Source organism: Membranihabitans marinus, assembly GCF_019802045.1.
GTDB lineage: Bacteria > Bacteroidota > Bacteroidia > Chitinophagales > Saprospiraceae > Membranihabitans > Membranihabitans marinus_A.
The window spans coordinates 115,344-173,014 of sequence record NZ_JAHVHU010000002.1; the positions used below are offsets into that span (position 1 = coordinate 115,344).

At 44.7% G+C, this 57,671-nt stretch carries 42 protein-coding genes and 1 riboswitch (2 of these 43 cut by a window edge); of the genes, 8 read left to right on the plus strand and 34 right to left on the minus strand.

Annotation, left to right across the window (positions count from 1 at the left end; all coding sequences use genetic code 11):
* A protein-coding gene (locus tag KUV50_RS00945; protein ID WP_222578204.1) for a TMEM175 family protein crosses the window boundary here: on the plus strand, positions 1-35 show its 3' end. Its footprint begins 544 nt before the window's first position; the window shows 35 of its 579 coding nt (coding positions 545-579); its start codon lies beyond the left edge, outside the window; its stop codon occupies positions 33-35.
* A gap of 270 nt (positions 36-305) precedes the next feature.
* Here the strand turns inward: KUV50_RS00945 and KUV50_RS00950 are convergent, their stop codons facing one another.
* From KUV50_RS00950 to KUV50_RS00960, 3 genes are all read right to left on the minus strand, one after another.
* Positions 306-1,379, minus strand: a complete 1,074-nt coding sequence (locus KUV50_RS00950; protein ID WP_222578205.1) for a mandelate racemase/muconate lactonizing enzyme family protein — start codon at positions 1,377-1,379, stop codon at positions 306-308.
* Between the two features lie 94 nt (positions 1,380-1,473).
* Entirely contained in the window at positions 1,474-2,547 is a 1,074-nt protein-coding gene (locus KUV50_RS00955) for a DUF1611 domain-containing protein (RefSeq protein ID WP_261394950.1), read from the minus strand.
* A gap of 18 nt (positions 2,548-2,565) precedes the next feature.
* A complete protein-coding gene (locus KUV50_RS00960; RefSeq protein WP_222578206.1) occupies positions 2,566-3,627 on the minus strand; it encodes a pyridoxal-phosphate dependent enzyme in 1,062 nt (353 codons plus the stop codon).
* Positions 3,628-4,020: 393 nt separating this feature from the next.
* Between KUV50_RS00960 and KUV50_RS00965 the strand changes: the two genes are divergently transcribed.
* Entirely contained in the window at positions 4,021-5,022 is a 1,002-nt protein-coding gene (locus tag KUV50_RS00965) for a lipoate--protein ligase (RefSeq protein WP_222578207.1), read from the plus strand.
* Between the two features lie 15 nt (positions 5,023-5,037).
* Here the strand turns inward: KUV50_RS00965 and tmk are convergent, their stop codons facing one another.
* Positions 5,038-5,679: a dTMP kinase gene (gene tmk, locus KUV50_RS00970; protein WP_222578208.1), complete on the minus strand. Its 642-nt coding sequence runs from the start codon at positions 5,677-5,679 to the stop codon at positions 5,038-5,040.
* 127 nt (positions 5,680-5,806) lie between these two features.
* Here tmk and KUV50_RS00975 point away from each other — a divergent pair, with 127 nt between their 5' ends.
* Positions 5,807-6,499 carry a DsbA family protein gene (locus tag KUV50_RS00975; RefSeq protein WP_222578209.1) on the plus strand — a complete coding sequence of 231 codons (693 nt, stop codon included), beginning with the start codon at positions 5,807-5,809 and terminating at the stop codon, positions 6,497-6,499.
* 477 nt (positions 6,500-6,976) lie between these two features.
* Positions 6,977-7,441 (plus strand): large conductance mechanosensitive channel protein MscL, encoded by a 465-nt coding sequence (gene mscL / locus KUV50_RS00980; protein WP_222578210.1) that lies wholly within the window; start codon positions 6,977-6,979, stop codon positions 7,439-7,441.
* 466 nt (positions 7,442-7,907) lie between these two features.
* Here the strand turns inward: mscL and KUV50_RS00985 are convergent, their stop codons facing one another.
* Positions 7,908-8,957, minus strand: coding sequence for a YncE family protein (locus tag KUV50_RS00985; protein ID WP_222578211.1), 1,050 nt, complete (start codon positions 8,955-8,957; stop codon positions 7,908-7,910).
* A 2-nt stretch (positions 8,958-8,959) separates the two neighbouring features.
* Positions 8,960-10,804 carry a TonB-dependent receptor plug domain-containing protein gene (locus KUV50_RS00990; RefSeq protein ID WP_222578212.1) on the minus strand — a complete coding sequence of 615 codons (1,845 nt, stop codon included), beginning with the start codon at positions 10,802-10,804 and terminating at the stop codon, positions 8,960-8,962.
* Positions 10,805-10,949: 145 nt separating this feature from the next.
* Positions 10,950-11,265: riboswitch (cobalamin riboswitch) on the minus strand.
* Positions 11,266-11,448: 183 nt separating this feature from the next.
* Here KUV50_RS00990 and KUV50_RS00995 point away from each other — a divergent pair.
* Together KUV50_RS00995 and nadB are read left to right on the plus strand one after the other, a co-directional pair.
* Complete coding sequence (locus KUV50_RS00995) at positions 11,449-13,809, plus strand: TonB-dependent receptor (protein WP_222578213.1); 2,361 nt, start codon at positions 11,449-11,451, stop codon at positions 13,807-13,809.
* A 17-nt stretch (positions 13,810-13,826) separates the two neighbouring features.
* Positions 13,827-15,443, plus strand: coding sequence for an L-aspartate oxidase (gene nadB, locus KUV50_RS01000; RefSeq protein WP_222578214.1), 1,617 nt, complete (start codon positions 13,827-13,829; stop codon positions 15,441-15,443).
* Between the two features lie 72 nt (positions 15,444-15,515).
* Here nadB and KUV50_RS01005 read toward each other — a convergent pair whose 3' ends face one another.
* From KUV50_RS01005 to KUV50_RS01020, 4 genes are read right to left on the minus strand one after another with little or no spacing between them, the layout of a single operon-like run.
* Complete coding sequence (locus tag KUV50_RS01005) at positions 15,516-15,911, minus strand: LapA family protein (RefSeq protein WP_222578215.1); 396 nt, start codon at positions 15,909-15,911, stop codon at positions 15,516-15,518.
* Between the two features lie 6 nt (positions 15,912-15,917).
* A complete protein-coding gene (locus tag KUV50_RS01010; protein WP_222578216.1) occupies positions 15,918-16,733 on the minus strand; it encodes an OmpA family protein in 816 nt (271 codons plus the stop codon).
* 47 nt (positions 16,734-16,780) lie between these two features.
* Positions 16,781-17,194, minus strand: coding sequence for a regulatory protein RecX (locus KUV50_RS01015; RefSeq protein WP_222578217.1), 414 nt, complete (start codon positions 17,192-17,194; stop codon positions 16,781-16,783).
* A gap of 16 nt (positions 17,195-17,210) precedes the next feature.
* Positions 17,211-17,861, minus strand: a complete 651-nt coding sequence (locus tag KUV50_RS01020) for an HAD family hydrolase (RefSeq protein WP_222578218.1) — start codon at positions 17,859-17,861, stop codon at positions 17,211-17,213.
* A gap of 34 nt (positions 17,862-17,895) precedes the next feature.
* On the opposite strand from KUV50_RS01020, the gene KUV50_RS01025 reads away from it, so the two are divergent.
* On the plus strand, positions 17,896-19,023 hold the full coding sequence (locus tag KUV50_RS01025; RefSeq protein WP_222578219.1) for a glycosyltransferase family 4 protein: 1,128 nt from the start codon (positions 17,896-17,898) through the stop codon (positions 19,021-19,023).
* A 41-nt stretch (positions 19,024-19,064) separates the two neighbouring features.
* Here KUV50_RS01025 and KUV50_RS01030 read toward each other — a convergent pair whose 3' ends face one another.
* The 24 genes from KUV50_RS01030 to KUV50_RS01145 all read right to left on the minus strand — a co-directional run bounded on the left by KUV50_RS01030 (position 19,065) and on the right by KUV50_RS01145 (position 56,356).
* On the minus strand, positions 19,065-20,393 hold the full coding sequence (locus KUV50_RS01030) for an ATP-binding protein (protein WP_222578220.1): 1,329 nt from the start codon (positions 20,391-20,393) through the stop codon (positions 19,065-19,067).
* 11 nt (positions 20,394-20,404) lie between these two features.
* The gene (locus KUV50_RS01035; protein WP_222578221.1) at positions 20,405-22,264 is read right to left on the minus strand and encodes a DUF4157 domain-containing protein; all 1,860 of its coding nucleotides are present in this window, start codon (positions 22,262-22,264) and stop codon (positions 20,405-20,407) included.
* A 151-nt stretch (positions 22,265-22,415) separates the two neighbouring features.
* Positions 22,416-23,825 carry a vanadium-dependent haloperoxidase gene (locus tag KUV50_RS01040; RefSeq protein ID WP_222578222.1) on the minus strand — a complete coding sequence of 470 codons (1,410 nt, stop codon included), beginning with the start codon at positions 23,823-23,825 and terminating at the stop codon, positions 22,416-22,418.
* Between the two features lie 46 nt (positions 23,826-23,871).
* Positions 23,872-24,264 carry a hypothetical protein gene (locus KUV50_RS01045; protein WP_222578223.1) on the minus strand — a complete coding sequence of 131 codons (393 nt, stop codon included), beginning with the start codon at positions 24,262-24,264 and terminating at the stop codon, positions 23,872-23,874.
* Positions 24,265-24,299: 35 nt separating this feature from the next.
* Positions 24,300-28,970 carry a DUF4157 domain-containing protein gene (locus KUV50_RS01050; protein ID WP_222578224.1) on the minus strand — a complete coding sequence of 1,557 codons (4,671 nt, stop codon included), beginning with the start codon at positions 28,968-28,970 and terminating at the stop codon, positions 24,300-24,302.
* Between the two features lie 9 nt (positions 28,971-28,979).
* Positions 28,980-29,396 (minus strand): hypothetical protein, encoded by a 417-nt coding sequence (locus KUV50_RS01055; RefSeq protein ID WP_222578225.1) that lies wholly within the window; start codon positions 29,394-29,396, stop codon positions 28,980-28,982.
* Positions 29,397-29,432: 36 nt separating this feature from the next.
* A complete protein-coding gene (locus tag KUV50_RS01060) occupies positions 29,433-31,046 on the minus strand; it encodes a contractile injection system tape measure protein (RefSeq protein ID WP_222578226.1) in 1,614 nt (537 codons plus the stop codon).
* Positions 31,036-37,986 carry a hypothetical protein gene (locus KUV50_RS01065; RefSeq protein WP_222578227.1) on the minus strand — a complete coding sequence of 2,317 codons (6,951 nt, stop codon included), beginning with the start codon at positions 37,984-37,986 and terminating at the stop codon, positions 31,036-31,038. The genes KUV50_RS01060 and KUV50_RS01065 overlap by 11 nt, the downstream gene beginning before the upstream one ends.
* A 28-nt stretch (positions 37,987-38,014) precedes the next feature.
* The gene (locus KUV50_RS01070; protein ID WP_222578228.1) at positions 38,015-42,640 is read right to left on the minus strand and encodes a hypothetical protein; all 4,626 of its coding nucleotides are present in this window, start codon (positions 42,638-42,640) and stop codon (positions 38,015-38,017) included.
* A 15-nt stretch (positions 42,641-42,655) separates the two neighbouring features.
* The gene (locus KUV50_RS01075) at positions 42,656-43,075 is read right to left on the minus strand and encodes a GPW/gp25 family protein (RefSeq protein WP_222578229.1); all 420 of its coding nucleotides are present in this window, start codon (positions 43,073-43,075) and stop codon (positions 42,656-42,658) included.
* Positions 43,076-43,344: 269 nt separating this feature from the next.
* On the minus strand, positions 43,345-43,635 hold the full coding sequence (locus tag KUV50_RS01080; protein WP_222578230.1) for a PAAR domain-containing protein: 291 nt from the start codon (positions 43,633-43,635) through the stop codon (positions 43,345-43,347).
* Between the two features lie 182 nt (positions 43,636-43,817).
* Positions 43,818-45,590, minus strand: a complete 1,773-nt coding sequence (vgrG, locus tag KUV50_RS01085) for a type VI secretion system tip protein VgrG (protein WP_222578231.1) — start codon at positions 45,588-45,590, stop codon at positions 43,818-43,820.
* On the minus strand, positions 45,587-46,294 hold the full coding sequence (locus KUV50_RS01090; protein ID WP_222578232.1) for a CIS tube protein: 708 nt from the start codon (positions 46,292-46,294) through the stop codon (positions 45,587-45,589). Before KUV50_RS01090 ends, vgrG begins: the two co-directional genes overlap by 4 nt.
* A complete protein-coding gene (locus tag KUV50_RS01095; RefSeq protein ID WP_222578233.1) occupies positions 46,294-46,452 on the minus strand; it encodes a DUF5908 family protein in 159 nt (52 codons plus the stop codon). The genes KUV50_RS01090 and KUV50_RS01095 overlap by 1 nt, the downstream gene beginning before the upstream one ends.
* Positions 46,453-46,466: 14 nt before the next feature.
* Positions 46,467-46,928 (minus strand): phage tail protein, encoded by a 462-nt coding sequence (locus tag KUV50_RS01100; protein ID WP_222578234.1) that lies wholly within the window; start codon positions 46,926-46,928, stop codon positions 46,467-46,469.
* Positions 46,929-46,940: 12 nt separating this feature from the next.
* Positions 46,941-47,408: a phage tail protein gene (locus KUV50_RS01105; RefSeq protein WP_261394951.1), complete on the minus strand. Its 468-nt coding sequence runs from the start codon at positions 47,406-47,408 to the stop codon at positions 46,941-46,943.
* Between the two features lie 27 nt (positions 47,409-47,435).
* Positions 47,436-48,368 (minus strand): hypothetical protein, encoded by a 933-nt coding sequence (locus KUV50_RS01110; protein ID WP_222578235.1) that lies wholly within the window; start codon positions 48,366-48,368, stop codon positions 47,436-47,438.
* A 30-nt stretch (positions 48,369-48,398) separates the two neighbouring features.
* Positions 48,399-49,304, minus strand: a complete 906-nt coding sequence (locus KUV50_RS01115; RefSeq protein WP_222578236.1) for a hypothetical protein — start codon at positions 49,302-49,304, stop codon at positions 48,399-48,401.
* A gap of 37 nt (positions 49,305-49,341) precedes the next feature.
* Positions 49,342-50,751 carry a phage tail sheath family protein gene (locus KUV50_RS01120; protein ID WP_222578237.1) on the minus strand — a complete coding sequence of 470 codons (1,410 nt, stop codon included), beginning with the start codon at positions 50,749-50,751 and terminating at the stop codon, positions 49,342-49,344.
* Positions 50,752-50,781: 30 nt separating this feature from the next.
* Entirely contained in the window at positions 50,782-52,101 is a 1,320-nt protein-coding gene (locus KUV50_RS01125) for a hypothetical protein (RefSeq protein WP_222578238.1), read from the minus strand.
* A 2-nt stretch (positions 52,102-52,103) separates the two neighbouring features.
* Entirely contained in the window at positions 52,104-52,739 is a 636-nt protein-coding gene (locus tag KUV50_RS01130; RefSeq protein WP_222578239.1) for a DUF4255 domain-containing protein, read from the minus strand.
* 382 nt (positions 52,740-53,121) lie between these two features.
* The gene (locus KUV50_RS01135; RefSeq protein ID WP_222578240.1) at positions 53,122-54,648 is read right to left on the minus strand and encodes a mechanosensitive ion channel family protein; all 1,527 of its coding nucleotides are present in this window, start codon (positions 54,646-54,648) and stop codon (positions 53,122-53,124) included.
* Complete coding sequence (rsmG, locus tag KUV50_RS01140) at positions 54,645-55,280, minus strand: 16S rRNA (guanine(527)-N(7))-methyltransferase RsmG (protein WP_222578241.1); 636 nt, start codon at positions 55,278-55,280, stop codon at positions 54,645-54,647. Before rsmG ends, KUV50_RS01135 begins: the two co-directional genes overlap by 4 nt.
* Positions 55,271-56,356 carry a glycosyltransferase gene (locus KUV50_RS01145; protein ID WP_222578242.1) on the minus strand — a complete coding sequence of 362 codons (1,086 nt, stop codon included), beginning with the start codon at positions 56,354-56,356 and terminating at the stop codon, positions 55,271-55,273. The genes rsmG and KUV50_RS01145 overlap by 10 nt, the downstream gene beginning before the upstream one ends.
* Positions 56,357-56,694: 338 nt before the next feature.
* Here KUV50_RS01145 and KUV50_RS01150 point away from each other — a divergent pair, with 338 nt between their 5' ends.
* Positions 56,695-57,671, plus strand: the 5' end (the start) of a protein-coding gene (locus KUV50_RS01150; protein ID WP_222578243.1) for a hypothetical protein. It continues 1,297 nt past the right edge of the window; only the first 977 of its 2,274 coding nucleotides appear in the window; its start codon is at positions 56,695-56,697; its stop codon lies off the right edge, out of view.

Below are 57,671 nucleotides of genomic sequence, written 5' to 3' on the forward strand. Positions count from 1 at the left end.
AGAAAGGGGTAGAGACCATAGATTATCAGGGGTAAAAGTGGATTATATAGTTTGCCTGGCCACAGCCTCTGATTTAAAGGGGATTGGATGTAGTGGTTGATAAGGTTTATGAGGTTGATAAGGTTGATGGGGTTTATGAGGTTTATGAGGTGTATGGGGTTGATAAGTTTATTGACACAGTTTATTGGATTCTCCCTTCTCCAGTAAGTTCTTTGAAATAACAAACGCCTCAACGTATTAACAAATAACAAAATAGCGAATAACAAACGCCCCAACGTATCAACAGATCACTTAATAACGAATAACTAATTAAAAATGGATGGATCTATTTTACCCAGTCCCGGATGGTCTGAAGGGTAGAGGATTCCTTTTTCGAGTTTGAATAGTCCTTGAAATGGATCATCGATCAGGTCCAGATGCCCGTCGAGGTCAGCGTATCGGATGTTGGGTCGGGCCAATGCAAAATGCAGACCGGCAGCGATGCCCAGTGCACATTCATCGATGCATCCCACCATGGCTTCCAGTCCGGCGGACTTGGCCACGGAATTGATGTGCATTCCTTCCAGAATCCCACCGACTTTCATCAGTTTGATATTGACCATATCTACATGTTCGTTCTGTGCCAGATAAAAGGCATCGGACAATGTTTTCAGGCTTTCGTCGGCCATGACCGGAATATCCACACCTTTAGTAACCTTTCCCAGTGTTTTACTGCTATTAATATGAACGGGTTGTTCGTAGATTTCTATGCCGACACGCTCCGTGGCATTCACAAAAGCAATGGAATCTTCCAGAGAGTAGCCCTGGTTCCCATCAAAGCGCAGGATGACTTCCGGAAACTCTTCGCGCAGTTTGATCATTTTTTCTATATCCTCATCCAGGTTGTTGCCTCCTTTGATTTTCAGGATGGAGAAGTTTTGATCTATGAAATCATGTGCTCTTTCGATGGTATCTTCGATGGATAAGATCCCGATCGTGATACTGGTAGGAATGCTGTTTCGATAACCGCCCAAAAACCGATACAGGGGAACCCTGGATTTTTTGGCGATAAGATCATGAAGAGCCATATCGACCATCGCCATTGCAGAGGATTCATCTCCGAGAAGTTTTTTTAGATCATAAAGGATCCGGGCGTACGAGAAGGGATCTTTGCCGGACAGAAAGGGAATGATCGTGTTTTGCAAGGTGTGTTCGACCTGATCAGGGATTTCACCCGTCACTTCAGCATCCGGGACAGCGCATCCATAGCCTATGATGCTTGCGTTTGTCTTGATTTGCAATATGAAATTAACCGTGCTGTGGATGCTTTCATAAGCGATGTAATAAGGTTCTGAAAGCTCGAATTCCATTCGGCGGTAAGTAACTTCCGTGATCGTCATAATGCTGGTTTTAGAAAATGGCACATATAGTGCGAAACTGAGATTTTGTAAATGTAGATTGTGGCTCGCAGATAAGTATAAGTTTGATGTCCGGTCATTTTATCTTTTTTATAAGAAATTCTACCAGTTTTGCCCCGCCGTATTTCAAAACATCAAAAGCAGGTAGTCCCGTTTCCTTTGTAATCGCTGCGCAAGCTGGCAGAATTTCTGCATCGGTCATGTCCTCATGATTCACCGTTATGGCCACCACTTTTTTACCCGAAATCACTTCAATGGCTCTGATTTGTTCATTCAACGGATGCATTTTGTACCCCGGGAACCCATCGTATTCCAGTCTTTTCGGCGCGTGCTGAAGGATAACGTAATCCGGCCTTCCCGCCGCCAGTATTTCAAATCCTCCAGGGTAGGCGGGATTCATCAGGCTCCCCTGACCTTCGATAACGACCACATCGGGTTGCTCATTTTTCCAGGCGCTCACAACGGCATGTTCGATCTCGCCCGATACAAAATCGTTGATGCAACTGTCCATCATCATCGTGTATTTGGCGCCTTGCATCCAGGCGGTTTGACCGGTTCCGATCATTTCAGCTTTTAATCCCGCGCTTCTGAATGCCTGTACGAGAATCCAGGCGGTCGTGCGTTTTCCCAGGGATGAATCGGTTCCGAGGACAGCCAGCTTTAAACAAGCCACTTTTTCGATTTCACCGGTAAAAAAGTGGAGTTGGTCCAGCCTGGGTGGTTTGCGTACATCCCGGATGCGAACATGGTGTTTCTCAGCCATATTCACCAAATCCGGGTCGTCGGTCAGAAAGTCATGTAATCCGCTATCGACGTTCCAGCCCATTTCCAGGGCGGTTTGGATCTCCTTTTTTGCCTGCGCTGGTAGTCTTCCACCATCTGGCGCCAGGCCGACGATAAACGTGTCGGGAAGTCGGTTTGTTGAAGACAGCTCTTTTATAGCCGTTTTCAGGGACGAAAAAATGGGAATACCAGTGGGTTTTCCATCCAGTACTTCACCTGCATCCTGACCTGCGTAGGAGCTGTCAATTATTCCGGTGATGTCGTATCGTTCTGTAAAGCGAACCAACCCATGGGTGGTCTTTCCATTTGGCGTATTAAACGAGCCTTCACAATACACCAAGGCTTTTCCATCAATTGTATTCTTCATAATATACTCGATTTACGTTTAATTTTTTGCGGTGAGGATGGCTACATACCGATCCGGCTCAAAATTTTGTTCTTTATTCATTTCCAGCAATGCAATTAACCCGGCTGTAGAAGCAGGCAGGATCCGGAGGCCCTCTTTTTTCGATAACAAAGTACTCATGTCTTTCATCTTTTTATCGCTGATATTGAAAGCGGCCCCATCGGATTCGAGCAGGGCATATATAGCTTCTTCCCCGTCGAAGCTGTGCCAGTTGATCAGTGGTTCGTTGTATTTTGTTTCTTTGATATTCTCCGGCTTGAGGTCCCTGCAATGGGACAATCCATGAATAAATGACTCCACGATCGGATTTTTATGGGTAGAGGATGCAGCGATCATTTTGGGTATACGTGACGTTTTTCCCCGTTTGTACAAGTTGACAAATCCTCTGAAGATTCCAGCCAGTAACGTTCCGTTTGAGACCGGGACGGCACAGTATTTCGGTGCATCACCCAGGTCATCGTAGATCTCCCGTGCTATATGAGAATACGCAGATATCTGAAGCGAAGTATTGGAACCGCCCGGATTTGCATCATACCACTTGTTTTCGATGGCCAGTTGGCTGCTTCGGGTGACCACTTCTTCGTAGTTGCCGGGCAAGCGAATGATTTGAGCTTGCAAGGCTTCCATTTCGGTGATTCGGTCTGTGTGGTAGCTTTCCGGGATAAAAATCTTGCAGTTCATTCCGGCCAGTTCGGCTGCAAGCGCTACAGCAACCCCGTAATTGCCACAGGTGGCGAGGGAAACGGTGTCAAATTTCCTGCGCAGGGCATCGTAAATCTGGCTAAAAGCTATTCGGTCTTTTTGTGTGCCGGTCGGATTGTCTCCTTCGTACTTGACAAACAGTTGCCGGATATCAAATTCACGCTCCAGAGTTCTGGCCCGGTTGAGCCCTGTATCCCCAATTTCAAGATTGATGATGTCTTCATAGCATTCCAGTCGGTCCACCAGGGATTTACTTTTATCCCTCACAAATTCACCAAGTTTTCTCGTTTCTGACGAGACATTATTATCGGCCGTTTTTACACCATCTTTTAGATTCATGTCCGTGTTGTCAAATTATCAAATCAAATTTAGTTGGAATTTAGCAAATTGTAGGTTTTATTTTTTCAAGTGCAGTATTCTGCGATTTCCATGCGATTTATACCCTTTGTGTTTGATAATGCCGTATAATTTTTCGGAATATATGCGGCAATTATGATTTCAAATGGTATTACTAAACAATTGAATGTATCCATTATTTTTGGGGGTAGGGTTCAACTTCCGGGCGATTTCATTGTTTCCGATGGTAAAGCAAAAGCACACGAAAACTTATTAAATGAGCAAATGCGTTTTAGAATATATCAAATGAAGGGGTTGCATACCCTGCGAAGCCCATAGGCTGTCATCAAAACGGCAGCCGGAAAATAAATTTTTTTACTTCAATACACATTGTCTATGATTTTTATAGAAAACGAAGGCATCACAGATCCCCACACCAACTTGGCTTTGGAAGAATACGCCTTACGCCATTTTGATGAAGCCAAGAATTACTTGCTCTTCTACATCAATGAACCTTCGATCATTATCGGTCGAAATCAGAACACGCTCGAGGAAATCAATCACGAATATGTAGAAGAAAAAGGGATTCACGTGGTGCGTCGTATTTCGGGTGGGGGAGCGGTATATCACGACCATGGGAATTTGAATTTTAGTTTCATCACAGACTATGACAAAGAAAGCCTGAACAACTTTAAGAAATTTACCGGGCCGGTGATCAAAGTGCTTCAGGATATGGGTGTTGACGCGGAGATGAGTGGCCGAAATGATATTCTGGCCCATGGGAAGAAGATTTCGGGGAATGCCCAATTTTCTTCCACCCGGCGCATGTTTAGTCATGGAACCTTGTTGTATGATAGTGATTTGTCCGAAGTGGGTAAAGCGCTGCAGGTTAAGATGAGTAAGATCGCTTCAAAAGGACACAAGTCTGTCCGCAGCCGGGTCGCCAATATTACCGAATTTCTTGATTCACCCCCGCCCATCGAAACCTTTCGCTCCCAGGTGCTGCACGGCTTATATGCAAATCGACCTGATTTTTCTACCTACCACCTGACCGACGAGGAGTGGGAAGGCGTCTTTCAACTTCGGGACCGCAAATACGGCACATGGGACTGGAACTATGGTCATTCACCCAAATTCAATATTCAACGCAATCGACGTTTCCCCATCGGGGAGATTGATCTTCGACTGGATGTGGAAAAAGGCATGATCAAGAATATGAAAATATACGGTGACTTTTTTGGAAAAGAGCCTGTTCATACGCTGGAGGAACGCTTTAAGAACCGACGTTACCATCCCGAAGATATTAAAAAGGCCATGGAGGGGGTGGATGTGGAGATGTATTTCGGGAAAATCGATCCAAAAGACTTTACAGATCTAGTATACGGTGCGGATGAATAATGCTGCCTGGGTGGCTCAATCCTCCAGCATCGGTCTGACGGTCCGCCAGATTTCTTCGGCAATCACTTCTTGCGGTTGCGCGCCATCCACAATGAGGATGTTTTGATCGTTCTTGAACCGTTCCAATATATCGATGTACGTTTTGTGCACTTTTTCCAGGTTCTCCCGGGTCTCAAAGAGTTCCATATATTCTCGTCCTTTTTTCAATCGCTCCATGGCGGTGTCGACCGATATATCCAGAAATATATGCAGGTCCGGCTGTAGAATGCGTTGACTCTCCGCATTGGCCGCGATTACCCAATCCAAATCGACGTGTGCTCCCTGATAAGCATAGGACGAAAACACGTACCGATCGGTCAGTACGGTATACCCCCTCGACATTTTTAGTAAAATTCCATCGTTTTTATTCAACAGGTGATGGAGTCTGTCTGCCACGAAAAGGCCTGCAATGGTATGATGATCCCCGTCCATCTTGCCCGTAAAGATATCACGAATCATTCGTCCGATGGGGCCATTGGTTGGTTCGCAGGTTTGGTGTACTTTGTGCAGATGATGGGTCAGTTTTTCCTGCAAAAAACTGATCTGACTACTCTTGCCGCTCCCGTCTATCCCTTCAAACGCAATGAACAATTCTGCCTGATGGTTATTTTTAATCATAGGAGCCAAAGATAAATAGATTGCCTGGGATTAAAAGTGTTGTTTTCAAATTCCCGGGAATATGGCGATTTAAAACCGCAAGGTGCCTTGTACTTGGCGCTTGTTCCAGAAATAAAATTAAACTAAAATGAAAAAGAATAAAATTATCTATGTGTTTGATGCTTATTGCAGTTGGTGTTATGGCATGGGGCCGGTGATTGGGAAGATTGCCGAGGAGTATAAGGATGCATTGGACATAGAAGTACTCAGTGGTGGTATGATCCCGGAGGATACAGAAGTGGATGTGCTGGCCAGAAAGTTCACAAGCCCCCGCGAGGCATTTGGTCGGGTGACTCAAATGACCGGGCAACCCATCAGTGATGATTTTATCCAAATGATGGAAACGCCCGAAAGCTTCGACTATACTTTCAATTCGGTATATCCCGCCCGGGCATTGGCCACCCTGAAGCATTTTGCGCCTGATCGGGAAGTTCAACAGGCCGAAGCTATTCAGGAATTGATTTACACCAAATTGCAGGATCTGACCAAAACAGCGTCTTACAAGTCAGTCGCTGAAGACTTTGGGATCGACTGGCAGGCTTTTGTTCATTACTTTGAATCTGATAAATCCCTTGAAGCTGCTAAGTATGAATTTCATCTGGCTCGTCAGCTGGAAGTGACATCGTACCCGGCCGTATTGGTGCAGACTGGAGACCAGCAATTCTATCTGGTAGCGCGCGGTTTCACCCCGTTCAAAACTCTGAATCAGCGAATACAAAATGTCATGGAGGAAAATGCAACTAAGAACGGTGTCGCGCCACCTCAGAATTCGCCGTCGTGATCCGGGGTCATACCGTTTGAATTCATAATTGCCGGATATATTCCGAAATATTCTTCGATTCTCTTTGTAAACAATACTCGTGTAACGCCAGTTATACTTCTGTTTTTTCCTAGACAATCTTTGAATATTTACAAAATCTTATACGGTATTATCAATGCAAATGGCATAAATTCCCAATGCATTTATTTAGAGATCACTTCGCAGCGTTGTCTGAATTCAATGTACCCTGGCGAGGCTGAGATCAGACTTATAAAGTGGTGTTATTTGATGTTTCATGCCTTTTGGAATAATTTATTTTGATGGTTTTAAATAATTAATGTATGTTCAACTATTTAATCTAAACCGCAAAAGTCGATCGTTACGCAAAAATGGAGCAGGTAATATTCCCAATATGGGAATTTAAAAACTTGATGCACTGCATAGAATGCCTCATAATAATGTGACGTGGTGAATAAAGCGGACTAAATTACTTCAAACATGGGAATGATTAATGATTTCAAAGAATTCGCCGTCAAAGGTAACATGGTCGATATGGCTGTCGGTATTGTGTTAGGTGCCGCATTTGGCACGGTGGTTAAGTCACTGGTGAGTGATATCATCACACCAGTCATTGCTGCTCTATTCAACATGCCTGATTTTGCTAATTTATTTATCGTGATGAAAGCACCGCCTGAATTACCTGAAGGTGCATCCTCTGTAGCAGATATTACCTCATTGGAAGCCCTGCGCGAGGCGGGTGGTGTTCCCCTTGCCTACGGATCATTTATCAATGCATTAATCGCTTTTATTCTGGTAGCGCTGGCACTGTGGGTCATTGTGCGGTCTTTGAATAAACTCAATGAGAAAAAAGAAGAGGAAGAGGCAGCACCAGAAGAACCGGCTGGTCCAACCGAGCTGGAAGTGTTGCTGGAAATCCGGGACTCGTTGCAGCGAGGTGCTTAAATTAAATTTGCCAACTGGCGCCCAAATTGAGTAAAAAGGACGTCGTTGAGATTTCCATATAATCGGGTTATTAAAATACCAAAACCATTTTAAAAACTACGATGGTCAGGTTGATCACCTTACGGAGTTCAAAGCATTAGCATTCTCCTTACCGAATGGCGCCTAAAGCCTGGCTGACTATACCCTGTAGATGAATTATCACAGGGTGAAGTCGCTTGAGATGGATAATGTGGATTATAGCACTTAAGAAAGGTGGTGAAACCCGCAAAAGTCAAACGTCACCCAAAATTGGGCTATGGAATAGGCCCAATTTTGGAATTTAAGCAATTGATGACCTGCATATTATGCATCATAATAGATTGACGTGGTGAATAAAGCGGGTGTAAAGGTTCAAACGAGGTGTAATAAAAAAGGTCTGATCACGATATACGCGATCAGACCTTTATTTTTTCCGGATAAACGGTGTTTAATCAAAATAAAAATTATTCGGTCCTATCCCGACCTGCAGCGCGCCTTTGGCTTCACCAGTGCTGGTATAGATGGCAACCACCCCTGCACTGTTAAAGTCTTTGGCATCACCCACATAAATATCTCCATCATCAGGCGACACCCCCAAACCGTACAATGCTGTGATCTGATCGAGATTAATCAAAGCTGTGGAACTGATGGAATTATCGCCCGGCTGGTAAGCATAAATGCCGTCTTCCAAGGGAATAAGTACCCGATTTTCCCTTTCATCGTAAGCGATTTTTGTGAAAAATCCACCCGGAGCAGCGAGTTCCACCTGTTGTGTTGTGCTGGGTGACTCTGTATTGATCGCATGAATCGATGGACTTTCTCCCGTTTCATTTCCCCGGCAGTATACATACAGCTCATCATTGTCACCAATCGCCCAGTCTGTGGGATGGGAACCTACTTTTACAGAATCCACGCTGTGATCTGTCAGATTGATTACATAGATGTGATCCTTGACCCGTCCCTGATAGTCAGATTGACTCAGTATCCACAATCGATTATCGTCTTCAAAAATCCGATTGGATTGCTCCCCCAAAAAAATACTGTCGTTGACCTGAAGACTATTCATATCTGCCACCAATATATGCTGTGAATAAAGACTTCCGATGTACCCTTGACCATCCTCTATGTCGATTTCTGTGGGTGCGGACAGCCCTTCAATGGAACCTGTCTTTTCAAAAGTTTTTTCTGTGGCCTGGATGATTTGACCTGAATTGTTCATCACCAGATAAGCGTTATCATTTTCAAAGGTGATTGATTGCAACACATCCCCCGCTGGTTCCTGATTGACCGTTCTGTAAATTTCAGGGACATAAGCTTGTTTGGCGGGGTCCAGAAAGTAAACGACCGCATTGCCCTGTCCGAATGCGCCTTCACAACTGATAATAACCCCATCTTCGAACGAATCGATCTGATCGGGTTGTTCGGGTTCTTCTTTTTCGCAAGATGATAAAAAGATAAACCCCGTAAAAAATGCAATAAATAAAAATAGGTTCTTCATTATTAAAGTTTTATGATTGTATGTAAATGAATTTGTCTGCCCGGCATTGGCCGGTTTTTAATGCCCTCGTAATTGGAGTCGAATAGATTTGTGATTCGCATTGCAAAAGACCAGGGTCTGTTTTTTAAGGTGTAAATCAAGCTGGAATGGCACAGAAAGTATGGATCCAAAGCTTCGGTGTGATCTTTGGTGACATACCGGGTTGAAGTATACTGCCCTTCGAGTTTCCATTCCCATTGTTTTTTTATGTTGCTGATACCTGTAAAAGACCACAGATGCTCCGGGTTGTATACGGTCTGATTTTTGCGATTCGCCTCATCCATGATGTAGCTGCGAACGAACTGGTATCCTGATCTCATCTTCACATGAGGGCCAACGGCCTTTTCTAATTCCAGATTTATCCCATAGCTCCTGCCTTGATGTGCATTCATTGGTTGCCAAAAACCCAGGTTTCCAGGAAGCCACTGGATCCAATTTTTAGCCTGGCGGTAATACAACGTAGAAGAACTCCGAAGATTATCCGCCCAGGACTTTTTCCATGAAAGTCCGTAAATCTGATTTTTTTCTGGCATTAGATCAGGGTTGCCGCCCGGACTCCAGTGCAGGTCATTGAGCGTGGGCCATACCATATTTTTATTAGCAAAAACCATCCAATCCCCAGTGGTTTTTTGGCTGTACCGTATTTTCCCTTCTGTCGTCCAGCCCATTTTTTGCCCCGTGACTTTCTCGGGTTTTGCCATAAGAATGAGTTCTATGGGTAATCCGGGCACCTCATACTGGAGATGTGCGTAGGCGGAGTTCCTGTGTTGGTGCTTCCGTCCGTGATAGTTGTCGGACCGGCTGGTGAAATAATTGCTTTGTACCCCATATTTGATGAAAAAATCAGGGTGGGGTTGCCACTGATTGTCGACACGAAATTGCCCATTTTGGAAACGGTGGACTGCATTCAGATCGATCAAAGGATTTCGGTAACGTTGTTTTTGAAAGCCATAATAAGCTTTTACATTCAGGTGGTGCTTGGATGTCGTGAAGTGGTATTGAATCACGGATCGTAAAAAAGCGTCCGATTGATTTGCTTCGCTTCGCGCCTCTGTCAAGGTCGGGGGGATTTCCCGATTGTGTTTTCGTCCCCAGGCGGAAAAGGTCCAGTATTGGTTTTTGCGCGGATGAAATTCACTGTGGTGGGAGAGATTGGTATGAGCAGCGGCCGCGTGATCGAGGTTTTTATATGTGCCGGAATGCGTTTTATATCGAAAATCATTTTGTGCTTTGCCTGCCTGGATCGAGGTTCGGGACTTCCAGGAGCCTTTTGCATCGGTGAAGCTGGCATTTCCTTTTAATTCCTGGAGCGAAGACCAGCCGGCAGATAAAGTCAGCGGTCGGAGGACTGGTTTTATTTTCTGATCCAGGAGTATTGCCCCCGCTCCGCTGCCGGCGCCAAATATCGTCGAGTGGCCTACCCGTGCGATGCGAAGAGTAGTCAGATCTGCTGTGGATATCATGGAGTAATCATTGACGCCAAGCATGGGGTTCGCGATCTGAATGCCGTTCCAGATCATCGCTACTTCATTGGATTTACTGCCAAACATAGACACTGTGGACGAAGATCCCGGACCGTAATCCCTGAAGTATACGTTGCTTTCTATCCGAAGCACGTCGGTTAACTGGGTGAGTTGACTGGCTCCGGTTGACAGATCAACCGTGTCGGATCCTGTACCCAGAAGGGTCGGTGCAGATACAGCGAGTTCATCCATCAGGATAGCGGTGTCGATCGCTTGTCCCGAAAGGGGAGTGAGTTTGCAGTAAATAACGCCCGCCCACAATAATACTATAAGCCCTGATCTCATCAGTCTGTACTTAGTCTACCATACCATCGGGGAAATCACCGCATAGGCCGGGTGCATGAACCTGTCGTGTGTATTCCTTACTTTTCTCCCGAAAGCATTGAATTTATTAATTGTATCATCCAAAAATTGTCCGGAACGACCGGAGTATCATTGAATGTATTCTGGCAGGTCTTCTGGCTCGTCCTGTTTCGGCCGTCTTCCCATCCGTACTTACCATGGACAGTGACGTAGTGGCCGGAAAATAGCTTATAGTTCGTAGTCTATAGTTTATAGTCAGCAACAAGGTCTAAAACTATATACTAACAACTAAAAACTAAATTGGACTTACAGCTGCGGGGACAGCTCCGGAATTTTTGATAGGATCAAATCACCGGATTCCCTATTATATCCGTCAAGAGTAGATGTGAAATAAAATAACAGGAATTGACGACGCGATTGAAACCATGAACGATTAAAATGCAGCTTTAGCACGTCAAAACAATTCGATTATTTCGTACCGATCCCCTCAGGCGGAAACCAAAATAGTATCGTGGCAAAGATATGGAAAATAACCAGCCCGGTTGCTTTCTATTTTCCTAAAATTCTTAAAGTCTGCTTATCTTAGCCGCATATTTAAAAGGATCTGTAAAGATATTCAATCAATTATGTCTCAATTTTTCAAAATCTCCGGGATCTACTCATTTGCCACAGCCGCATGGGGCGCGAAATGGAAGGTCTTTGTCTGTTTGGTTTGCATGGGGTATCTGCCCGGGGTCGCGATTAGTCAGGAAAACAAAACGGAGTTTTCCGGCTGGGTGGAAGAAGCCGCTGGAGGCCAACCGATTCCCTTTGCCAGTATTGTGTTGATCAAGGACAGTGTCCAGACCGCCGTGACGACCGATTCAGCGGGACATTTTGTTTTTCGGGACATTCCTTACGGAACGTATCAGTTAACCATCACTTCTCTGGGGTACCAGACATGGCGAATGCGGGAGCTCCCGCTGGAACATCAGGATATGGCTCCATTGCATATCCAGCTCAAGCCATCCACCGTGGCGATCGAAGAAATCGTGGTAAAAGCGGATCAGCCGATCGCACAAGCGACGCGGTTGTCTGGCGGATACACCCTGACTTCGGAAGAAGTCCGTCGGTTTCCGGCCACCTTTTATGATCCGGCTCGCCTGGCTACCGTGTATCCCGGAATCGTTAATGTCAACGATCAAGCCAACAACCTGGCCATCCGTGGAAGTGGTCCCAATCAAATGAATTTCTATATTAACGGCGCTGAGATCGTGAACTCTAATCACCTGGCCAATGCGGGGACTTCCACGGATCGTACCACGCTGAGTGGGGGAAGTGTGAATATGATCAGTGCCCAACTTTTGCAGACGACAGATATTTATACCGGTGTGATTCCGATAGACAAACCAGATGCAACATCAGGGGCGATGGATTATCATCTGAAGCGAGGCAGTCGGTCCGAATTTCATTTTACCGGTCAGGCCGGACTGAACGGCATCGATCTGGCCGTGGAAGGACCCCTAGGGGATCGATGGTCATACATCGCTAACTACCGGTATTCAACGGTTGGTCTGCTGACCCAAATGGGGGTTGATTTCGGTGGCGAAAAAATATTGTATCAGGACCTGGCTTTGCAACTGTCTTTTTATCAGAATGAGCAGACAACCTGGCAATTTTTCGCCATGGGCGGTGACAACAGCAACACCTTTGAAGCCAAAGCGGACAGTTTACGGGAGGAATACAAGGATTTTTTTGACATCGATTTTAAGTCAAAAATCGGAATCGCCGGAGGAAGCGTCCGCACCGAACTGTCCGGTCGAACGACTTGGAATACAACCGTGGTTGCTTCTACGCGATGGGATCGTCGTGAACAAACCTCATCCAGTATATCTGCTTTCTACAGTAAAGATGATCTGGAATTGACCAAATATGCCCTGAATTCGGGGATGGTCCAGGAGGTGAACGATGTCGTTCAGCTTTATTATGGTCTGAACGCCACAATATGGTCCGGTGGACTGGAATATGAGAACCAATCGGTTTCCGACCAACGCACCACATTTTATACAAAAAGTCTTGCGGTCAGACCCTACCTGGAAAGTCAATGGACTGTCAGAGAATGGAAACTAAGAGGAGGACTGGGGGTAGGTTATCATCAACTGTCTGAAACCCTTCACGCAGAACCCAAGCTGGCCATCACCCGTCGGTTGCCGAAAAAACAGGTTCTGGCACTCAATACCGGTTTGCAACACAAACTTCAACCTTATCTGGCTTTATTTTCTTCTGAAAACAACGCCATGCTTCCCTTGATGAAATCCTGGAAATCAACATTGACGTATGAAAAGAATTTTTCCAACAGTGCTTTTAAAACCACAGCATTTTATGAGGGCTTGTCCAATGTCGGCGCGACAGCGGAAGGCTACTCTGTCCTAAATATGCTGGAACAATACCCGCCCAGGAATCTTTCATCGCATGGGGAAGGGCAAAATATGGGGGTCGAAATGGCTTACCGTCATTTTCTGGAGCAAGGACTTTTCTATATGATATCCGGCACCCTGCTTGATGCCCGGTATAAGAATGTAGGTCAGGAAAAATGGCGCAACAGTCATTACAATAATCAATATGTGCTCAATGCCACGCTCGGGAAAGAGTTTGATTTTTCGGATTCGGAGAAACAAAAAGTGCTTGGAGTTAATTTTCAGGTAGTGTATACAGGTGGTTTTTGGGAGACTCCGATTGACCTAGCGGCCAGTCGGCAAGCCAAACGTACCATCCGAACCACGGAGAATTTATACTCGGTCCAACTTCCGAATGTACTTAAGACCTATTTTAGAGTTTATTACAAGATCAACCATTCCAGGCGATATAGCTTAATAGGTCTTGATCTTAGCAATGTATTGAATCGCAACAACGTTTCCTATCGGTATTATGATCCGTTGAGTGATCAGGTGCTGGATGAGTATCAGCTTGGATTGATCCCTATGCTAAGCTATGTAGTTCGGATCTGAACCATAAAAGAGAATCTATGAAAAAACAAGACGTATTGATAATAGGTAGTGGAGTTGCAGGAATGACTGTGGCGATCAACCTGGCCGAGCATCGTCCTGACTTGTCCATTACTGTACTCAATAAAACCCGCCAGGGTGAAAGCAATACCAGCTGGGCACAGGGTGGTGTGGCTTCTGTGTGGAACCATGATGTGGATAATTTTCAAAAACACATTGAAGATACACTGGATGCTGGAGACGGGTTGTGCGACGAAGAGATTGTAGAAATGGTCGTCAAGGAAGGACCGCAACGGATCGAAGAGATGATCGAGTGGGGTACACGGTTCGACCGGGAAGCTGATGGTGATTACGATCTTGGTCGGGAAGGCGGGCATTCCGAAAACAGGATTCTGCACTATAAGGATAAAACCGGATGGGAAATCCAGCGTGTAATTCTAGAGAAGGGGGGGGATTATCCAAATATTACCGTTGTCGAAGAGGCTTTTGCCATCGAGTTGATTACCCAACACCATCTCGGGCGGGTGATTACCAGTGCTACACCGGATATTGAGTGCTATGGGGTCTATGTGATGGAAAAAGAAAATGGTGCATTTATCGAACCTTACCTGGCCAAAGTGACTATTTTGGCAACAGGCGGAGCGGGGCAGGTCTATCGTTCTACGACAAATCCGGTCGTTGCTACCGGCGATGGAATAGCTATGATGTTCCGGGCACAAGGCAAAATACAAGATATGGAATTCGTGCAATTTCACCCGACAGCTTTGTATACGCCGGAGGGTAATCCGGGAAGTGCCATGCCCGATTTTTTAATTTCCGAGGCCGTACGAGGCTATGGTGCTATCCTCAAAACGCTGGATGGCGAGGAATTTATGCACAAATACGATCCTCGAAAATCCCTGGCTCCGAGGGATATTGTGGCCCGGGCGATTGACCGGGAAATGAAAATTCACGGGTGGGACTACGTGTACCTTGATTGTCGCCATCTTGATCCGGAAGGGTTTAAAACACATTTTCCTACGATTCTGGAAAAATGCCTTAGTGTAGGCATAGATCCACTTACGCAGTACATTCCGGTGACCCCGGCCTGCCATTATATTTGCGGTGGAATCATGGTTGATAAAAATGGACAGTCTTCCATTCGGCAATTATATGCTTGCGGTGAGGTTACTTGCACGGGGCTGCACGGCGCGAACCGACTGGCGTCCAATTCACTTCTGGAGGGAATGGTTTTCGGGCATCGAATCGCCCGGGATGTGAGTCATCGCATCGACCAGTGGTCTTGCAATGAACAGGTGCCTGAGTGGGATGCGCGGGGAACGACAGAACCTGAAGAGATGGTACTGATCACCCAAAGCATCAAGGAACTAAAAGAAATCATGAGCAGCTACGTGGGGATTGTTCGTTCCAATGTCCGGCTAAACCGGGCTTTGAACCGACTGCATACGCTGTACAAAGAGACGGAGGGCCTGTACCAATCCACGACACTTTCTCCCCAGTTGGCCGAATTGCGTAACCTGATTACGAATGGCTACCTTATCACTAAGCTGGCTTCTTATCGCAAGGAAAGCCGGGGCTTGCATTATACGACGGACTACCCGGACAAACTACCGTTCAAAGATCACATGTATTTATAAATTGCTGAGCGATGTCTGGGCAATGCTAGACATCGCATTCTGGGACGGTCTTGTATTTCATGTCACCTGGCATTAGTCCTTATCTGAAAAAAGATCAATATTGTCGTCGCCTGGGTCCGGCGTATCTTCCTGATCTTTTTGGGCTGGATCGGTTGATTGACCTTTGTGAATTTTTTTCTTAAGGTTATTGATGATGACAATGTGTTCATCCTCCTTGGAATAAAGGTGTTTGACTTCCTTTTCCAGGGTATTGATCCGTCGGTTTAACCGTTCCTTTTCAGCATCCACTTCTGCCTCCATTTCTTTTACGCGGGCTTTATTGTAGAAGTTGGAGGCTAGAAATCCGATGATGATAAAACCTGCCGCCATGACGATGTATATGAGTATGTCCAAACCCAAATTGGAGGGAGTGTCTGATTGTCCCGCAAAATAGAGCACAAAAATGGTCTGTAAAATAGATATGGTCATAATCTGTTATTTGTCCACTAATATTTCCACTCGTCTGTTAAGATAACGTCCGTCTGAGGTGGTGTTGATCGATATGGGATCTTTTTCACCTCGGGATAATGTCGTGATCTTGTTTTCGGGAAATCCATTGTCGACGATACGTTGTTGAATGGATTTTGCTCTTTCCAGCCCAAGATTATAATTGATGGTTTCATCAGCGGAATTATCGGTGTATCCTGTTATAATCAAATGATTTTTTTCGGCCTTCCAAATATTTGTTAACGAGTCTAAGGGATCAGATATTTTAGAAGATGTCTTTTCATTCTTAGAGGCAAATGGAAAGAAGACCAAAACACGTTGATCGTTGATTATTCGAAAAAGTGATTTTTTATTCACTTTGACAACCTGATAGTAGGTGCTGATCCCCGTAGTGTCTTTGCCTTCCATGAGTTTTAGCCCCATGGGCTGAAGCACCCGGGAAGCATAGCGTTTTTGTGCATTGGCCATCAGATTAATCGATCGTTGAATGCCTGGATTTTCATTCATCCCCGTATATGGTTCACCTTCCTTATAAAAACTGATGACCTGAATGGCTTCACCTGGTTTTCGTTTTGCCATCAATGAATCAATGATGGCATCTATAGAATCAGCAGGTGGGTGGTTTTTTAGAAAAGAAGGTGGAGGCGGGGGTTCGAGCTCGGTCGAAATGGTGTCGTTGATGGGGGATACAGCTACCTGATTTTCCAGCGAAGAGGTAAGGTTGATATGCCCCTTGTCATAGAGAAACCAAAAGCCCCAACCCAGGAACCAAATGAAAGCCAGAACGGAGATCAATATTTTCATGTGGTATCAAAAAAATCGTTAATTCCAAATGTAATAAAAATAACCGTTTAATCATCGATTACCTGGGTAATCTCCTCGTATAGATAGCCCTTTTGTAGTAAATACCGGATCCACGCTACGCGATCTTCTGATTTTTGTTGTTTTGCGGCGAGAAGTATGGAAAGGTTTTTTAGGTACACTTTCTTATTTAATTCCAGGAGACCTTCATCGATCAACCGGGAAGGGATATGGTGGCGGATCAGTCCTTGTTTTATCTTTTGTCGACCCCATTTGTTCTGATTGACCTTAGAGCGGATATAAGTTTCCACAAATCTTTTCTCGTCCAGAAATTTTTCCTCGATTAGCTGGTTAATAATTTCCTCTTTTTGGGCAGCGGTGAGCTCTTCGATGTCGTACAGCTTTTCTTTGATCTTTTGTACCGATCGGTCTTCGCGTGCACAGTATCTCTGTAAACGGGCCAAAACTGCCTTTTTTTTGTCATCCGACATAGTTCGTATGGCTTAAATGTTGGAAAGAATTCAGGGTGTCTGCGATCGAATGTCCAGGCGGGTGTACGACCGAATGCCATCCTGCATTTTTAGCTCCAGCCACATTTTCTTCCAGGTCATCGATAAACAGAATTTGTTCACCTGGAACCTCGATTCTCCGTTGCACTTCCTGGTAGATTTGAGGATCTGGTTTGGCCATTTTTAATTCGTGACTGTAGAATGACCCATGGAGGTATTCGGTCTCAAACGCTGTGATATTGTGCTCATCCTTCAGGTGCCGGTGAACCCATTCGATGTGGAGTGCATTGGTGTTGCTGAGCAGATAGGTGTCGAAGTGGCTTTTGAAGTGGCGTAATATTTTCAGGGTCTCAGGTTTTATCCCGACGAGCATGGAATTCCAACACTGGATAATATCCAAAGCCTGAACCGGTCTGGCACTCAGTTTGATGATCCGGTTTATAAACAGCTCGGTACTGAGAAGTCCACACTCGTATGAGGCCATGACTTCGCGGATTTTATGAGACTGATCGGCAGGTTGTATCCCGGTAAGATTACTCATGCGTTGCCGGAATCCGGGAATGTCGAGGTCTATCAGAACATTTCCAAAATCAAATATTATAGTAGATAGTTTCTTTTCCATAATTTGCGGTATAATGTACAAAAATAAATTGTAGATGCGAATAGCCATTAATGGTCGGCTTTTGATTGAAAACAGACTGGAAGGGCTGGGGTATTTCACCTGGGAGGTTCTCAAGCGGATGGTGGATCTGTATCCTGAACATGATTATCTGGTGTTGTTTGATCGAAAGCCTGCCAGAGCTTTTTTGATCCCCGGCGTGGAGTTTCGTATTCTTCGACCGGCAGCACGACATCCGTTTTTGTACTTATTTTGGTTTGATGTATTGGTTCCCATTCATTTAAGAACCTGGGATGCAGAGGTGTTTGTCTCTTTTGATGGGTTTACTTCCCAGCGACTTCACATTCCTGTGGTCACGACCATCCATGATCTGGCTTACCTTCATTATCCCGAATATATGAAATCCGCCGACCTGTGGTATTATAAAAAATTTCAACCAAAATTTGCCCGGTTATCCACGGGTCTGTTGACGGTTTCGGAATACAGCGCCAAAGATCTCGAAAAGCAATATAATATTAAGAGGAATGAAATTGAAGTTGTCTACAACGGGTCCAGATTTGAGAATAATCCGCCCGAGTCCAGACCCGCTGTTTTGGAAAAATATGGTGTGCAAGCACATCAGTATTTCATTTATACAGGGAGTCTGCATCCACGGAAGAACATCATCAGGCTCGTGGAAGCATTTGAACACGCACAGGCTGCTAAAGCCGGAATTAAGCTGGTGTTGGCCGGGCGATCTGCGTGGAAGACACAGGAGATTATGGAGCGTATAGATCGTTCGCCGGTCTCCGTTCAGATCATCCGAACTGGTTATGTGTCCGATACCACCTTGTGGAATCTGCTTAAAAATTCACTAAGTCTGTGTTATGTATCTCTTTTTGAAGGATTTGGCGTGCCGGTGCTGGATGCTTTTCATGCGGGTGTCCCTGTCATCTGCAGCAGCACCACTTCTGTAGCGGAGGTAGCAGGGGATGCTGGCTTACTGGTTCATCCGGAGGATGTTCAGGCGATTTCGGCAGCCATGGATCGCGTGTACCTGGATGGTGGTATCCGCCAGAGTTTAGTGGAGAGTGGCCATGAACGAAAAAGCAGGTTTAGCTGGCGATCGACAACAAAATTGATTTATGAAACTATAGAAGAAAGTTATCGGAATTTCCGAATTTAATTTCTCAAAGGAGCAATTGCTTCGTTCGGAAGTGCACAAGTCTACCGCATAATCCGGCCTCCTTTTTGGTATTCCCGCTGAATACCATCCATGATAAATTGATGTGTGACCTCCTTTTTGTTCTCTGCAAGAACCCGTAGACCAGCATACTGGACGACATTCATGATATCCCCACCTGAGAGTTCATATTTTCGGGCTATTTGATCCAGAACGACATCTTTGTGCAAGCCCACTTTTTCAGGGAATGCTTTTCTCCATATTTGCAACCGTTCTGAAAAGCTTGGAAAAGGAAAATGAACAATGGCCTGAAACCGTCGGATGAAAGCTTCATCAATATTGGTCTTTAGGTTAGAGGCCAATATGACCAATCCTGCGTAGTTTTCTATGCGTTGTAACAAGTAGGATACTTCCTGATTCGCATATTTATCATGGGCATCCCGTACGTTGGTTCTTTTTCCAAAAAGCGCATCGGCCTCATCAAAAAACAAGATGCCTTTCGTTTTTTCAGCTGTGGCCAGTAAGTTGGCGAGGTTTTTTTCGGTTTCACCGATAAATTTTGAGACCACCATCGAAAGGTCGATTTTGTAGACATCTTTACCTGTATATTTGCCCAGTAAGCTGGCCGTGAGCGTTTTCCCGGTACCTGGTGGTCCGTGGAACAAAGCCCGGTAGCCTGGTTTTAGTTTTTTGTACATGCCCCAGTCGTAAAGCAGGGTGTTGCCGTGCGTTATCCACATCTGGAGCTCTTTGATTTGGACATTGGTCTCCGGGTTCAGTACCAGATCACTCCATTCCATGTGGGTCTCGATCAGCTGCGCGGGGAATTTCATACTAAAGGCCGGCTTACTAATTCTTCCAGTCAGGAATAGTTCTGCATATTCCGCTGAAAGAATAAGTTTTCCACACATTTTTGGCTCGCCATCTGGTGCGTCTTCAAGCCTTAGGATATGGTTTTTTGCAAAAAAATGATCGGGACCAAGATATCTATACACCGCCTGTCTTTTTTTTAAATCGTTTCCAGCCAACAGGAACAATGCCGTTTGTCCTGTAGGTAACAGACCCCGGAAATTCTTGCCCCGAATACCTCCGAGCTGCGGAAAGTCACCTGTGGAAGTCAATTTTTCCTGAATGACTGTGTCCAATAAGTGACTTTGTACTTGTGGACAAAGTGTTAAAAGTAAAAGGATCTTTTCAGCTTTGTTTAATCTGGCCTTCCTGATGATGGGGGGTACATGAATGGTCCATTTTGAATACCCAGGTAATTCAGGTACCGTCAGATTGTTTTTGGCATAGAATTGCGTGTCCAATCGATATTGAAGGTACTTTTCGATGAACTGAAATTCGGGAAATTGATCTTTTGATTGTTTCATCCGTTGAGTTTTTAGCAATCTAAAGGGGCCGGACCAGATAAGTGGACATATTCGCTGGAAATAAAACCGCGGTTGGTTTGATACCAAATAGTATTCCCGCGAACGGATGAACCAGTCACCTGACATTCCAGATCCACAAGGGTACCCCTGGGATATTTATCCAAAATGGGTGCAGAAAGATCGGGAGCTGATCTTATCCGAAGTGCAGAGGCCGTTATGATACCCTTTGTGGTGGGTGGGAGAGGTGTCGGAATGGAAAAAGGCTGAATCGGCTTAGAAGGAAAATTTACAACAAATGGCACATCTCCGGCTATACCCGATGCTTCCATTTTGGACATGGGCACCGTGGCGACCTGCTCTTTCAATGCTCCGCAATTCCCGGGACACAAATCGATGGTGTCTTTCACTTTGTAATTGATGAAAGGTTGTACGAGTAGAGACCGATCTGGCAGCTTATTTATTAAAACAAAACCAGAAGCTATCCTTGCATCGTTAAACGGAGAAGGACGAGCTCCTACCGGGCATGACAGTTGAGTAGTCCCAATTCCACCGGCGATATTCCCCGGAATTTCACCGATGGCATTAAAATTCATTTCTTTGGCATCTCCTGAAGTATTGATGGCTGCAATTTCACTGGGAATCAGGGTAGCAATATTTAATACGAGGGTATTAACACCAGATGGAAATACAGGCGGACTGGTTTTTATCCTGGCTTTTAAGGCATCAAGCAGAAAACTTGTTGTCGCAGATGTTGTAACTGATCCCGTAAAATCGGGACCAAAATTGGAGGTGATATTTCTGGGCGCCGAGCCTCCGAAAAGATAAAGTGCCCATAATGGAACCACCCTTGGACTCACTTCTTTGGCTATTCCCGCCAATAAGAATGATGCGGTAGTGTTTCGTGCAATAATCGCCATAGATGGGTGTGGTAACGGTTTGCAAAAAGTATCCGGACATTCGGCCGGTTTTCCGCAGGTGGTTGGAACTGGAGAGCTACCGGTCTGACGTTGTAATTTTGGAGTAATGCCATCACTCCCTCTGGTTTGCTGAACCACATGCGTCAACTCGTGCGCCAGCAGATGTTTTCCTTTGCTGGACCCCGGATCGTATTTGCCTTGGTTAAAATAAACATCCTTTCCATGCGTAAATGCCTGGGCTCCCAGCTTTTTGTTTAGGCTGACGGCTTCCGCATCGGTGTGGATGTTGACATAACTGAAGTCCACACCAAATGACGCCTCCATTTCGGCTTTGGTGTGTTTAGGCAATCGTTTGCCCCTTCCGGATTTGTTTTTTATTTGACGGGTTACTGTTGATCCGGCAGACCTGGTAGCATTTTCAGACTTGGTCTGTACTGGTCCTTCTTCCTCCTCTTCTCCTTCCAATTTGTTGATCATCCCTTCTTCTTCCTCTTCCGGTACTTCTTTTTTGCTCAACATTTCCTCTTCCTCTCGTCCTCCTCCCATTTTATGGATCATTTCCTCCTCCTTTGGTTCTTCTATTTTTTGGAGTTCGGGTTTTTCTTGAACCAGTTTATCTTCCTCCATGCGCTGTTCTGCAGTGCCCAGTTTTTCATCTTCCTGTGGAGTGGCCAGCGTTACTCGTTGGATACTGCTGATCTCTTTGTTTTGAATGGCCGGCTTGGAGGTGGAGTGGTTCACCACCGCATCAGCCACACGGTCGGCTTCCTTTTCATATTTGTCACCGGGTTTTCCAACCTTCAACGAACCTGTTGCAGTGTCCTTTTTGGTCTGAATCCCCGCATTAAAAAAAGGGCTACGGCTTTCCTTTGAGAAGAATGGAATCTGCTTTTTTTCATTTTCCCCGTGTTGATGAGGGTTTTTGTGTCGATGGCTCCTGAAGACTCGTTTCATCTGAATAATTTTTTTACGGGCTAAAAGCCCTTAGTAAATTTGATACTTGTGGCCCCGTCCTACATGACGGATGTAATAAGGATTTTATGAGTATCTCTGGCGCTTCAGTCCGGAGTTATCGGTTAATAACAAGCATAGGCTTTCCCCTCACTTATCCCAATTCCCCATCAAAATAGGCCATGGCTTTTTCCCAAACCGCACAGCCTACCTTGTGTCCCAACTTCCTGCCCTCCTGATTGCCAGCGTTAAAATGAATACCTCCGTACAATCGCGAAATACCGGCCTGGTCTGCGGCATCTTTTAAGGACGGCCAGGTTAGCGTAACATCTTCGGCTGGAGTACAGTCCGGTTCTATTTTGGAACCACCTTTCTGAATGGTTACTGTTTCACCATACTTACCGCTGTCACAAAAATTGCCCAAAACTTCTGCTGCTGCTGAGCTGAAGGTGCTGTGGCCTGATACATATTCGGCAAATGGCGGCGACGGGATGTAGGGCACCCAATTTTCGCCTTCGATTTCTTGGGTGCCTTCACAAGGACCTGCCCAGGCCTCGATGGTTTGTCCTTTATAGGTACGTCTCACCAGGGTGATCGGCCGCACATAATCATAATGAAATTTACAATCCCAGGCAGCGATACCCGCATCCAGTAGGGCGTTGCCCAACACAAAAAACAATTTGATGTCATAGGCATTCTTATGACCATATTTCCGGGACAAATACCTTGCTTGCCTGCATAGTTGTTGAGGTGGAGAAGCCCAGGGGCCATCTTTATCGTGCACTGCATCGGTGAATTTTTCTTCGTGCATCCCTGCCCAAAATTCGGCGATGATTTTTTGCTCATCAGTCAGGTTCGCACTATAATCCACCAGCGTCTCTGCCTGTTCTTCAAAACCATCTCTATCGCATAAGATCGGTGCAGCAGGTCGGTACTGTCCACCCCAGAGTAGTGCAAAAGCTTTCACCAGGCCCCAATGCGCTGTCATAAATTCCTGCACCCGATTGTTGGTCGATTGTGGTTGCCATCGGTCATAGTATTTGGCAGTTTGGGGGGCCGGTGCGTTGACCGGATGATATTGGCCATAATCAGAATACGCAGCTGCATGCAGGGTGCCATAAGGGTTGGAAAAATCACCTGCCCGACATTCCAGGATCAACTTTCCGTGCAGATTCCCTATTCCCGTTGGGTTGTCCGGCGAAAGGTTCCGGTTATCCGGATCATACCCACAATCACACATAAAATCCCGGAATATTGATTTTTGTTCCGGCGGCAGATTGAGCCAGAACAGGTCCTGTGCGACGGTGTAAGCCGCGTGACTGTAAGCCTCTTCCCGGTGAGCGGAAATGCATTCGCTGTCGGACTGTTTGAAGCGGCGGCCGGAGGTGGTGCTGATTTCGCATCCACCATCGTTGTAGCAGGTCCAGGCGTCGTACATCGCGGTGTGTACCATCGCCAGGGCTCTGGAGGCTATGGTCGGTGGTGCTCCGGTATAATGGAGTGCATCGCAGACCAGGCGGTTCCATCGGTGGGCTTTACTGGGGGTGTAATCTGTGGTTGTCATGGTTGTTGATTGATTAATTCAAAACTTTGGATTTAAAATATGCATTCTATAGATTGTTTATTTTATTTAATGACTTTTTAATGACTGTATTTTCTGTAAATCCATCTTCCTTTTTGTGCAGGTTTTTTTCTTCTTCACAGCTTTCACATTTTCTTTGGATTCCAGGGCTAACGATACCAGTCGAAATGTTTTGATTTGAAGATACACTTGGTCGTTTTACCACCGTATCCGCTATGGCATCGGCTTCTACTTTGTATTTGTCGTTGGGTTGCCCGATGGTCAATTTAGGCTGTATGGTTGCCGGGCTAAAAGAGAAAGTGGTATGTTCATTGGATTTTGAAAAAAAGCTCCTTTCCTCTTCCTGGTTGAAAAAGGGTTGCGGTCTGGCCTTTAAATTTGGGCTTGTGGAAAAACTGGATTTTACTTCGGTTACTTGCATAATTATTTTTCTTGGCTACTTACTACCTTTAAATTTTAGGGGATGGCATTATTAATTATGTTTTTCAAAGAATATCTAATACTATCTCTTTCTACATATCCCTCACCTCGAGAATTTCGATATGACCGTATTGTATTGTAGGGTAAACCTGGTTCAATTTCAATAGTGTTGTACCTACTTAGTTTATTGTATGTATAAACATCTGCTGCCCTCACAGATACCAAATCGGGGTTGGTGGGAGCCTGGAGACCAGTAACAAAAAATTTAGGAACCCGGTCTTCAAAATCAAGACGTTTTAAAGTAGGGCCATTGTAGACATATATATACCGGTCTGTACCGAAAAAAGCAGTATTCTCTACCGTGGCCAATTCATTATCTGGGTTGGTGGTTTGATATTCAAGTTCTTCTTTTAACTGATCTTGTAGGTTTGCATATAAAGCATTCAGGGGATTCTGGATAATGTTTTTGGAATAATAACGATAACTTTCATTTTCACTGCTCCAAAGTTTTACGCCCCATCCATTTTCAAATTTTTTAATTCGTCCATTTTCACTGACTGGATGTCCATAATTACGTACCCAATCATTCATATCAATTAGTTCAATGGTCATTTTTCCAACTACGAATTCAAGATCTTCATCAGAAACTTCGGTCACTACTGCTTTGTCAAAGTTGGGAGTTTCACCGGTATACGTACCATTAAGGATCTCCATTTTGGTGCTGTTTCTCAGATGGGAAGAGACGATGTTCCAGCCAGAGAAAGCCCCTCTTTCAACGAGTTCTATTTCAGGTTGGGCCCCCATGTCTTGCCACCACCGAATATCCTGTAAGCCTTCTACCCGCTCTGCAGCATCCCGGGATTCTCTGGCTCTAGCAGCTGATTCAAACGACTCATATAATTCCAAACCTATCCTCGTTATTTCAATGGCGGCCATAAATCCAGCCCCTATTCTGGAGCGCATGGGAATAGTACGGCCTGGAGCCATTGGAAGGGTACCATGACGTGCTTGTTCGACAAGTTGGTTAAGTCTGGCCTGGTTTACAATATTTTCATTTAATACCACCCGAAAATCTGTCATCATATGCCTGTGCGCAGCCGAATAATGGCCCAATCGTCGGGCTACCGTACGAATAAGTCTACCTGTCCACACTTCTCTGATAGCTCTCCAGGCTTGCCTTATCTGTTGGGATGTCTCTGCTCTCCCGATTAGTGAAATAGACCTGGACAGAAGATTGCGTTGTTCCGCTTTTAAAGCATTCAAATCCGAAATTCTGCCTTCATTAAGAGCTAACCTCATTGCGAGGGCATTGGTCAGTAACCTTTGGTAAATATTTAAGCCGTTATAAAGTGAAATTACGTCATTTTCTAATCTTGAAACTTCTGTATTTCGCACTTGGCTGGAGAGGGTTGCCAGCGCCTGTCTTACTTGTTGTCTTGGTGTGCTGGCTCGCATTCCCGAAGTTTCGGCTTCTGTTTTCATCACTTCCCAAAATTCATTCCAGGGGGTATTTAAGGCTTGTTGACTATTTTGTATATTCCTTCTTACGCTGGATGCGGCTTCACCAAGTTGTCTGAATTCAGCTCGCGTGCCTTCCAGACCAAGCATCCGTTCGATCGGAGTAATCAGTTCCGAAAAGTTGGATAGTTTATGGCGAGTTTGCTGAGCTGCCATAACTCTTGAGGCATTGGCATTCCCCAATTCCAAAATTTCGGTTATCCTTCCACGATCTATTGTGATTTGCTCCTGAGCTTGTCCTGATATTCTCCGTACCTGCGTGGTGTTACTGGCGTTACCACCTTCTTGTATCCTTTCCACAGGTATTTCCACAGCGTCCAAATAGTTTAAAGAGGCACTACCAGTACCCGAAAAACGCTGGCTGGTTTGTGTGAAAAAGTTCACCCTTCCGTTACTTGACTCAAATGCGAGTCGCAAAAACTCCACCATGCCCCTTGTATTGGCTCCTCCGGTTACTGAACCCCCATGGTGCGGAGCTTCAACCGAAGCTAGGTTTCGGCTGCCTCCACCCATAATCCTACGGAAAGCTTCTCGGCCGACCATATCTATTATTTCATGGATTGTCCTCCCTTCACCATCTGCTGTGAATACGTGAGTAGTATTGGTAAGAAAGTCACGAACAATGGTAACTTCGCTCGTACTATTTTTGTTATATCGTATCCGATTACGATCTGTTAGTTGTTCATGAGCTTGGACTGATCTGAATTCTGTTACTTCCATACCACCAATAAATGCCCTGTCAATATGCACGCTTGAAACTCCTGAGACATTGATTCTGACCAGTTTATTAGCCCTGTTGAACTGTATGTTCATAGTCTGCCAATTGCCCGAACGTAATCCTTCCATTAGTTGTTGCCGAGTAATCCGTACATCTGTGTTACGCATTTGTGGCAAATTAAGTACCTCTTGTACGGCATTATAATGGTCTAAATCAATATGAGAAATTGTGATCCGACGTGGTGGTGCTGCGATGCCACTCAGTAAAATATTGTTCACATCACGAGCTATTTGACGTGCTTTCTGTGAGTTACTGGTTCTGCTGGTTCCACCTCCTGCATCTAACATAATACTGCCTCCAACCGTGGAAGATACCATGATTGCACGACCTTTTCCAATTTGCAATACAAACACATTGGTACTGGAAGTGCTGGGACGGGAGGTATTTACACGATATCCATTTAACCGTATACTGTTTGCGAAAGCTTCTCCTTGCACCAATATGAATAATTCGGTGGAGTTTAAGGTAATGCCGTCAGGAAATATACCCGCTAATTCAATTAAATCCTGTGGGGCTAAAGTTATTCCATTTTCTCTCAGGGTTTCATCTTGTTGTGAAAAATCAATATCACAACTCAAGGTTGTCTCATCTGTATCTTCCGGATAACAGGCATCCCCATTCCTTTGTAATAATGCAGCCCCTTGCTGCCCCGTATGGTTCACCTTCTTCGCCAGAAACTGTTTGTCTGAAATGGTATTGCCTGCGTCAATTGGTTTGCGCTGGAAGGCACCTCTACTTCTACTTGATGCAGCCGGGACACTCAGCGACGGAGGCGATGGATAAGATAAATTGGCCACATCTGTACATGGAAATTGCCTGGTCGTTCCAAGACCGGCGGAAGCATTTATATTTAAACTTAGGTTTTGATTCAGTGCTTGTGCTAATGAGGGATTAGCGGATCTTGCCATCGATCGGTGAATCCAATATCTAAATACCCGTAAATGAGCAGCGTGATTTCTCAAGGTAGAATTCCAATAGGCCCTGATCCTTCTTATCGCCCGGGCTTTTGCCTGTCTGGAACTTGAATTTGAATAGTACATCAGAAGTGGGGCAAATTGATTTATAGATTGGATGTAGCACGTTCTTCCTGTATCTCCCAGTATATAGGTGCGATGAAATTCACGTAGGAAGGTACTAGTCCATGCATCCAACTCGGATTCTGTATAAGCGAGTCTGCTGCCGGCTTGGCTTTGCCGTATATGATCAAATTCATGGTTGAGAATAACTTTTGTATGGTGAAAAGCATTTGATATTAAAGACTTTCTTCCCAATACAATGTAGTGGCGACCACGTGAATGCAGGGTGTATCCTGCATTACTACTCAAGGGGCGTCTGTCCATCGGGGATCTCTTGGAGTTCAAGCCGTCATCATAGTTAATTTTATTGCCTGGTGAAAATGGAAACAAATGACGGGGATTTGGGGCGGAATCATTTGCACTTTGAGTGGTTCTGTTTTCCAGGGTAACACCCTGTCCCACTGCTTCCCGCACCAGACGATACCGGTCTCTAGCTGAAGAAGCATTTGTGACCCGGGTACTCCAATTTTGCGGGACCCCTTCTCTGCCCGGACCAAAATATCTTCGCTGCATTTGCAACTTGCTCAATCCTCCGCCCTGCTGCACCGTATGGGTCAGCTCATGCGCCAATAAATGAGTACCACCTGTACTACCAGGATCGTATTTTCCCTGGTTAAAATATATATCACTGCCATAGGTGAAAGCTTGGGCGTGTAACTCCTGATTCATCTGTACCGCCGAGCTGCCGGTATGAATACGCACGCCACTAAAATCAGTCCCGAAAGAGGATTCCATTTGGCTCCGTGTATCTTCAGGCAGTGGGTTTCCGCAACCGCGGGATGCATTCAGACGACTTTCCAAGGAGGACTTGGTTCCCCCCTCTGAGGATTGACCTTCTTCTTTTTTCTGAACCATTTCTTTCGCTTCATCTTCATGGACGGATGCATCTGCAGCCAGGCAACCGGCACATACGCGCTGGATGACCTTTTCCGGTGGTGGTTCATTGCTTTCAAATATGGCTTTCCGTTGGATTTCTTCTTCATGGGATTCATCCTCTTCCTTTTGTACTTTTTCCTCTTCCTCACAAGTTGAACATTTGCGCTGAACCGGAGGAGTCAGAATCTTTGATGGTGCAGGTTTAGTTTGAACCATTCCGGGATGATCCAGCCGCTGCACTACTTTATCGGCCATAGCATCGGCTTCTACTTCATATTTATCATTGGGACGGCCAATAGTCAATTTGGTTTGAACCGGGGTTGAATGAAAAAAAGAAGAGGTTGTCTCGTGTGATTTTGAAAAAAAACTGTCCTGCCCTTCTTTTTGAAAGAAAGGTTGCCGCTTTTTTTGAATGCTTTTGTGAGCGGATGAACTGGTTTTTGTTTTGGCTAGGTGCACATATTTGCATTAAAGTTTCCGCTCTTTGATCTGCTCGACAGCTATGCTGGCCACACCACCCCCGCTCGCACCAGCTGTATAAACCGCCGTTACATCCAGGCTGTGAGGGCTTTCGATCACCAGAAAACCTTCGAAGCCGTGAATAAACGTAGTACCAAAATCCTGGATTTTCTTACAAACAAACCGTTCGACCCCATCGGGTTTTATGCCGGACGTTAAGAATTTGGATATGTGGCCAGGATTGGCCACTTTCTTCCTTATTTTTACGTCTTTGTCATGCGGATTGTGAATATTTACCGCCGTTTCATACACGCCGGGCAACAGTCCGTCGGAAGTTTGTGAGGTACCCGGGATATGGGCCGTACAAACAATTTTTACCGCATATTGGTACCGGTGTCTTTTCTTTTTTTCTTTTTGCTTGTCCATAATTGTTGGTTTTTATTTTTTTGATTTAAATATTTATCATCGCCACTCTACTTTTATTAAATCTTGCATCCAAGGCAGTTTAATCATACTGATGCCCCATGGAAGCCGGTCCAATAAGATGTCTATGGTCTGGGGTTCTACGGTTAACTTCCAACCTGTGTCGGACCTGGTCAGCTTACCATCCCTTATCACAAAACCTTCTCGTAAACCATCGGGTGAGGTATTCCCCAGAACACCCCAATTTATGATCACGGCCTCCAGTAAACGGTTGGCCTCATCTTTCTCTTCCTTAGTAAGTTGGATGGTGTGATCCAGGGGTAAGTTGGCCGGCATACCACAAAGGAGTTTTGCAAGCACCAGCTCATATTCTGGTATAAATTCATGGCCGGTGCCCAGGAAATGCAAGAGGTAGACCGACTTACTCCGAGTGTAATAGTCTTTGAATTGCTGGTCTTCCACCAGTTCCAGTTTTCGAAAAAAACGATGTAAAAACGGGTGAAGCAGTATGATTCCCGCATTTTTCAAAAATTGCGGGCTTTCCATTTCTTCATATTTCTGACCTTCATCCATTATTTCACTACTTTGAATTCCTTTCACCCCATCTTTCTCTCCCAATTTTTCCGTTTTATTATAAATCCGGAAATTGGCCATCGATTGATCTTCTCCACAATCTTCCTTCTCACCACTAGTTCGGTTTTCCTCCCATCGATCTTTTTCTCGATTTTTGTCCTTTGCCAGATCGCGTGATTCAGGAAGTTTCCCTCCATTTTCCCTTTCTGCCCCTTCTGACGATAAAAGTTGGTTTAGATGTGGGAAATTTTCACGTTCGGTAGACGTGAATGCTTCCAAATTCCGGAGGAAGTTCTTAGGCAACGATGTCAGAAATAATTGCTGTAAAGTAAAACTGTTCTTTTTATTGGTTTTATGAATAACTTCCTGGAATATCATATTCCAAAATCCAGTTTCCATCGCCCGGAAAGACGTCTTCAACGGCTCCAGGCGTTGGGAGTCCTGCGTGGTGTATGCATGAATTTCGTTAAGTAATCCAGGCAGATCTTTTTGTGAGTGCCCTGTATAAAGTTCCACAATAGATGTCAATTCATGTATCCGGTGCTGTAGTATAAGCCGGTACATCGCCTGCTTGTTTTTCATCAACGTATCTCGTAATGCTGACACCGCCCGTTGTTCCATGGCCAGCGTTTCCAAAACCTGTGTAATCCAATTTTTATCCGGCCTTAAGGCGTAGGAGGGCAAGACGCCCTTTTCCAACCAGTACAACCACAGTTGAAACATATACTGACGGGTAGAATGCACGGATTGTGGGTGTAATTGCTTCCCCAACTGGGTTGACGTATTGGGTTGAACGCGGGATCTGTACTGCCGCAATTCTGCTTCTACTAATCGCAGTATTTTTTCAACGACCAAATCGTCATTTATTAAATTTAGATCGATATCTCCCAGGTCTACTACTACTTTATCCAGTCTCAACACTTCGTCTTCCCCAGCAAAATGATCGAACAAATCGTTGAGTTTTGGAGCCAGTCTGTTCCACACCATTTCACTTAACCGCTGCTGCAGGACATAGGTGTCTGCCGAAGCACCCACTTCGACCTTCACTACCTGCTTTCCTATGAGGTGTTTATTGGCCATTTACTGTATTTAGTATTTTGTTAATTTGATTCAACGTTTTGGTGTAGGCCATCGAGTCAAGAGCAGATGGATTCCAGCTCTTTTTCAACTCCGTGCCACTCAATCCATTTTCGGCGAGAATATTTATACTCTCCTGAAGGATTTCAAGTTCTTTTTCCGGAATTCCATCATCGCATTCCAGTACCAATCCGGCGAACAGATGCACCGTCGCATTTTGAAGTAATCCGAGAAACATTTCTTTGTTGGCGGATTTATTTAAACTATACCGGTTGAAAAAATCGACTAACTTCACATACTCTGGTATCGCAGGCGTACTTTTAATAAAAGAAAGTGTACGCTTGAAGCTTTTGGTCTTCTTACGGTCTTCATCCACCAATTGATCGAGATTGGACTCGAATAAGTAATTCCGATCCTTGATTTGAGAGCGCAATACCTCATTATCTTCTCCTTTGGAATATAAAAGTAATACCACAGGATCTTCGGGTTCAGGCTTCGCTACTGACTCCAAATCCCCGGGTGGGCAATATCCCCAAAAAACCGTACCTGATGTTTCTGGAGGCAGACAGCACGGATCGATCTCTTCTTTCGAAACTCCACAATTACAATTACCTCCCACTCCGGGAATGGCAGGACATGCCGGTTCCGATTGCAAATCTTTGATGCAATCCACCATCAGACAATGGGGATGCCTTCCGTCCGGATTGCATAATGGTTCCTGGGGGTTCTGCAACCAGCCCAACCAATTTTTGAATTCACTTTCAAACTGGCACATATCCCGAGGGCTTAGCCACAAGATATTTAACCCTACCAGCGCCGGTATTTCTTTGTAAATCAACTGCTCAAAGACCTTTCTCGCATCCGTAGACCTGAATCCCTTTGCCCACGAAGGAAGAACCAGGGTGGCCCAGAAGGAATAAGGGTCGTTGCCCGGCAGGTACTGGATCACATCGGGATTGTCTTCTGCGCAGGGATCGTCCGGGGCTATATCCGGGTGCCAATTTATGGGGCAGCAGTAATCCGGACAGATGGGCAGCAGGCAATTGGATACGATACGATTGTCATTTCTATTCATAGATCTGCAATCTTCCAATGTTTTGGGCCGCAGTAGGATGTGTTCCAGCAGGTGCATACCCATGTTTTCCACGCATCCCCGGGTCAGAGTGATGGCATCCAGTACTTCCTGATAGCTGTCGTAACTTTGCGGATGGTAACCCAATTCTTTTCCTGGGTCCAGCATCTGAAAGGAGTAGGGCCCATAATCACTACGCTGGGTACATTCCAGAACATATGCTCCATTTTTAATGAGTCGGGAAAGATGTTGAAAAGCCTCCCACGCTTCTTCACAGCATTTAAAACAACGGCTGCTCAAAATAGGGAACTTTGTATCGCACGTATTATTTTCTTCCGCTGGTTCCTCTTCACATCCACAAGGTTGCAGGCCATTTGCTGAAATATCCTGATCGTGATCCGGCCAGTATATTCGGTAACACTGTGCGTCATTGTCCAGGTAAACAGGAAAATAATTAATCAGACGGATAAGTTTGCCTGGATCTTCTTCCAGTCGTTTTAGTAACTCATGCACCCACTTCTCGCCTTTGCATATTTTATTCAGGCACATTTTAAGGGAATCGGATAGTTCCTCTTCCGACAAAAGGGCCTGTGGACAGTCCCCCAGACACTTCCTTAATGCAAATACCAGATCGCACAGATCCCACTTTCCCTTTTCACCGGTACTAATCGGGGCCGATAGAAAGTTCATTTCTGTTTCTTCTTCGGATGGTATTTCCGCTGAGGCGGAAATAAAATTCAAATATCTACTCCAATCCAAATTCTTTAAAGCTTCCTCCCAATCTTTCATCGCCTGATGGGCTTCCTTCTCCGAATCATAGCTGCACGCATGCCGGGCCACAAAATAATCCGGTGCCACAACCTTGAAAGTCCATTTTCCATCTTTACAGACCGGTATATAATTTTTGGGATCGTCGCCTGCATACAAAAAACTACGAACGCCACCTGCTTTGCAGTCACCACACCCGTCTGTGATTATGGGATTGCCATTGGCATCCAGAGAAGCAAAAGCATCGTCCCAGGCTTCGGCTTCCGAAGGGTAATTGCACGAGCTTTCCACCCATACTTCGGTCAAGGTCAGATAATACCAACCCAAATCGCACATGACCCGGCAATTTTGTGAAATACCAGCCAGGACATAAAAGTGGTTATATGCCTTTATTACTTCCGCGTAGCTACTATAGCAACCGGTGCCCAGCCAGACCACGGAGCCGAAATCATCATACGGAACCTCCGGAGGTATCATGTCGCAACGGGCAGGTCCTAGACCATCTTCAGGGATCACTACTTTGAACTTATAGTGTCTTTTATCTTTTTTCTTTACTTCATAAATGGGAAACAAACGGGCCATCAGGGAATAGAATCCGATCACATCTTTTCCGGCTTCTGCAAGTTTACTGCTATTCCTGGAAGGAATCACGGCCAGGAAGGAAGCATCGTCACAGGCCTTGTCATCGTCCGGTTTATAAGTTTCTGTGAGGCTTATCTTACCTCCGGCACCATATTCTTCCGGATCTTTAGCCGCTAGCAGCAGCCCGTACCATTCCCGTACCCAGGCGTCTCGGGCTTCTTCTTTACTATCGTATCCCACATTACTTATTAGCCGGAATTCCAGGTCGTTCTTATCTTCAAAACAGAGTTGGTAATGGTATTTTTCCGGATCTTTGTCGGGGCAGATCACTATGTCTTTTGGCGGACAATACCTCATGTCTATCGATGGTACCCGATCGCAAATCAATTTACCGAATTCTCGGACATCTTCTATTTCGCGGCAACGATATGGGTTGATCGCCAATGGATCATCTTTTTTGAAAAATTTCCACTTAAACAAGGGGGTCCGATGCCCCTTCCTGTTTTTAGTAAAAAATGCCGGATTCAAATCCCCCCCGGCATCGTACATTTCCCGAAAGTAGCTTACTACAGGCTCCGTTAACTCTACCGGAGCCTGATGATGTTCTGTTTGAAATTGAATGGCAACGGGTTTTTCTGAGGATCCTTCGTATAGGGCATAATCAAAATCTTTATGATCAACTTTTTTAAATGAATACCGGTGTATCTTATTTACAAATTGGGAATAAGCGGTATTCGCCCGCTCCGGTGAAAAAAAATAGGAACCACTGATAAAGAGGGGTTGAAAATCTTCATCTTCAGTGGGAAGCCCGTATACAAATTTGTATTGTGAGGGCTGAGTATTCACTTCGAAATGATAAAGGTGGGCGCCAAAAACAGCTTCCCCCTTTTCCGCGGCCTCCTTCAATAAATTTTCTTTGAAATTGGCTCGTGCTTTGGGGTTGGAAGAAAATTCTTCGTCAGAACTAATAAGATCGCCCCATTCGCCTATTAGTTTCCAGGTGTATTTATTATGCTGTTTTTGGAGTGAAAATGGTGGTTTCTCTTTTTTGAAAAATCGCAGCGCAGAATTCAGTGCCCGATCGCGATCTTTACCGGTTTCGTAGCTGATTTTGTGGCGCAATAAAATCAGCTCAGGTTCCAAAAGTAAATTGAATCCAAACGAATTCTCCGCTTGATTGTATTCCTGATAGTTTGTTTTTGAAGTGCCCAATATATAGGCTTTTTGCATAGCTTCCATCACTGATTCTAGATCCGGATACAGATGATAGCTTTCGAGCGTCGGAAAACTGTTCTTAGCCGGAATTTGAAATCCAAAAGCCCGATCCAGTATTGAAAAATCAGGTTTGATTCTTCCTTCCGAAAAAGCCACCGTACTAACTGTAATAGCCGCTTCAGGGTCCAAAACCTCCAGGTTAATGACCTCGGAGACAGCAATCACTGCTTCTTCTCCATGTAAAATAATCCTGTAACTGGATTCTCCACTTTTTTCGACAGAGTAATTTTCTTCCGACCGGGCCCGGGCTTCGGCAAAATCCCATGAAATTTCTGCCTCCGAATTTGACCGAGATAGTCTTTTGCTGACGAGGATTACCTCTTCATTCACGCTTGCTTTCCAGGAAAACGCTTCAGGAAATTCGGAAATAGAATTACGGGTATCTGATGTTTCTGTCATGTCCTGCCAGGCGCCTTCTTTAGTGGCAAAGGAATCCTCGCTGAGGATTATTTCTTCAGAACCGGGAGGCTCATACTGCCATTTCCAGAATGGATGTTTGATGATCTCAACATCAAAAGGAGTGATGTCCAGGTAAAGTCCCTGACCAGATACAGGCCGCAAGTCATATCCCTTACCGGTATATTCTCCTGGCACTAAATTCTGCTCGTTAATATTCTCTATAAAATCTGTTTCTTCTTCCTCCGCAGCTTCGACAGAATCATAACGCGTGTTTTTACCGGTGGCTACGACTCCTCCGTTGATATCCAGTAATTGCTGCTGATGACGGTATTTTGCGATGATGATGTTTTCTTTTCGGGGTTGATCCGAAAAGAGCTGTACTGCCTTATTGCTGTTAAAGATGGTTGTTATCCTTTTTAACTCTTCAAATCCAGTAGGATTCTTTAGACTATTTAATACCCTGCCTGCAGCATAGCGTAAAGCTTGTTCGCTTTCATAACTTCTTTTTCCCTCGAGCAAAATATTGCCTTGCTCGTCCTTCAACTGAAGTTCATAACAGGGTGTGACCTCGATATTGCATAAATTTCGTCGATCATAATTTTCGATCCCAGCCAGCTTAGATAACCGCTTTTCAAAGCCCGATACATTGGCCGTGTTCCAAGACGGTTGCAAATAATCAAAAGCTTTCCCACGGTCCCTGCTTAATTCGGCATAATTGGCCAGGTAAGTAGATTGATCATCCAGTGTGATTTGTCGTAATTCTTCTGGTGCTATATTTTGCCGGTATTTCAGCAGGGTGTAATCGGTAAAATCCTCTCCAAATCGCGCCAGAAGATGGTCGAGCATTTTTTGACGTCGCTGCTCATATTCGACTCCCCCCTCCACGATTTTCCCGATAAGACTCAGATACGAAAGCGGGTTGTCTTTCAACCCAAAATAATGCCTGTCCGGATTAGAATTCTCAGACTTATCGGTACTCCGGGTATAGTTTTCGGCAAAGGACGCGATAAAAGCCACATCGCCAGCTTCATTGACTGCTTCTCCATACGCTTTATGCTTTTTGGAGCCTACCAATATAAGGTCCTTGGGCAGGCTGGGGTGCAATACGAAAAAATAGCCATATTTATCGCTATGAACGGTCACGTCATATTCGCCGTGGAAAAAACTTTCTTTAAGCTGATCGATATAGATTTCTCGAACCGTGGAGGAGGAAAAGATATACAGGTCAAGTCCGTCTTTCTGATCTCCGCAGTAATCTTTAATGCTTACCCCGGCCCGGCCATCGGTTTGTAGTAGCTCCAGCATTTTTTGCCAATTTTCATCATTGGCTATAGGACGAGCCAGTGCATTGTCGGTAGACATGTCGCTGTTTTTTTCATAGAATTTCAGTAATTTTTCCAAACCGGGTACCGTATCGGTTACTTTAGAAAAATAGGTTTTCTTTTCGCCAGAAGTGCGATCGTTCTCTGGCTTTAAGGAAAACAACGACCGGAAATTGGATAATTGGGCCGTGTAGTTGGCCAGCAGTTGATCATAAAACAACAAATATCCTTTAAGCTGAAAAGCCTGGGTTTTTCGGTCAAGACTAACATGGTCAGGCAAGCCATTTTCACCGATTCCATAGACCACAGGGAAATCGTTTTGAATGGAGTAATAGCGGGATAGATCTTCGTGGTACTTTCCTGAAGGAACGGATCCATTGAGCTTGTCCGGACTTAATAGAAACTTGTTATATAATGGTAACGTTGCGTGGATCTTATTTTTTTCAATATTTAGAAGACCATTCGCTCTGTAAAGGTCCACGCAGGTTTTATCTAAGGAAAATACGGGCACTTGGTCATCCCGTATTGATTGACCTTCTATCCAATCATAAGATGGTTTGTTGACCACCGTCCCTCCATCAATCCGGATGGACTTAATTTTCTGTACCCCATCAACGGATAAAATTACATTGTAAAAATCAGACAAATAGATGGCCTTGCGTCTCTTGATAGCTTCCAGTTCTTCGGTATCCACAAACCCAATACTTTCCTCCAAATATGGCCGGCCGGCAAAAATGTCGTCGATGGACTTTCCCTTATCCAGCATTTCCTCCAGCGTATGATATTTTATTTGAGGCTGAATAAAATCCCGGATGGCTATTATTATAGCTTTATAAATCCTGGACGGGTCAATTCCTGTACTAATCTCCACATTGGCGCATACTCCAAATTCGAGGGGTTCCAAAATAGTGATATCGACCAGGTCCTCGCAGAGATTTCGGTATTTTGACCACAGTTTTCTGACCCGCTTTTTTAGTTTTGCATCTTTTGCGCTTGCTTCTTTTTCAATAAATATTTTATATAAACCATTGAGGTGAAGTTGGCTGTAAAAAGGGTGGTTGCGGCCATCCCGGACTTCCCTTGGGTATTCTGTATTACATACCAGGCCGTTGTCCTTCTGAAGAACGGCCAGGTCAACTTCCTGCGTTACAGGTTCCAGCCAAACATTGGCCACCCCCGGGCATTCTAGCAAGAGCTTTCTGTAATCAAGAATGGTGACGGGGTTGATAGTAAGGATATCCAGTGGAGTGAGGAAATTGTCCTCTTTCTGGTTTTTGTTCATGGCAACCAGGTCTTCAAAAGGAAGATTGGTTTTGTAGCCGAGATCCATTAACGCATAGATGAGTACTTCCAGGATGGTGATGCCCGGGTCATGGACATTGTGGTCCGTCCATATTTTTCCGGCAAGCTGACCGATATGTGCCAGACCTTCTTTGCGAAGTTGGTCAAAGTTCAGATAATCCGGAAAAGCCGGATCATTCTGAAGGATCGTTGTGGCTATATTTTTACTAAAAATCCCTGCCATGGTTCTACCTCATTCATTTTTCTTTTAATCATTCTATGAGTACCTCTTGATTTCCTGCTTTTTGACATTCCTCTTTGTTGATTTTGACACAGACTTCTCCGCTGGTAAGAATGGATCGGGCCGTAAGTGGTTTGATAACGCTACCAGCCTGTTCGCACTCGCCGCTAAGCCGGATATCCAGTATGAAATCCACGTAGCCCCGACTTTCCACGTAGTCCACCAAATCAGAGAAGAATACTTCCTGTCCGAAGGCCAGTTTTTCTGATTCACCCATAAACCAGGGAGCCAGAAATTGGCTGATTTCCTCGCGGAGTTTTTGGGCATAGTAGTTTTGAGATTTCCCCCGGTAAAGCCTAACTTCAATGTCCACGTTAATGGGTTCGTAGCGGGGGTTCATCACTTTGACTCGTGCAAAGGGTGAGATTTTTCGTCTCAAATGATCACCGATTTTGTCCAACAGACTAACGGGGGCTTTTGGGGAGAGCTGGTTCCCGGCTTTTAATTTTGTGAGATCGGGAATCACGGCAATGATCAGGTACCCGGGTGCAATTTCCAGATCGCGCCGATAATCGCTGACTGGTAAACCCATGGTATGTGATATACACTTGACTTTATAGATCTCAGGAAAAGCCTCCAGTATGATCTTTTCATGGTCGGTGATCATAATTCCGCGCCCTTTGTGTCTTAAGTACTCGCTTGCACGTACATAGAAATGACCCGAAACTTCCGGAGGGTTCCCCCCAAAAGAATCATAGCGTTGTTCCACCTTTTTTACATTGAAATCGCTATTGACCTGCTTTGAAATACTTCCAGCCGGCAAAGGATGTTTCAGCCTGTCTTTATCGTTAAGTTTTTGAATCCGGGCGGATGCGAGCGCTGCTTGCGTATGTACGTCAATAGTTTCAGCGATCGCTTTGATGTTTGATGGAGACGAGACTTTCAACCAGTAGGTGTCATCGGGCATGATCGTGTGGCCTTTATTACTAATATCGCCGGGAATTGCGATGGTCACAATGCCCGAAACGGTGAGTCCATCAGTGTCATCGCTGATGATGTCGAAATTGGGTCGAAGCGGCTGCCAGTTGTTGTTGGTCAGGTAGTGCCAATTGATATCCGCTCGGTCCGTCTCCGAATCGGCTGAGGCTTCGGCCAGTTGGAAGAGCAGCGAGAGCGTACCCCCCGGAGTAATCTCTTTCAATCCTACAAGTAAACTGCCCCTGTCGGTGAAGTATGGGAATAGTGTTTGGCCTTTTTCTAGGTTTTCAAACCTGGAGGTGTTTTCAAATGGATAGAGATGAATGATATTAATATCCTCCATATTTGCCTTTGCGGAATAATCGAGAAATAAGTTCTTGATAATGGGAGTCCACGGTTCCTTCGGGATCAAGGCCTGGAATCCCTTTCCGTACAGAAAGTTGAAGATGCCCGTATCGTCCAAAAGATTGTGGAAATCTTCAAAAGCCTGTTCTACCTCTGCAATCAGGTCATCGATGCCGTCCGGATCCGTAAACTTGTCTTTGAGGTTCGTTAAAAAAACATTTAGATTGTCGATCGCAGTTTGTGCGCTGCCAGTGGCAATGTTATCGAGGGTAGTGATTATTTCGCCCTGTTTTGCGGGGAAAGATGCGGCAAAATCCAGGATAGCTCCCACCACATCATTAAAATATTGAGTCAGGTCACTGTCCAGGGTAGTCTTGGCCGATTCAATATCGGCCTTTATGGCAGCTACATCGCCTTTAAGAGCGACTTCATTATTTTCGATAAATGTAAAAACTTCTTTGACCACAGTGATCAAATCGGATGTAAGATCATTTACAGCTTCTATGATCTCGGCTTCATTCAAAAAATCCACGAATGGAGAAATGACAATTTTACTTGAATCATCCACATAAATAGCATCTGCAAGCTTTTTATTCTCGCCCGTGAATGCATAGGCCAACATTTGTCTGGCCAAAACAAAAGCGTACTCCTTATGTAAAAAGTCCTGATCGGCTAAAGTAAATTTTAGAAAACCATTTTGTGAATTTTTAAAAAGATCAAGCGGTTGCTCGTAATCAATATATCGGTCAGTCAGATCATTGGTAAATTCCCATGCATATTTGGTCACGGCACAGTCCAAATCCTTGAAGTCCATATCGCCTGGATCGGGTTCACTGAACAATTTTATTTTATCGATATTTGTCCAGTTACCAAGGTCCAAAAGGTCGATCTTGACCTTGAAGTCACCTTCGAACAACCCAAAATGCTCTCCCGCCGGTGGATCGTTCACGTCAGGTTTATGTTTTAAATATGCCTTGTAATGATCGTGGAAGTCATGGGGCTTTTCTTTCCATTCCATATTCACACGAATGGCTTCCCATTTTTTATAGAGAACTTCCTTGCTGCCGATGTAAAAACTTGGGCCTAAGAAAAGTTCGGGATTTGCGTTGGGGTCTGCAGGGGGTCCCAGGTCAACCTGGTTCATGGGATCAAAGCCTGGTACTTCGGGCCGAATGCCAAATGGATAAATTTGGCTGTTAATATCCAGCGTTCCTGCATCATTTTGGACGATTAGGTTTTTGACTCCGCATACATCCACATCAATCCTGGCATTCGTGATCTGTAATTTTCGCAAGAAGTGGTACGGAGAAATAAATATATCCCCGGAAGGCTCTGGTTTATGTTTCAAGCAGCATTTTTCTTCGTCCCTATCACCGGCAGGGCAGGAGACTTTTAGATTTTCGTTGAGTTCGATTTTTACCGCCGGGATGGTGTCTTTTAAATCGAGTTTTTCTTTTAAATTCTCTTCATTATAGGATACCACCGCCGGAACATCGGCAGCGAGTTGGAATATTATTTCAATTTGGATGTCGGCACCCGTTGGCGGGTCTTTTAAAATCTTAATTTTAGGACGAACCATAATCCATCCTTTTTCCCCGCTCAAAGAGACCTTGAACAAGGGCTGATCTTTGTTTTTTATGGCAAAATCCAATGTGTCCAAACATTCTTTCAGCTGTTCTTTATCGTTTTCGGAAAAGATGGGTTCGCAGCTTACAAAGTCTCGGACCTTGAAAAAATCATCCAATTCCTGTTCTTTTACTTCAACAGGATTCTCTCTAGCCAATAACTGCCGAATATAATTTTTGGCAGATAATGACAATTTTTTGTCTGCAGCCAGGCTTTCGTCACATTCAATCAATAGGAATTCGCTGAACAAATACAATTTTTCCGTTCCTGGTACATTTAATTTGTCTTCTATACGATCTTTCAGTTCATCTTTTTCGGTCGGACTTAGGGGTGGGGTTTGCTCATGGAGGTTGCAATCTAGGGTGATGGTCACATCCCGCCTCCCTTCCTGCAGAAGCAGGACCGGGGAAGAAAGTACAAACCCCAATCGGGCCGGGGGATGTTCTTCCGGTAGTACGTGCCCTTCCCGGATCAGTTTGCTGTACTTTCCGCCCAAAGTGGCCCAACTGGCGCCGTCCTCCTTGAATTTTTCTCCTTTTCCATCCCTCGAATTCGCCACAGGTGCGATGTAGGCGCCTTCAATGTACTGGTTGCTATTGTGGTCCTTTGTGGGATGTAAAGAAAAGCTGCGAAGACCGGCTATTTTTGCTTTATCGATGACCAGCTCCTGGTCAAGGCCAAAAACGATGTCTTGCTTGTTGCTGTCTTTGCCGTCCTTTAGTAACAAGTCTTCCGGAAGCAGATAACCATCCGTGAGATGTTTGGCTGGTTCGAAAACGAGATGTGCTTTATCAGGAACGGCTGCTGCAGGTTTTAATTGAAGCACCCTCTTGAAGAAAAAATCCAGATGCTTTTTACTCAGGCTATTGATGTCCTTCTGCAGGTGTTCATAAAGCTTCAGAAAACCGAACAACAAAGCCAGATGCGGTTCATGTTTTTGTTGCAGAGAAGCTTCCAAAGGAACCAGGCTTTCATGGATATAATTGGGCGAAGTTTCAATAATCTCTTCGAGGCTGGACATAAACCGATCAAAAATCTCACCAGCCATTTCACCCGCCAGAAGATACGCTTCGTTCTTTCCTTTTTTCACTTTCTGAATACACGGTTCCAATGCATAAATTTTCTTTGCCGATAACTGCCATGGCGGCTGCAAAAAACGTTTGAAGTTTTTTCCGGTAATACACAAAAAAGTCCTACTTGCATTGTAAAGAGCGATAAAATCAATCAGCGGTGCTTGATAGGAGGATTTTATCATGGCCAGCAGTTGGGTGCTGAAGCTATTGTTCGCCTGCTCTACGGCCGCGAACAGGTTGGCAACCGGAAGAAAGACTTCATGGTAGATAAAGTTCAACAATGCCTCCAGACTAAGCGGAGATGGATTTTTCCGGAGTGCCTGGTATAGTAACGAAAACCGATTTTGTAAATCTTCCGGAGATGTCTTGCTGAAATTGGCCAATCGGAATGGCAGACTGTTTTCAAAAAAATCGGTCCAGTTGGAGACCTCTTGATATTCTTTGTTGTCCGGACCTGTTTTTACATCAAAAAAGTTGACCAGTTTGGCGTATTGGCTGATGAAATATAGCCGGTCCGCCAGGGTCTTGGTATCGATCGGAGCATATTGCCACGACAAAGCCTCTTTCCGACGGTTGCCCTGACTGGAGCCGGTCCGTTTTTTTAAAGGATGCGCTATGTTGGTCGGCTTTTTCATTACTTCGTTGTTGGATTAAGGTGCCTGTGCTGCCTCCCTTAGATAAAAGTCATAGACATAATTAAATCGGGTATTCGTACTTTCAATCCGGTAGGTCACATTTATCTTAATAAGGCCTTCAAAGATCTCAATGGAGTCTGCTTCGGTCACCTCCACATTCTCGAGACGTATCCGAGGCTCGTAATACAAAATGGCGCGTTCTACCAGATCTTTGAGAAAGCCGAGAAAAGAATTGTCAATGCTTTCAAACTGATAATCCTTCAGGTTGCATCCATAATCGGGTTGCATGACCCGTTCTCCCAGGCTGGTCGACAGCAGTATCTCCAGGCTCTGGGCAATATCAATCTCAGCACTTACCAGTCGAACCGACTTGCTGCCCTTGTCAAATACGGGTGGAAAAGACCACCCTGTTCCTAAAAATGCTTTGTCATTCATGGTCGTTTTTTAGTTAAAAAAGGATTTAACTCTTTTTTCCTCCGGTGGAATCCACCTTGCCGCCGGGTTATCCCTGCTTGAAATCACTAAACTTAGCTTGGCAATCCTCCCCGAGCTTCATCTTTCCCACAGGTTTCCCGATCTGTTTAATACTTCATCGTGATGTTCCAAAATGTTTTGGTGACCACTTATGAATCCCTTAATACATTCATCATTCATAATTTCATCAATCATCGCTCTCAATTCATAACAAAAAAATAATACTTGCCTCAACCGCCAATCATCACCGTTGGAAAACCTTGCACGATCACCCCGCCATGGGCAGTCAGATCGCCCATTCTGGCGGCAGGCATACCGCCTATAAATACCGTGGACGAGGCTTTAACAATGGTGTCGGGAGGGCCTGCACATACACACATATCACCCATCACGGCTGCGGGTATACCCCCGATAAGAACTGTACTCACCCCGGGTCCGGTTATGGGACCTCCAACGTGAGGCGACGGTCCATTGAACATAGGGCAGGTGTGCATATCTGTTAATCTTGCGGCTGGTGGCATGTTTTTGTTTTTAAGTTATTCTCTTTTTTCTCTACATCATATTCTCCTTTGAGCTTTCCCCTTCCCCCCTTTGAGCTTCTTTGCTTTCAGCTTTCAGCTTGAGCCTTTGAACTTCTTTGCTTTCAGCTTGAGGCTTTGGAACTTCTTTGCTTTGAGCTTTCACCATGCCCCTTTTCCTCTAATCAGTTTATATTCACGATTGATCCTTTTACTTCGGTAATACCATCGGCTGTCAGTTTTGTGGTGGCACCTTTCACTTCCATGGAAGATTGGGCAGAAATACTCATCTGAGCCGCGGTAATGCTGAGTGCCGCACCGGCCTCAATGTCGATTTTACCAGTAGCCTTTATCTTAATATCGGTCGCACTTTCCATTTCAATGCCACTGCTATCCAGTTTTGTGACGTTTCCGTTTTGGTCTTCCACGGTGATCGAAGAATCGGCTTCATCCAGTTTTATACTGTTCCCGGCTGGAGTGTCGATAGTAATGGTTTTGGTGTCATCGTTGAAGTGCAGTCTCATCCCGCATCGGGTAACAAAACCTTTCTCATTATTGGTATCCTCTGCGGTAATCGGGGCCGGTTTAGCACTGCTGTTCAACATACCCAATATTACTGCGTCGCGTGGATCATCATTTAAAAATCCCACGATCACTTCATCTTCCAGTTCGGGTAGGAAGAAGGAGCCCCGGTTTTCTCCGGCGTCCAGGGTGGCCACTCTGGCCCAAATCCCGGGTGCTGCGTTGTCGATAATGGGTAGGCGCACAAGAATTCTGTTTTCTCCTTCCGGGTCGTTTTCCAGTTGGACTACTTTTCCGATCTGCAATCCTTTGATGAGTGGAAGGAGGCCACCTGCCCCCAAATCGTTGATGTCCATATATTCCCTGGCATAGCAAGTCGGTTTTAGCCCAAACTGTGCCTGGGTGTACCAAGAGCCGTTGTAGATATCCTGGCGAACGGCGGATACAAATGCTTTACCTGTAAATCGGGCCCCCATGCCCTGAAGTTCGATCAATTGTCCGGGCTTCAGCTCACCAAAACCGATAAATTTTGCCCGGCCCTGGATCTTGGAAAGCCTGCTGCGCTGTAGAAAGGATTTCGTCCATGCCTGTAGTTCTTCTCCAATGGCTTGTCCCGTATGCCTTAATTCGAATTGCTCCGGACCAATGGCAGAAGCAAGTTCTTCACCTGGCACATTTCCAGGTTCGTTAATATCAATACTGTCTGTGCTATCCTCAAACAAACTTTGTCCCGCATAATCCCAGGATTTAGCTTCTACCGAAGCCCATTGATGACTGGCATCCATTTCGGCTTCAAAATCAATCAAAGTAGAGCCGAACAGCACAGCGAGTGCTGCATCCGCACTGGTGTCCGGTGCGTTCACCTGAACGGTGCCATCATCTACTGTGACCAGCTTTCCATTGCTTTCAGCACGCATCATCATAAAATCCCAATCTGTGCAATGGTGCTGCACCATTTCGTCGTGGGTATAGGAGGTAGCTTCCACATCCGGGGTCAGGGCCGGATAGCGAGTGATCAGCTCTTCCGTGATTTCGCTGTCCGTGCTATTCTCAAAATAGCGGCTGTGCCGGCCGATCGTCATTCTTACAGCCTCATCTTTGCAATCCAGGATAAGTTCGGTTTCCCCGTTCTCTTTCGCTCTGATGCCATGCTTGACGATCACGCCCTTAAACATTTGCTGATTTTCGCTATCTCGGCCCAGCTTGATGTTAATGGATTTTCCGGGAATGAAATTTTCATTTTCACTGATAGGGAAGGTCTCTTCGGAAGCATCACCATCTTTGAAAATAATTCTGGCGACGGGAATTTTGTTCACTTCCTTTACGATGGATATGGACATGACCTGATAACCAGGGTCGATTTCCTGCCCATCGATCAGAATGTCAAAGGTAGCTACATTGTAGGTCGCTTTTACCGGTATTTCCCGCTCTTTCATGCCGTGCTCGTTTTGTCCAAGGGTGGAAAAATTAACTCATCGCCGGGTGTTATCTCCCGAAAGGTACTTAGTCCGTTGGCTTTGGCGACCTGTAATACATATTGGGATTTATTGTAAATTTTATGGGTCATCAAATCCAAACGGTCACCGGCTTTAACCATTCTGACATGGGTCAGGTCTGGTGATCTTTTACGTTCCCGGGCGACGCGTTCCTTTTGTGCGACATAATTTAAAAAAGTCGTGCTGGCTTTTACTCTGAGTGGATCACCATTGGGTTTGAAAAGAGTGTAATTCAGGTCAAGGTTGGAAAGAATGCAAGGAAACATAAAGCTACCCCATTGTACCTGCAGGAAATGCGGTCGATGGATTTCTCCGTCCATATTGTAAACGGTATTCATGAAGATATCCAGCTGTGCTTTTACCGAAGGATCGTCTCCGTTGTATTTGTAGCCTTCGATGACCCGGGTGCCATCAAATACAAAATCGAGCTTTAGTTCTTCTGGTTTCGTGCCCTTGTAATCGGGGTTAGTGCCCTGGTTTCCCTGGCCTTGTTGTTCATTGAGCTCCACTTTGAAGTTCTGGGTAAAGCTTTCCGGATTTACAGGCAGAGATATGGGATTGGGCGTTAGCTCTGATTTTTGTCTGAACTCCTCGTCGTCATAAGCGTGAATTAACACTTTTTCCAGTTTTCCATTGTCCGCCATTATCGATGTTGTTTTTGTTCTAAAATGCGGAATACCCGGTCCACGATCTCATTGATCAGTGGTTCTGCAACTTCCGGGGAACTACCGCTGTCGGACGTCCGGGTATCCTTATTGTTTACCGTTGCTTTGATCACCAGTTCTCTTATTTCTATAGGCATTGTTTAGTTTTTTGTCAGGCTACAGCCACGAGTTTAAAATAATTGTAATTGAGCTCCAGGGTCTCAATGAGAACTTCGCCTCGCTCGGCATTGAGTTCGGCCACCTTCCAGCTCAGGGGCCACACGTGCGATAGTTCCCATTGCATGAGTACATTATGTGCCTCGTTTAGGAGCTCGACATTGACCTTGGCAATGGGCGATATTTCCAGATTTTGGAATGCCTCCTGGAGCCATTGGGTCAAGCTCGATTCGTTTGGCGTGAGCATCCCGCGCTTTAAGGTCAGGGACATGTATTTGCTTCTCGTGGGTACCCCATGCTCAAACCGGTTCTCTCCACCTTCTTTGATGCTTTCCTTTTCAAGCTGTACATCAAGTCCGGTCACCGACTGGAATTTTATGTCGGCTTCTTTGTCTTCGGGTAGGTTCAGGAACTTTACCCTAAAATGAAATCCCACCATTTGATAACCGGTTGCCATCTTGTGTTGGGTTTATTTTGCTTCCAAAATAGTCAGGCCTTCATGCACCAGTTCCATGGTTTCTATCGCCACCTCATTGGCATCGGCTTTGAGGTCTGTGGATTGGACCTTGCTGGGCCACGCGTTTTCAAGAACCCAGGTAATTATAGGTTCGTGGTTTTCATCCAACAGTTTGATGGAAACTGCGCGACGGTATTTGGAACCCGTATCGTTGTCCTCCTGAAAGAAATAGGTCTTTTGCCATTCGGTGAACATGTCAAAGTCCCCCTGGAAAGTACCTCTCTTCAAGGTGACGTTGCTGAATTTGGTAAGCCCGGGCTGTTTCGTTTTATTGTATTTTTTACTATTTCCCTCCCGGTATTCAATGACTTCAGTCTCGAAATCGAGCCCGCTTACTTCGGTAAAACCAATTCTGAAGTCAGTTCCCCATTCTACTCTAAAATGAAACTTGGGTACTGGATAATCGCCTATTGCTGCCATCTTTTTTATTATTTTAATTTATTGTTATTATTTTCCGCTTTCCGCAGCTTCTGCCGCCCGTATTGCCTCAGTGAGACTGGTCTTGTGCGATAGTTTGTTGTCGCTATTTTTCTTGTGGCTAATCCATTTTTCCTTCAATGTCCGGGTTTTTTCTTTTGCTGTTTCATAAGCTTCTGCAACCTCATTGAAATAGGTGTTCTCTTGGCCTATCCTGAACTTTGGTTTCGGTTTGACTTTTTCCGGGTCGCAGGGGAATTCTGGGTCATAATCGTTTCCTTCCTCCTGCTGTCCCCCGGTACCGCATTGCTCTTCTTCAGGCAAACCCAATTCAAAATCGTCAATAATCCCGATGATTTTTTGCTTAAGACCAGAATTTTCATCACAAAAGAAATGGTCCAAAAGGATAGTGCATTTCAGTGTCTCCAACAGCTTGTCCAGTATAGCAGTTTGCAATTCGCACACGATCATTATTTTTGCCTCATAGTTTTCGATGCATTTGATCGCTTCTGCTTTGTCTTCGTCGCTGGCATTGGAGCATTCCACTTCCTTTTTGAAGGCGATAATCTTATCCTTCAGGCCAGTCTGATCCTCATCATAGGAGTAGAAAGCGTCAAAAATCCGTTTAACCAGGCAGATGATTTTCTCCAAAGCTTCTACCGTACAATGTGAATTTTTACACAATAGATTGATCCGGTCAGCTAAAAATTGTAAGACATTCACTACTTCGTCGGCTTTACCATCGGTGGTTTTTACCAGTTCGTGCCACCTGTGTAGCTTAGTTTCCCAGATTAGAGAATTGGTGTAGGCATCGTGATAGCTGTTTGTTTCGGCCAGCATTTCATTGTATTCATTGCTGACATGTTCCAATTCTTGCTTCCATTTGCCCAGACAATCTTTTGGTTGGTTGTCAACGCCTGAACCGTTTTCACAGCAGGCACGATCTATCATAAATTTTGTCATAACTTTTTGTTTTTATTTTTCGAAACCCGTTTAATACTGATCTTGACCCATGCTACCGGCCATATCAGGTTTCCGATCTCTATTACTTCCGTTCCTGTCAAAGCAATTTTTGATCTCTTTACACAAGTCCAGGCATTCTCCATCGCAATCGCTTTCACAGATGAATTCGATAATTTCCGTCATCGCATTGGCCATACTATCCTGTACTTGTTTATCACAATTTATCTGTGCAAGTTCCTCGATGATTTTATTCAATTTTGCCCTGAAGTCGATGACTTCTTCACCTGTTGTTTTTACACTGGCCTCAATAGATGACTTGAAGGTGTTGATCTTCTCCACGAAGTCTGCGACAAATTGCTTGAGTCCTTCTGTGTTGGTAAAGGTTTGAATACCAGCCAGAGTCACCATGGAATCAAAGGCATTTTGTCCTTTTTCGTCCAGGGTTTTGGTGATGCTCAAAATGTCTTTCATACCATCCTCTATTTTGTCCGTGTTGTCTCCTTTGGAAGATTTTCCTTTTTTTGGCAAGAGCTTGTTCTTTACACAGTTGGACATCGAGCAGGCTTCATTGTGGGCTTCTTCTATTTGGATACGCAATTCATTGATCTGACTTGAAGACTCTTTAATCAACTTTTCGATTTCACCATCTTTTTTGATGTAGTCATCTACCTTTTGCTGGACGATAGTGGCCTTTTTGTAATTGCTAAGCGTGATGCAAGTATAAATGTCCTGGTAGAAATCATTGGATTGCTCCGCCTTGTCCAGGCAGCATATCTTATAGGCACGAACCGTCTCTTTGGCCTTTTGCTGTGTTAGAAGTGCTTTGGTCAGACTACGGGCGGTCTCTTTTTCATTTCTTAGTACTTTAAGTTTTCCACAAATAACCGATTCGGGACCCTGCGTGTTTTTTTTGTCGTTGTTTTTATTATTTGCCATATCACTGAATTTTTAAATTATGCATGACCTTCCGGTATTATTCAGACAACATTTTATGACTGAATTTCAATATGATAAATTCGGCAGGTCGTACGACGGCCATCCCAATTTCGACGATCATTCTGCCCTCCCAGATATCTACTTCGCTCATGGTTTCGTTCAACCCAACCTTGACATAAAAAGCCTGCTCAGGCGTGGTTCCCATGAGGGCACCTACCTTCCATTGCTGTATTAAAAAGTTGTCGATCATAGCTTTTACACGAGACCATGTGTTGCGGTCGTTGGGTTCGAAAACAAACTGGATGGTAGCTTTTTTGACCGATTCTTCCACCATATTAAAAAATCGTCTGACTGGTATGTATCGCCATTCATTGCTGTTGCCGGCCAGGGTGCGTGCACCCCAGATTAGGGCATTGCCCCGACCTACAAAGGATCGGATTACATTGACGGATTTACCAAAATTTACATCTACATTGAGGTTCTCTTGTTGTTCATCGGTGATTTTGATGACGGGCTGGATTACATAATCCATGTTCACATTAGCTGGGGCTTTCCATACCCCTCTCGAATCATCCACACGGGCATACACCCCTACGACACCCGGAGAAGGAGGCATTTCTAGTGGAAAGTTCCGGATGGCTTGCTGAGCCTGGAAATAGAGCGCATTGTTTTTGCCTTTTAACTCCGTGAGTGTTCCTGTCAGAGAATCATCGCCACCCTGGTGTTCAATGTTCACATTGCTGTCTCCAGTGCCTTCGCCCCCGTAGTAGTAGTCGAGTATGGTTTCCAAATTGGGAAAATAGGTCGCTCCATATTTGACGATTCTTTCTTCTGATTTGGTCTTGTTTCGCATGGTACCTACATTGGCTATTAAGTCGGGTTGATCGGGGTCGAGCCAGATGTCCATCACTGCGAACCGATCTTTGAGCTTGACACACATGTCCATGGTTTCTCCGAATAAATTGTAAAAATCATCTTCCGTGTCCAGACCTTGTGCATCTGGATAAACGTACAAGGTGATTTCATCCACCTTTTCGGTACTGTCCAGCCCTGCTTTCAGTGCGTTGAATCCGGGCTGGGGCTGGGAATAATCACCCACAGATACGATCCAGCAGGGACCGCCTCCATTGACGAAATACATTTGCAGTGCATAGTGCATTTTATATTTGGATGGGTTATTGATGCTGGCCAATACGGACTCGGGATTGGCAGCATCTCCTGAAATGGTGACCACCAGCCCGGTTTCAGGGTTGGGCTTCCCAAAAAATCGTTCATATTCCAGCATTGAAGTTATCCGCTTGGGTTCATTCGTCAAGTCGTTTCCCCTGTGGTCCACCGCTCTATCGGTATAGCCAATAAAAGCGGGTATGGCGGTTTCCACCTGAGCGATGGATGGTGGGAGTTTAGGGATTTCCTCAATATAAACCCCTGGTGTTTTGTAGTTCATGGTAATTTTGTTTTTAGATGATCAGCGATCTTAGTTTTTTAACAATCCATTGGATTGATTAATATATATATCGGAGTAAATTTTGTCCTGTTCGATCCGTATATTTGGTGCTTTGGGATGGGGCAATAACAAAGTGGATCCATTTTGAAAAGGGACCAGCGTGGCCGTGAGTCCTTTCGGTTGTTTGGCAATGAGCAGGTGGCTAGTCGGGTTGTCCAGGTGACCACTGGTGGCCGCAATTTCATCATTTGTGAAAGGGCTATCCTTATGGTATCTCCAGTAGGATGTTCTATTGCCCAGCCGGATTTCAAATACGGGATGCGGTACTTTTTGCCCGGTGTTATCTATTTTCGCCTTTAGAAATCCCTGATCGTTCAACAGACTAAACGGACTGTTTTCTTCATCGAACCGGAGGTCAATGACCCCAAAGTGGTCCCGATTGTACAGTTTGTCGTTCAAATGGAGCTGATGGACAATTTGCTGTGCGCTGTTTGTTTTTATTTTTACAAGATATATCCCGGATTCTATGGGAACCGGGTTGCTGTCTGCCACATCAATTTTGGAGAAATCCAGCAAAATACTGTTGATCGGCCCGGTGCTGGTTTTTATAATTTTTTTGATCTCATTGTTACCGGTATCTTCTAATACGGCTTCTACCTTTGTCACCAACTGATTCTTACTGAGCCGGTATTGGAATTTGTGAGGCAAAAGCATATGGTCAGCATGCGTTACAAACCTCCTATCCTCTATATTCTTCCAATTGGGAAGGTCGCTTCCATTGGTTTGTCGGATAGCTTGCTTGAAAGTACTACCAAAATTGAGCAGGGAACCCATTTCATAGATTTCACCGTTCTGAGGGGCAAGGGCTTTTTGACTCAGAGGTAAAGTAGTATGCGGTGGTCCGGTATTTTCATCAAATTCTTGACGTCCTTTATTGGTGAAATAATAGGTAGCAGGGAAAGGGGGATTTAACCTGACGTTGGTCAAACTTTTAAAATAAGGTAATTTTGATTTTAAGGAAAATGACAAGGCCACCTTACGGGGAATATCATAAACAGGCTTGTACCTCGTTTCCCCGGCCTGGTCTGTTACATCCACTTCGGTTCCCAGTATAAAGCCCAACGGGGTTCTGGCAAAAAGAATTTTATTTTCACTGAGAATGGTCTTGTCAACTGGAGCTATGTCAAATATTTGATGTCTTGAATACAAGGACCGACTTGTTTTTTGTTCGAGAAGGTTTTGTTTTTCTGATTTGTTCAATTCAAAAAAAGAAGTCCCGTCGGCCATCGTTAAAAAATAGTCGTGAAGTATTTGCACTTCTGCCAGTCGTTTAAAAATAGTCCTTCCCATGGTTAACTGTCGTTGGTGATTGCTTCGCGGGTATAGATCTCTTCGATCGGAGGAGCTTTGATCGAGGATCCTTCTCTTATCCTGACCAGACGTACCTTGTACATGGCAAATGGAACCTGTTTTCCACCCAAAGACCCCCACAAGTGATTGATTTGTTCGAAGGTCAGGGTGTATAGTTCTACATTCAGCTTTAGCTGATCCTTTATTTCAGGGCTGATATTCAGGTCGCTGGAAATACTTGTGAATGGAGAGTTTTTTACCGTAAACTGCCTTTTGGCTTGAAAAAACTGAATCACAAGAGACAGCCGATCCAACGCGAATTCGTAGGCATCCTGCAAGTCTTGACCCAGCGTGGTACAAATGAGTATATATAAATTCAATGAAACTGGAGGTTCGGCGTATTTGATTCCGCTGAAGGTACTTGATACGTGATTGGTGTTCTTTAGTGTGCTTTCTTCTTCTGTATTGACCAAAGTTATCACTATCTTATTACTAAGATTACCTTGCGCGTCTCCGTCCAGTGCTGCAATATTGTGCAAGATGATGTCATCACCCCCAATGGAATCAGCAGGTCGCTTGTTCTGAAAAACATAGTTACTCAGTTCATCCCTCAATAATTTTAATGCAAGGCCGATCATGATTTCGGTGATTTATCATATTCAATTTTCGGGAAATAGTTTCCCTTTGAGTTTTAAAACATGTGAAATCAAATCATGCCAGATTCTTTTTAGGGTTAGTAAAAAGAAAAGATTGTCCACGTGAATAGAGCAAAAGAAATTGGGGTTGGTTTCTCGGATTTGGGTGTTCGAGCCCCATTGGTAATAGTGGATGTGATGGTGAATATAACAATAAAAAGTTAATCCACAAAATAAGTTGCGTATATTTTTGGAACGTATTGCTAAAATTTTACAAAATTAGTTAATTGCAATAGGAATGTTGTCGTGAAGTGGCATGGCCTTTTCTTCGTAAAATAACTTTTAACACCGTAATTACGCCGTGAGTTTCCAGCTAGAATTTGCCTTACACCCGTTGATCATCATTTTCTTTTTCGTCTTCATTCTCTTCCTCATTTTTATCTTCCGTTTCCTGCTTCAAATGAGAAAAATCCCGGTCGGGGCTGATGGGGGTAATCTGAATTCCTTTTTGATCATTTGTGTCGGCCATGATTTTATTCCGAAACCGGATATCAAACTGCTCATAGGCCACTTCGATATCATTGATCCTGCACAAATTGATCAGTTCCCACCGGATCTCCGATTTCATAGACCGAATGCTCATGATGCGCGTGGTCCAAAAGTACAATCTGATATTGAATGTGGATGCAGAGATGGAATTGAACAGCACCTGAGGCTGCGGATAGGGGAGAACATCTTCATGTTGAGAAACCACTTCAAACATCAACTTTTCCAGCAATTTTAAATCCGTATCATAAGCGACACCCAGTTCAATGTGAAACCGGGACTTATTGTCCATATGGGACAGATTGGTGATGGTTCCGTTGACGATCACAGAGTTGGGGATGATTTTCATGATGTTGTCCCGATCTCTTAGTATAGAAGTTCTGAGGCCTATTTTTTCAACTTCCCCATATTCTTCATCTTCGACTTCGAGTATGTTTCCAACCTCCACAGACCGTTCAAAAAGAAGGATAATACCGCTGAAAAAATCATTGAAAGTCTGCTGCAGCCCGATTCCAATCCCGACCAAAAGGGCTGCAAATCCACCAAAGATGATCGTCATATTATACCCCAGACTTCGAAAGGCAAACAAGACGGCCACGATATATATGAAATAAGATAAGAGTTGATTAAAGGAATACTGCCGACCCGGATCGACGGCTTTGTTCCGGTAAACGCCGCGAAGGAATATATTGATCAGTACAGAAATGACCAATCTCGCCAGCAGGATAATGACCATGATCTGTACAAGATCGCTGAGGTTTAACGAGAAACCCGGTTTGTCTTCGGTCCCGGAATCGGGTATAATGGTGGTATCCAGATTGAAAATATTCAATAAAAGCATGATAGCTACACCATAAACCGTGTATTGGATCGTCAGATTGGTCTTGCGTTTTACCTCCTCTTCCGTGATCTGTCGGCGTCCTCCAATCCTGTTTTTTTTCCTGGCTTTAATATTGTTCTCCAAAAGCCGGGTTAACAATAGGTCGAGAAGCCGGGCCATTTGGATAATGATCAAACCTAGAATAATAGAACCAACTTTAAATACCCGAAATCCCTCTTTCGTAATGTCCCAGGTGAGGTCGAATTCTGTAACAGCCCAACTTAAAATGGAAAATTCGTGGAGTTCCAGGCCATAAACGATAATAAAAAGACTGCTGAATATCCAAAAGTACTTCAGAATGATACCGAGTTTCTTCTCATACATATCTCCTTTGTCCACTCGGAGTAACTTTGCTCCAGTCCGTCGGACAAACCGGTACATGAAATACAAGAGAATGGCCACGAGAATGGCTAAAACCATTCGGGCGACTGGGATGGCATAGGCTTCCGTGATGTGGATTTCTATATCAAACAACTTGTTGATCATGACAGTGGGACGTAAATTAGGAATTTTTCATCGAACTCTTCTTCATTAAAATATTGATTGATCGATTCTTTCTCTGTATAGGTGCCCTTGGGCAGTGATTTGATTTCTTTGTCTACAGCTCCGCCTTTTAGTGTGATGAGTCCATTGGGAACCGCATTTCTTTCTTTTTTGGAAACCAATGGACGACTCCATTCTACCAGTTGGTCCAACGGAGCGACGGCGCGTGATAATACAAAGTCGTATTTATCTTTGGTCTCTTCGGCCCGCGCTTGCCTGGCATAAACATTCTGAAGTCCCAATGCATCTGCGACCTCTTGGACCACCATGATTTTTTTTCGGGTTCCATCGATGAGGTGAAAGTCGACATCCGGGTAGAAAATGGCCATAGGGATCCCTGGAAATCCACCGCCTGTGCCCAGATCCAGGATCCGACTTCCATTGGTGAAAGTTGTAAAGGCTGCGATGGACAAAGAATGAAGCACATGCCGGGTGTACAGATTGTCGATGTCTTTGCGGGAAATGACATTGATTTTACTGTTCCAGTCTTTGTACAAATTTTCCATTTTAGCAAATTGCTCCATTTGCTCGTCCGTGAAATCTGCGAAATATTTTGTGATAACTTCTAATCCCATTGTTGCTTGGTTATGATAAAAATATAAGGGGCTACCCATATCAGATACAAAACGTGTGCCCATTCGTACAGGTACATTTTCCAAAAATCGGATGGGGTGTCAAGTTTTTTATAAAGTTTGCGCATCGACCCAAAGGTGGCTACTGTTTTCAGTCCCACAAATATTAAAAATAGATCAATCCGCACAAATAAAAGATAGACTAATAGAATTTTTTCTACGATCATGGCCAGTAAAAATAGGGCTAGTCGAAGTTTCGATGCCCATGAGTAGTGCTTCCCACCGCTTTTGTGACGTGTTTTTTGACGGTACCAGGACTTCCAGTGAGCAGGTGGAGCGGAGTACACAAAGCTGTTCCGATCATGGCAGATATAAACCGGGTGTCGTTGGGCTGCTTCATTTACGAAGAGGTCGTCATCGCCGGTGGGGATGTGCTGGTGAGACGCAAAGGTGACGTCGGTATAAATGGATTTGTGGTAAGCCATATTGCGTCCCACACCCATGTAAGCATGTCCAGCACGAGCCCAACCCAGATATTGGAAGGCAGTAAGCAGGGTTTCCTGTTGAATGATAAAATTCAGAATCCCGGGCGCACGGGTGTACGGAGAGAAACCCAGTACTATGGCTGGCTGTTCGGGGATATGGGCTGCCATTGTTTTTAGCCAGGCCGGGCCGGGACGACAGTCGATATCTGTGAGGATTACCCAATCCCCTGTAGCAGCTTTGATCCCGGTGGCCAGGGCGCCTTTTTTTCCGGGTAATGTCTTCACATGCTCTACATACCGAATGTGGTTTTTGCTGTGGATAGGGTGCTCCATGATTGCTGGGTCCACCGGTACCGGTCCGTCATTCACCAGAATAACCTCAAAATTTGGATACATCTGTTGTTTCAGACCATCCAATACCTTTGGCGTCTCATCCCATGTTTTATGAAAACAAATCACCACCGATAGAAAAGGTGTTTCTTGAGTCGTTGTGGAGTCGGGTTGAATATCGTTTGCGGCGCGACGGAAGATCACGTTCCAGTATAGGACCTGTATCAGCAGGCAAATCACAACCAGAATGATGATAAAATTCATACCCGTAAAGAACGGAAAAAGATTTAAGAGAGTGGACCTTGTCCGCGAAAACTAAAGAGGAAGGGGTGTCCCGTCGTACACTTAAGCGGGATGATTGGTAAATCTGAGACCGGTAGCCACCGATGTGGTTTTGAGAGATATATCATAATAACGGGGCCTTTTACTATAGGGTCTTTTAGATGGATTAACCGGGCATGTGATGAATATTGTTTCAGTTTATTGATGGATATATTTTATATATCTTATTTTTGATTGTTTTATTTCACCTCTTACGATTTACAAACGCCAATTGTTTATTCGATAAAACGGGGGTGGTCTCAATCATGAAATGAATTATTTTGCGATATATTTTTATCCTACTCACTATAATCCTGTATAATTCTTTTGCTTCAGCGCAATGTCCGGAGGGCGATATAACCTTTTCGACACAAAAACAAATTAATGTATTTGCCGATACTTATCCAAATTGTAATGAAATCAGCGGGAATGTTGTCATAGGGGTACCGTATGGCCGTACAGATATTCACGATTTGACCCCGTTGCGACGCATCAGGAACATTGGCGGACACTTCAATATTCTCAACAACCCGGAGTTGACTTCTTTGGACGGCCTGGACAGCCTGACTTCGGCCGGAGGTTACTTCAATGTATACAACAACCAGCGGTTGACAAATCTGGATGGATTGCAAAGCCTCTCTTCCATCGCAGGCTCTCTTTGGGTCATTAAGAATACATCGTTGGTGTCCCTTAAAGGGTTGCAAAGTCTCCATTCCCTAAACGGATCCATTGATATATCGGACAACACTTCCTTAACTTCTCTCGAGGGATTAGAGAATATAGACCCCGGCACGATCAAGACCACGCTGGACTTTATGATCGTACAGATTACGGATATCCGAATCTGGGGCAATGACAATCTCCAGGATGGAGAATTTTCAAATATCACGCCCAATCTGGCCACCATCAATCCGGTAAAGCGCTTTCAAAACATGGCACACAAAACCTATTCTCAGCGGGCAGTGGAAGCCAACTTGCTGTATAAGCACATGGAAAACATGACGGATTCGGTAGAGGCCTATCGGATATTCGGTCAACTGGAATCGATCGCCCGGAACAGCAAAGACGGGAATATGGAATGGGAATTGGAACTATTAAAGACCAACTACCAGCTCAAGAACGGATCAGGTTCATTTACATCGCGAATTGCTCAGATGCAGGCATTGGCTGATCAATTCCGGCGGGAAAGAAAACCAATCATGGAAGCACGTGCACTAAAGTTTATTGCTTTTACATTCATTATGGACTATCAGAATTA

Bases quoted from the DNA above. Each gene is read 5' to 3' on its own strand.
- KUV50_RS01060 (WP_222578226.1), bottom strand. From the start codon at position 31,046: ATGGCCAATAAACACCTCATAGGAAAGCAGGTAGTGAAGGTCGAAGTG.
- KUV50_RS01135 (WP_222578240.1), bottom strand. From the start codon at position 54,648: ATGATCAACAAGTTGTTTGATATAGAAATCCACATCACGGAAGCCTAT.
- KUV50_RS01025 (WP_222578219.1), top strand. From the start codon at position 17,896: ATGCGAATAGCCATTAATGGTCGGCTTTTGATTGAAAACAGACTGGAA.
- KUV50_RS01130 (WP_222578239.1), bottom strand. From the start codon at position 52,739: ATGATCGGCCTTGCATTAAAATTATTGAGGGATGAACTGAGTAACTAT.
- KUV50_RS01120 (WP_222578237.1), bottom strand. From the start codon at position 50,751: ATGAACTACAAAACACCAGGGGTTTATATTGAGGAAATCCCTAAACTC.
- KUV50_RS01075 (WP_222578229.1), bottom strand. From the start codon at position 43,075: ATGAATGACAAAGCATTTTTAGGAACAGGGTGGTCTTTTCCACCCGTA.
- tmk (WP_222578208.1), bottom strand. From the start codon at position 5,679: ATGATTAAAAATAACCATCAGGCAGAATTGTTCATTGCGTTTGAAGGG.
- KUV50_RS00950 (WP_222578205.1), bottom strand. From the start codon at position 1,379: ATGACGATCACGGAAGTTACTTACCGCCGAATGGAATTCGAGCTTTCA.
- rsmG (WP_222578241.1), bottom strand. From the start codon at position 55,280: ATGGGATTAGAAGTTATCACAAAATATTTCGCAGATTTCACGGACGAG.
- KUV50_RS01065 (WP_222578227.1), bottom strand. From the start codon at position 37,986: ATGGCAGGGATTTTTAGTAAAAATATAGCCACAACGATCCTTCAGAAT.
- KUV50_RS01040 (WP_222578222.1), bottom strand. From the start codon at position 23,825: ATGACAACCACAGATTACACCCCCAGTAAAGCCCACCGATGGAACCGC.
- KUV50_RS01090 (WP_222578232.1), bottom strand. From the start codon at position 46,294: ATGGCGGACAATGGAAAACTGGAAAAAGTGTTAATTCACGCTTATGAC.
- KUV50_RS01030 (WP_222578220.1), bottom strand. From the start codon at position 20,393: ATGAAACAATCAAAAGATCAATTTCCCGAATTTCAGTTCATCGAAAAG.
- KUV50_RS01035 (WP_222578221.1), bottom strand. From the start codon at position 22,264: ATGAAACGAGTCTTCAGGAGCCATCGACACAAAAACCCTCATCAACAC.
- KUV50_RS01055 (WP_222578225.1), bottom strand. From the start codon at position 29,396: ATGGACAAGCAAAAAGAAAAAAAGAAAAGACACCGGTACCAATATGCG.
- KUV50_RS00995 (WP_222578213.1), top strand. From the start codon at position 11,449: ATGTCTCAATTTTTCAAAATCTCCGGGATCTACTCATTTGCCACAGCC.
- KUV50_RS00955 (WP_261394950.1), bottom strand. From the start codon at position 2,547: ATGAAGAATACAATTGATGGAAAAGCCTTGGTGTATTGTGAAGGCTCG.
- KUV50_RS00960 (WP_222578206.1), bottom strand. From the start codon at position 3,627: ATGAATCTAAAAGATGGTGTAAAAACGGCCGATAATAATGTCTCGTCA.
- KUV50_RS01105 (WP_261394951.1), bottom strand. From the start codon at position 47,408: ATGGCAGCAATAGGCGATTATCCAGTACCCAAGTTTCATTTTAGAGTA.
- KUV50_RS01045 (WP_222578223.1), bottom strand. From the start codon at position 24,264: ATGCAAGTAACCGAAGTAAAATCCAGTTTTTCCACAAGCCCAAATTTA.
- KUV50_RS01005 (WP_222578215.1), bottom strand. From the start codon at position 15,911: ATGACCATATCTATTTTACAGACCATTTTTGTGCTCTATTTTGCGGGA.
- KUV50_RS01115 (WP_222578236.1), bottom strand. From the start codon at position 49,304: ATGGCAAATAATAAAAACAACGACAAAAAAAACACGCAGGGTCCCGAA.
- KUV50_RS01020 (WP_222578218.1), bottom strand. From the start codon at position 17,861: ATGGAAAAGAAACTATCTACTATAATATTTGATTTTGGAAATGTTCTG.
- KUV50_RS00990 (WP_222578212.1), bottom strand. From the start codon at position 10,804: ATGAGATCAGGGCTTATAGTATTATTGTGGGCGGGCGTTATTTACTGC.
- KUV50_RS01100 (WP_222578234.1), bottom strand. From the start codon at position 46,928: ATGGCAACCGGTTATCAAATGGTGGGATTTCATTTTAGGGTAAAGTTC.
- vgrG (WP_222578231.1), bottom strand. From the start codon at position 45,590: ATGAAAGAGCGGGAAATACCGGTAAAAGCGACCTACAATGTAGCTACC.
- KUV50_RS00985 (WP_222578211.1), bottom strand. From the start codon at position 8,957: ATGAAGAACCTATTTTTATTTATTGCATTTTTTACGGGGTTTATCTTT.
- KUV50_RS01110 (WP_222578235.1), bottom strand. From the start codon at position 48,368: ATGACAAAATTTATGATAGATCGTGCCTGCTGTGAAAACGGTTCAGGC.
- KUV50_RS01125 (WP_222578238.1), bottom strand. From the start codon at position 52,101: ATGGGAAGGACTATTTTTAAACGACTGGCAGAAGTGCAAATACTTCAC.
- mscL (WP_222578210.1), top strand. From the start codon at position 6,977: ATGGGAATGATTAATGATTTCAAAGAATTCGCCGTCAAAGGTAACATG.
- KUV50_RS00965 (WP_222578207.1), top strand. From the start codon at position 4,021: ATGATTTTTATAGAAAACGAAGGCATCACAGATCCCCACACCAACTTG.
- nadB (WP_222578214.1), top strand. From the start codon at position 13,827: ATGAAAAAACAAGACGTATTGATAATAGGTAGTGGAGTTGCAGGAATG.
- KUV50_RS00975 (WP_222578209.1), top strand. From the start codon at position 5,807: ATGAAAAAGAATAAAATTATCTATGTGTTTGATGCTTATTGCAGTTGG.
- KUV50_RS01080 (WP_222578230.1), bottom strand. From the start codon at position 43,635: ATGCCACCAGCCGCAAGATTAACAGATATGCACACCTGCCCTATGTTC.
- KUV50_RS01070 (WP_222578228.1), bottom strand. From the start codon at position 42,640: ATGAAAAAGCCGACCAACATAGCGCATCCTTTAAAAAAACGGACCGGC.
- KUV50_RS01095 (WP_222578233.1), bottom strand. From the start codon at position 46,452: ATGCCTATAGAAATAAGAGAACTGGTGATCAAAGCAACGGTAAACAAT.
- KUV50_RS01145 (WP_222578242.1), bottom strand. From the start codon at position 56,356: ATGAATTTTATCATCATTCTGGTTGTGATTTGCCTGCTGATACAGGTC.
- KUV50_RS01010 (WP_222578216.1), bottom strand. From the start codon at position 16,733: ATGAAAATATTGATCTCCGTTCTGGCTTTCATTTGGTTCCTGGGTTGG.